The sequence below is a fragment of the Pseudomonas frederiksbergensis genome (genome assembly GCF_003732705.1).
GTDB classification, from domain to species: domain Bacteria; phylum Pseudomonadota; class Gammaproteobacteria; order Pseudomonadales; family Pseudomonadaceae; genus Aquipseudomonas; species Aquipseudomonas frederiksbergensis_F.
The window spans coordinates 1-57671 of record NZ_MOBR01000046.1 but is presented as its reverse complement, the minus strand read 5'-3'; the positions used below and the strand labels follow the sequence as shown (position 1 = coordinate 57671).

The 57671-nt window shown below is 60.3% G+C and carries 49 protein-coding genes (1 of these 49 running past the window's edge); 24 read left to right on the top strand and 25 right to left on the bottom strand.

Annotation, left to right across the window (positions count from 1 at the left end; all coding sequences use genetic code 11):
- From BK667_RS32745 to BK667_RS32795, 10 genes are all read right to left on the bottom strand, one after another.
- Nucleotides 1-1041: the 5' portion of a methionine ABC transporter ATP-binding protein gene (locus BK667_RS32745; protein WP_123600075.1), read on the bottom strand. 81 nt of this gene lie to the left of the window's left edge; only the first 1041 of its 1122 coding nucleotides appear in the window; the start codon lies at nt 1039-1041; the stop codon falls past the left edge of the window.
- 2 nt (nt 1042-1043) lie between these two features.
- On the bottom strand, nt 1044-1853 hold the full coding sequence (locus tag BK667_RS32750) for a MetQ/NlpA family ABC transporter substrate-binding protein (RefSeq protein ID WP_123515900.1): 810 nt from the start codon (nt 1851-1853) through the stop codon (nt 1044-1046).
- 150 nt (nt 1854-2003) lie between these two features.
- Nucleotides 2004-3371, bottom strand: coding sequence for an LLM class flavin-dependent oxidoreductase (locus tag BK667_RS32755; protein ID WP_123600076.1), 1368 nt, complete (start codon nt 3369-3371; stop codon nt 2004-2006).
- The gene (locus BK667_RS32760; RefSeq protein WP_123600077.1) at nt 3371-4564 is read right to left on the bottom strand and encodes an SfnB family sulfur acquisition oxidoreductase; all 1194 of its coding nucleotides are present in this window, start codon (nt 4562-4564) and stop codon (nt 3371-3373) included. Before BK667_RS32760 ends, BK667_RS32755 begins: the two co-directional genes overlap by 1 nt.
- A 20-nt stretch (nt 4565-4584) precedes the next feature.
- Nucleotides 4585-5826: an SfnB family sulfur acquisition oxidoreductase gene (locus BK667_RS32765; protein ID WP_123515894.1), complete on the bottom strand. Its 1242-nt coding sequence runs from the start codon at nt 5824-5826 to the stop codon at nt 4585-4587.
- A gap of 370 nt (nt 5827-6196) precedes the next feature.
- The gene (locus BK667_RS32775) at nt 6197-6961 is read right to left on the bottom strand and encodes a hypothetical protein (RefSeq protein ID WP_123600078.1); all 765 of its coding nucleotides are present in this window, start codon (nt 6959-6961) and stop codon (nt 6197-6199) included.
- Between the two features lie 493 nt (nt 6962-7454).
- Nucleotides 7455-8210 (bottom strand): L-cystine ABC transporter ATP-binding protein TcyN, encoded by a 756-nt coding sequence (gene tcyN, locus BK667_RS32780; protein WP_123515890.1) that lies wholly within the window; start codon nt 8208-8210, stop codon nt 7455-7457.
- A 4-nt stretch (nt 8211-8214) separates the two neighbouring features.
- Entirely contained in the window at nt 8215-8880 is a 666-nt protein-coding gene (gene tcyL, locus BK667_RS32785; RefSeq protein ID WP_123515888.1) for a cystine ABC transporter permease, read from the bottom strand.
- Nucleotides 8880-9680 (bottom strand): cystine ABC transporter substrate-binding protein, encoded by an 801-nt coding sequence (gene tcyJ, locus BK667_RS32790; protein ID WP_123515886.1) that lies wholly within the window; start codon nt 9678-9680, stop codon nt 8880-8882. Before tcyJ (BK667_RS32790) ends, tcyL (BK667_RS32785) begins: the two co-directional genes overlap by 1 nt.
- Before the next feature lie 309 nt (nt 9681-9989).
- Nucleotides 9990-10982, bottom strand: a complete 993-nt coding sequence (locus BK667_RS32795) for a D-cysteine desulfhydrase (protein ID WP_123600079.1) — start codon at nt 10980-10982, stop codon at nt 9990-9992.
- Between the two features lie 190 nt (nt 10983-11172).
- Between BK667_RS32795 and epsC (BK667_RS32800) the strand changes: the two genes are divergently transcribed.
- Nucleotides 11173-12099, top strand: a complete 927-nt coding sequence (gene epsC / locus BK667_RS32800; protein WP_054047822.1) for a serine O-acetyltransferase EpsC — start codon at nt 11173-11175, stop codon at nt 12097-12099.
- Between the two features lie 394 nt (nt 12100-12493).
- Nucleotides 12494-14449, top strand: a complete 1956-nt coding sequence (betT, locus tag BK667_RS32810) for a choline transporter BetT (protein WP_185058308.1) — start codon at nt 12494-12496, stop codon at nt 14447-14449.
- A gap of 17 nt (nt 14450-14466) precedes the next feature.
- Here betT (BK667_RS32810) and BK667_RS32815 read toward each other — a convergent pair whose 3' ends face one another.
- The 3 genes from BK667_RS32815 to BK667_RS32825 all read right to left on the bottom strand — a co-directional run bounded on the left by BK667_RS32815 (nt 14467) and on the right by BK667_RS32825 (nt 16511).
- A complete protein-coding gene (locus tag BK667_RS32815) occupies nt 14467-14724 on the bottom strand; it encodes a hypothetical protein (protein WP_123600080.1) in 258 nt (85 codons plus the stop codon).
- A gap of 134 nt (nt 14725-14858) precedes the next feature.
- Complete coding sequence (locus tag BK667_RS32820; protein ID WP_123600081.1) at nt 14859-15746, bottom strand: SDR family oxidoreductase; 888 nt, start codon at nt 15744-15746, stop codon at nt 14859-14861.
- Nucleotides 15747-15770: 24 nt separating this feature from the next.
- Entirely contained in the window at nt 15771-16511 is a 741-nt protein-coding gene (locus BK667_RS32825) for an SDR family oxidoreductase (RefSeq protein ID WP_123600082.1), read from the bottom strand.
- A gap of 128 nt (nt 16512-16639) precedes the next feature.
- Here BK667_RS32825 and BK667_RS32830 point away from each other — a divergent pair, with 128 nt between their 5' ends.
- Nucleotides 16640-17530 carry a LysR family transcriptional regulator gene (locus BK667_RS32830; RefSeq protein ID WP_123600083.1) on the top strand — a complete coding sequence of 297 codons (891 nt, stop codon included), beginning with the start codon at nt 16640-16642 and terminating at the stop codon, nt 17528-17530.
- Nucleotides 17531-18156: 626 nt separating this feature from the next.
- Nucleotides 18157-19194 (top strand): L-glyceraldehyde 3-phosphate reductase, encoded by a 1038-nt coding sequence (gene mgrA, locus BK667_RS32835; protein WP_123515872.1) that lies wholly within the window; start codon nt 18157-18159, stop codon nt 19192-19194.
- A 115-nt stretch (nt 19195-19309) separates the two neighbouring features.
- Here mgrA (BK667_RS32835) and tauD (BK667_RS32840) read toward each other — a convergent pair whose 3' ends face one another.
- The 5 genes from tauD (BK667_RS32840) to gshA (BK667_RS32860) all read right to left on the bottom strand — a co-directional run bounded on the left by tauD (BK667_RS32840) (nt 19310) and on the right by gshA (BK667_RS32860) (nt 24882).
- Entirely contained in the window at nt 19310-20152 is an 843-nt protein-coding gene (tauD, locus tag BK667_RS32840) for a taurine dioxygenase (protein ID WP_123600084.1), read from the bottom strand.
- 137 nt (nt 20153-20289) lie between these two features.
- Nucleotides 20290-21123 (bottom strand): taurine ABC transporter permease TauC, encoded by an 834-nt coding sequence (gene tauC, locus BK667_RS32845; RefSeq protein ID WP_123515868.1) that lies wholly within the window; start codon nt 21121-21123, stop codon nt 20290-20292.
- A complete protein-coding gene (tauB, locus tag BK667_RS32850) occupies nt 21120-21914 on the bottom strand; it encodes a taurine ABC transporter ATP-binding subunit (protein ID WP_123600085.1) in 795 nt (264 codons plus the stop codon). The genes tauC (BK667_RS32845) and tauB (BK667_RS32850) overlap by 4 nt, the downstream gene beginning before the upstream one ends.
- A 15-nt stretch (nt 21915-21929) precedes the next feature.
- Complete coding sequence (gene tauA / locus BK667_RS32855) at nt 21930-22907, bottom strand: taurine ABC transporter substrate-binding protein (protein WP_123515864.1); 978 nt, start codon at nt 22905-22907, stop codon at nt 21930-21932.
- Between the two features lie 391 nt (nt 22908-23298).
- A complete protein-coding gene (gshA, locus tag BK667_RS32860; RefSeq protein WP_123600086.1) occupies nt 23299-24882 on the bottom strand; it encodes a glutamate--cysteine ligase in 1584 nt (527 codons plus the stop codon).
- Between the two features lie 432 nt (nt 24883-25314).
- Here gshA (BK667_RS32860) and gshA (BK667_RS32865) point away from each other — a divergent pair, with 432 nt between their 5' ends.
- The 5 genes from gshA (BK667_RS32865) to tauD (BK667_RS32885) all read left to right on the top strand — a co-directional run bounded on the left by gshA (BK667_RS32865) (nt 25315) and on the right by tauD (BK667_RS32885) (nt 30887).
- Nucleotides 25315-26898: a glutamate--cysteine ligase gene (gene gshA, locus BK667_RS32865; RefSeq protein ID WP_123600086.1), complete on the top strand. Its 1584-nt coding sequence runs from the start codon at nt 25315-25317 to the stop codon at nt 26896-26898.
- 391 nt (nt 26899-27289) lie between these two features.
- Entirely contained in the window at nt 27290-28267 is a 978-nt protein-coding gene (gene tauA, locus BK667_RS32870) for a taurine ABC transporter substrate-binding protein (RefSeq protein ID WP_123515864.1), read from the top strand.
- Nucleotides 28268-28282: 15 nt separating this feature from the next.
- A complete protein-coding gene (gene tauB / locus BK667_RS32875; protein WP_123600085.1) occupies nt 28283-29077 on the top strand; it encodes a taurine ABC transporter ATP-binding subunit in 795 nt (264 codons plus the stop codon).
- Complete coding sequence (gene tauC / locus BK667_RS32880) at nt 29074-29907, top strand: taurine ABC transporter permease TauC (RefSeq protein ID WP_123515868.1); 834 nt, start codon at nt 29074-29076, stop codon at nt 29905-29907. Before tauB (BK667_RS32875) ends, tauC (BK667_RS32880) begins: the two co-directional genes overlap by 4 nt.
- A 137-nt stretch (nt 29908-30044) precedes the next feature.
- Nucleotides 30045-30887 carry a taurine dioxygenase gene (tauD, locus tag BK667_RS32885; protein ID WP_123600084.1) on the top strand — a complete coding sequence of 281 codons (843 nt, stop codon included), beginning with the start codon at nt 30045-30047 and terminating at the stop codon, nt 30885-30887.
- A 115-nt stretch (nt 30888-31002) separates the two neighbouring features.
- On the opposite strand, the gene mgrA (BK667_RS32890) is transcribed toward tauD (BK667_RS32885), so the two are convergent.
- Entirely contained in the window at nt 31003-32040 is a 1038-nt protein-coding gene (mgrA, locus tag BK667_RS32890) for an L-glyceraldehyde 3-phosphate reductase (RefSeq protein ID WP_123515872.1), read from the bottom strand.
- Nucleotides 32041-32666: 626 nt separating this feature from the next.
- Nucleotides 32667-33557, bottom strand: coding sequence for a LysR family transcriptional regulator (locus tag BK667_RS32895; RefSeq protein WP_123600083.1), 891 nt, complete (start codon nt 33555-33557; stop codon nt 32667-32669).
- 128 nt (nt 33558-33685) lie between these two features.
- Between BK667_RS32895 and BK667_RS32900 the strand changes: the two genes are divergently transcribed.
- The 3 genes from BK667_RS32900 to BK667_RS32910 all read left to right on the top strand — a co-directional run bounded on the left by BK667_RS32900 (nt 33686) and on the right by BK667_RS32910 (nt 35730).
- Nucleotides 33686-34426 (top strand): SDR family oxidoreductase, encoded by a 741-nt coding sequence (locus BK667_RS32900; protein ID WP_123600082.1) that lies wholly within the window; start codon nt 33686-33688, stop codon nt 34424-34426.
- A gap of 24 nt (nt 34427-34450) precedes the next feature.
- Nucleotides 34451-35338 carry an SDR family oxidoreductase gene (locus BK667_RS32905; protein WP_123600081.1) on the top strand — a complete coding sequence of 296 codons (888 nt, stop codon included), beginning with the start codon at nt 34451-34453 and terminating at the stop codon, nt 35336-35338.
- A gap of 134 nt (nt 35339-35472) precedes the next feature.
- A complete protein-coding gene (locus BK667_RS32910) occupies nt 35473-35730 on the top strand; it encodes a hypothetical protein (RefSeq protein ID WP_123600080.1) in 258 nt (85 codons plus the stop codon).
- Nucleotides 35731-35747: 17 nt separating this feature from the next.
- Here the strand turns inward: BK667_RS32910 and betT (BK667_RS32915) are convergent, their stop codons facing one another.
- Together betT (BK667_RS32915) and epsC (BK667_RS32925) are read right to left on the bottom strand one after the other, a co-directional pair.
- Complete coding sequence (gene betT / locus BK667_RS32915) at nt 35748-37703, bottom strand: choline transporter BetT (protein WP_185058308.1); 1956 nt, start codon at nt 37701-37703, stop codon at nt 35748-35750.
- 394 nt (nt 37704-38097) lie between these two features.
- Complete coding sequence (epsC, locus tag BK667_RS32925) at nt 38098-39024, bottom strand: serine O-acetyltransferase EpsC (protein ID WP_054047822.1); 927 nt, start codon at nt 39022-39024, stop codon at nt 38098-38100.
- A 190-nt stretch (nt 39025-39214) separates the two neighbouring features.
- Between epsC (BK667_RS32925) and BK667_RS32930 the strand changes: the two genes are divergently transcribed.
- The 12 genes from BK667_RS32930 (at nt 39215) to BK667_RS32990 (ending at nt 52102) form a co-directional block, all read left to right on the top strand.
- Nucleotides 39215-40207 carry a D-cysteine desulfhydrase gene (locus tag BK667_RS32930; RefSeq protein ID WP_123600079.1) on the top strand — a complete coding sequence of 331 codons (993 nt, stop codon included), beginning with the start codon at nt 39215-39217 and terminating at the stop codon, nt 40205-40207.
- Nucleotides 40208-40516: 309 nt separating this feature from the next.
- The gene (gene tcyJ, locus BK667_RS32935) at nt 40517-41317 is read left to right on the top strand and encodes a cystine ABC transporter substrate-binding protein (protein WP_123515886.1); all 801 of its coding nucleotides are present in this window, start codon (nt 40517-40519) and stop codon (nt 41315-41317) included.
- Entirely contained in the window at nt 41317-41982 is a 666-nt protein-coding gene (gene tcyL / locus BK667_RS32940; RefSeq protein ID WP_123515888.1) for a cystine ABC transporter permease, read from the top strand. Before tcyJ (BK667_RS32935) ends, tcyL (BK667_RS32940) begins: the two co-directional genes overlap by 1 nt.
- A gap of 4 nt (nt 41983-41986) precedes the next feature.
- Nucleotides 41987-42742, top strand: coding sequence for an L-cystine ABC transporter ATP-binding protein TcyN (gene tcyN / locus BK667_RS32945; protein ID WP_123515890.1), 756 nt, complete (start codon nt 41987-41989; stop codon nt 42740-42742).
- 493 nt (nt 42743-43235) lie between these two features.
- On the top strand, nt 43236-44000 hold the full coding sequence (locus BK667_RS32950; protein ID WP_123600078.1) for a hypothetical protein: 765 nt from the start codon (nt 43236-43238) through the stop codon (nt 43998-44000).
- Between the two features lie 370 nt (nt 44001-44370).
- Nucleotides 44371-45612 carry an SfnB family sulfur acquisition oxidoreductase gene (locus tag BK667_RS32960; protein ID WP_123515894.1) on the top strand — a complete coding sequence of 414 codons (1242 nt, stop codon included), beginning with the start codon at nt 44371-44373 and terminating at the stop codon, nt 45610-45612.
- A 20-nt stretch (nt 45613-45632) separates the two neighbouring features.
- The gene (locus BK667_RS32965; RefSeq protein WP_123600077.1) at nt 45633-46826 is read left to right on the top strand and encodes an SfnB family sulfur acquisition oxidoreductase; all 1194 of its coding nucleotides are present in this window, start codon (nt 45633-45635) and stop codon (nt 46824-46826) included.
- Complete coding sequence (locus tag BK667_RS32970) at nt 46826-48193, top strand: LLM class flavin-dependent oxidoreductase (protein WP_123600076.1); 1368 nt, start codon at nt 46826-46828, stop codon at nt 48191-48193. The genes BK667_RS32965 and BK667_RS32970 overlap by 1 nt, the downstream gene beginning before the upstream one ends.
- A gap of 150 nt (nt 48194-48343) precedes the next feature.
- A complete protein-coding gene (locus tag BK667_RS32975) occupies nt 48344-49153 on the top strand; it encodes a MetQ/NlpA family ABC transporter substrate-binding protein (protein WP_123515900.1) in 810 nt (269 codons plus the stop codon).
- Nucleotides 49154-49155: 2 nt separating this feature from the next.
- Nucleotides 49156-50277, top strand: a complete 1122-nt coding sequence (locus BK667_RS32980) for a methionine ABC transporter ATP-binding protein (RefSeq protein WP_123600075.1) — start codon at nt 49156-49158, stop codon at nt 50275-50277.
- The gene (locus tag BK667_RS32985; RefSeq protein WP_054047844.1) at nt 50267-50911 is read left to right on the top strand and encodes a methionine ABC transporter permease; all 645 of its coding nucleotides are present in this window, start codon (nt 50267-50269) and stop codon (nt 50909-50911) included. The genes BK667_RS32980 and BK667_RS32985 overlap by 11 nt, the downstream gene beginning before the upstream one ends.
- A 561-nt stretch (nt 50912-51472) precedes the next feature.
- The gene (locus BK667_RS32990; RefSeq protein WP_123515906.1) at nt 51473-52102 is read left to right on the top strand and encodes a class I SAM-dependent methyltransferase; all 630 of its coding nucleotides are present in this window, start codon (nt 51473-51475) and stop codon (nt 52100-52102) included.
- Nucleotides 52103-52210: 108 nt separating this feature from the next.
- Here the strand turns inward: BK667_RS32990 and BK667_RS32995 are convergent, their stop codons facing one another.
- From BK667_RS32995 to BK667_RS33005, 3 genes are read right to left on the bottom strand one after another with little or no spacing between them, the layout of a single operon-like run.
- A complete protein-coding gene (locus BK667_RS32995; protein WP_123515908.1) occupies nt 52211-55264 on the bottom strand; it encodes an efflux RND transporter permease subunit in 3054 nt (1017 codons plus the stop codon).
- Nucleotides 55261-56328, bottom strand: a complete 1068-nt coding sequence (locus BK667_RS33000) for an efflux RND transporter periplasmic adaptor subunit (RefSeq protein ID WP_123600074.1) — start codon at nt 56326-56328, stop codon at nt 55261-55263. The genes BK667_RS32995 and BK667_RS33000 overlap by 4 nt, the downstream gene beginning before the upstream one ends.
- Complete coding sequence (locus BK667_RS33005; RefSeq protein ID WP_123600073.1) at nt 56325-57428, bottom strand: efflux RND transporter periplasmic adaptor subunit; 1104 nt, start codon at nt 57426-57428, stop codon at nt 56325-56327. The genes BK667_RS33000 and BK667_RS33005 overlap by 4 nt, the downstream gene beginning before the upstream one ends.
- Between the last annotated feature and the right edge of the window lie 243 nt (nt 57429-57671).

The window sequence follows — 57671 nt, the reverse complement described above, 5'->3', positions numbered from 1 at the left end:
ACCTGCCACCGCCAACAGCAGTTGCCCAAGCGCATGGCCCTGAATCCGTTCCACGCCGCCCTGAAGCAAGCGCACGCGACCACCGAGGGCGGCGAACAATGCCGCCAGATCCGGTTCATCTGTCGCGCTGCCCGTGAATTGCAAACACAACACGACGGCCGCCTCCGCGGATTGGGGTTGAGTGCGCAAACGGCTTTGCAATTCTTCCGGCAACGCGTGTTGCAGCGGCGCGAGCAAGGTCTTGCTGACCTCATGCTGCGGGTTGCCAAACACCTCCCACACCGGCCCTTGCTCGACGACGCGCCCATGTTCGAGCACCACGACGCGATCACAGATATCGCGGATCACCGTCATCTCGTGAGTGATCAGCACGATGGTCAGACCCAGGCGCTGATTGATCTCGCGCAGCAGGCCGAGGATCGATTGGGTGGTCTCAGGATCGAGTGCCGAGGTCGCTTCATCGCACAGCAAAATTTCCGGGTCATGCACCAACGCGCGAGCGATGCCGACGCGTTGTTTCTGTCCGCCGGAAAGCTGCGCCGGATACACCTTGTGCTTCTCTTGCAGACCCACCAACTCCAGCAATTCACGAACTTTCTGTTCGCGTTTGTCCTTGGGTACACCGGCGACTTTCAGCGGCAGTTCAACGTTCTGCCAAACCGTCTTGGCCGACATCAGATTGAAGTGCTGGAAGATCATGCCAATGCGCCGACGCAGCGCCACCAAGCGGTCTTCATCGAAGTCACCGATGTCCACCTGATCGATCAATACTCGCCCGGTGCTCGGTTGCTCCAGGCGATTGATCGTGCGAATCAGCGATGACTTGCCGGCGCCGCTGCGGCCGATGATGCCGAACACTTCACCGCGCTGGATCGCCAGGTCGATGCCGTGCAACGCCGCCACCGGACCTTGCTGGCCGTTGTAGGTTTTGCCCAGGCCAATGAAGCGCACGTGGGCGCGATTCAGGTCCGGGTGCAGTTCAGTCTTGTCGGCTTTCTGAGGCTCTGGAATATCCAGTCGCCGTTGGATCGCGGCCGTCATTTTCAGCTTTCCCAACCGGCTTGATAGAGCTTGCCGTGGGCCTTATCCAGCGCAGCACGCACGGCTGGCGAATGTTGGTAGATGTCGACGAATTTGATCAGGCGCGGGTCGGTTTTGCTTTTGGGCTGGATCACGAACTGGATCACGTATTCCTTGTGGTCGAGGCCGTCGAACAGCAGCGCCGATCCGGCATCGAAGGTTTTCGCCAGGCGGATGTAGGCCGGGTAACCCTGGACCAGATCGGCGTCGTCGTAGGCGCGAACCAGTTGCACGGCTTCGACCTGAAGGATTTTGATTTTCTTCGGGTTGGCGATGATGTCTTCTTCGGTGGCCTTGTAGCCGACCCCCGGTTTAAGCGTGATCAGGCCAGCCTTGGCCAGCAGTTGCAGACCGCGACCGCTGTTGATCGGGTCGTTGGCGATGGCGACGCTGGCGCCTTGTGGCAGCTCGTCGAAGCTTTTGTATTTCTTCGAGTAGAGGCCGACGTTGTTGATGATCCCCGGCGCGAAGGGCACCAGGTCAAAACCGGCGGCAGCCTTGGCGTTTTCCAGGAACGGCACGTGCTGGAAGTAATTCACGTCAATGTCGCCGGCGGCGAGGCTGACGTTCGGCGCGATCCAGTCGGTGAACTCCACCAGTTCGACTTTCAGGCCTTGTTTGGAGGCTTCTTCGACGGCGGCTTCCAGCGGGATGGCGAACGCGGCGGTGGTGCCGACTTTCAGCGGCGCGTCGGCGGCGAACACCGCCGAGCTGAAGAGGCCGAGGGCCAGGGCCAGTGCTTTGACTGGGTGGGTCAGGTGTTTTTTGGTCATGTTGGTTATCCAGTCAGTGCATGAGATTTAGATCGTGTGGATCGTTCCCACGCTCTGCGTGGGAATGCCTCCCGGGACGCTCCGCGTCCCTGCGGCTGTGACGCAGAGCGTCACTGGCTGCATTCCCACGCGGAGCGTGGGAACGATCGGTTACAGGGGTTTGTGTCGGTAGTGGGAGCCTGTGTGTTGCTCCGGCAGATGCGCCTCGCCGTGAAACAGCTTCTCGCGCAGGCTGCCGGTGTCGTAAGCGGTCTTGTACGACCCGCGACGCTGCAACTCCGGGATCACCAGATCGATGAAATCCACATAGCTTTCCGGCGTGACAATCCGCGTCAGGTTGAAACCATCCAGCCCGGTTTCAGCGATCCACGATTCCAGCTCATCCGCCACTTGTTCCGGCGAACCCACCACGGTGATGTAGCGGCCACCGAGGGCGTGTTGCTCAAGCAATTTGCGCCGGGTCCAGTCGTTGTTTTGCAGGTTTTTGGTCGCCGACTGGATCGCGTTGCTCTTCACGTACTGGATCGGTTCGTCGATCTCGTACTGGGAAAAATCGATCGCCGTGGATGCCGAGAAATGCGCCACGCCGGCCTCGGCACTGGCGTAGCTCAGGTATTCGGCGTGCTTGGCCCAGGCCAGTTCCTCGGTGGCGCCGACGATCACGTTCAGGCCCATGAACACCTTGATGTCCTCAGGGTTGCGCCCGGCCTCGACCGCGCTGGCGCGGACCTTGTCCACTTGTACCTTGGTCGACGGTTTATTCTGGCCGCTGATAAATACGCACTCGGCATGGCGCCCGGCAAACAGCAAACCGCGATCCGAACTGCCGGCCTGGAACAGTACCGGCGTACGCTGCGGCGAGGGTTCGCAGAGGTGATAACCCTCGACCTGATAGAACTCGCCCTTGTGCTCAACCTTGTGCACTTTCTCCGGCTGCGCATAGATCCGTTGCTTGGGATCGTTGAGCACCGCGCCGTTTTCCCAGCTGCCTTCCCAGAGTTTGTAGAGCACCTCCAGGTATTCATCGGCCTGGTCGTAGCGGCGGTCATGTTCGACTTGCTCAGTCAGACCCATGGCCTTGGCGGCGCTGTCGAGATAGCCGGTGACGATGTTCCAGCCCACGCGACCGCGACTCAAATGGTCGAGGGTCGACATGCGCCGGGCGAACAGATACGGCGGTTCGTAAGTCAGGTTGGCGGTGAGGCCGAAGCCGAGATTTTTGGTGACCGCCGCCATCGCTGAGACCAGCAGCAACGGGTCGTTGACCGGCAACTGGATCGATTCTTTCAGCGGCACGTCCACCGAGTTTTGATAGACGTCGTACACGCCGACGATGTCCGCTATGAACAACCCATCAAATAGTCCGCGCTCCAGCAGTTGCGCCAGTTCGGTCCAGTATTCGATGGTTTTGTATTGGGTCGATGTGTCCCGTGGATGGGTCCACAAACCATGGTTGATATGCCCGATGCAGTTCATGTTGAACGCGTTGAGCAGGATCTTTTTCTTGGCGTCGGCCATCAGATGGTCCCCCGCAGTGGCGGGTTTTCATCGTTGAGGTAGTAATTGCCCACCGCGTGATACTTCCAGCGCACCGGGTCATGCAACGTGTGCACCCGGGCGTTGCGCCAGTGACGATCCAGACCGTGTTCGATCAGGGTGGCCTGGCTGCCGGCCAGTTCGAACAGCGTGGTGCCGGCGGCGAGGGAAATTTCGGTGCTGATGGCCCGGGCTTCGGCGACGGCAATCGACGCGGCGGCGACGGTCTCGGCGTTCATGTCGGCCTGGGCCTTGTCGAGAAATTCGCCGGAGCGTTCCAGCAGGGCTTCGGTGGCGTGCAAGCGAATCGCCAGGTGGCCGAAGCTCTTGATGGTCAGCGGGTCTTCGACGGCTTTTTCATGGGTGGCGTCGATCCACGGCCGGGTCTTGGTGCGCACGAAATGCAGGGCATCTTCGTAGGCGGCGCGGGCGATGCCGGTGTCGATGGCGGCGTGAAGAATCTGCGCCAACGGGCCGACGGTGGTCGGGCGTTCGAAGGCGCTTTGAAACGGGATCACGTCTTCGGCGGCGACGTACACGTCTTCGAACACCACCGAACCGCTGCCGGTGGTGCGCTGGCCGAAGCCGCTCCAGTCGTCGATGACGGTCAGGCCTTTGCTGTTGTGCGGCACGAAGGCCAGTTGCTGCATGCCATGTTCATCCACCACCGAGGTCGGAATGCGCTGGGCGTAGATCGCGCCAGTGGCGTAGAACTTGCGGCCGTTGATGCGGTAGCCATCACCGTCGCGGGTGAGACTGGTGATGCGGTCATGGGCGGTTTTTGTACCGAGTTCGGCGAGGGCATTGCCGAAACGCTGGCCGGCCAATACTTCGGCATAGAGGCGTTTTTTCTGGGCTTCGCTGCCATTCACTCGCAGCACTTCGAGGGCGTAGAAATGGTTCTGCGGGATTTGTCCGAGGGAGCCGTCGGCCTGGGCGATCAGGGCGATGACTTTGGCCAGGGTGACGTTGGACACGCCAGCGCCGCCGTACTCCTTGGGCACGCTGATGCCCCACAGGCCCGAACGGGAAAACACTTCCAGTTCCGGGTGCGGCAAGCGGCGTTCGCGGTCGCGCAGGGCGCTGTCGCGTTTGAAATCTTCGGCCAGGTCACTGGCGACGATCAGGGCTTGCTCATCGCTGGTTATGACCGCGACGTGGTGAGAAAGAGTCATGTGTTTCTCCAGAGGTCTGGTCAAATCCAGGAATGGCGAGCGGGCAACGTGCCGTTGAGGTGATAGGTGCCGACGGCGTGATATTTCCAGCGCACCGGGTCGTGCAGGGTGTGCACGCGGGCGTTGCGCCAGTGACGGTCGAGGTTGAATTCGGCGAGGGTGGCGCGGCTGCCGGCCAGTTCGAAGAGTTTTTCGCTGGCCAGCAGCGAGATCTCGGTGGTCAGCACTTTTGCTTCGGCCACGGCGATTGAAGCGCGGGCGGCGGATTCGGCGGTGAGCGGCGCGGCGTTGACTTGATCGAGCACTTGCCCGGCCTTGCGCAACAGCGCTTCGGCGGCGTGCAATTCGATTTTCAGTTTGCCGATATCAGCAATCACGTACAGGTCATCGCTGGCCCGTTCGACCTTGGCATCGATCCATGGGCGGGCTCGGGTTTTCACAAATTCGATGGCGTCGTCGATGGCGCCGCGAGCGATGCCGGCGTCGATGGCCGCCTGGATCAATTGCGACACGGCGCCCTGGATGTTCGGGCTGTCGTTGATTTTCCAGTTATCCACCACCAGCTCGGCGTCGACCCGCACGTTGTTGAGCAAAATGGTGCCGCTGGCGGTGGTGCGCTGGCCGAAGCCCGACCAATCATCAACGATGCGCAAACCCGGCGTGCCACGGCGGACGAAGGCCAGCACTTGCTTGCCGTCGTCGTTCAGCGCCTTGACCGCCACCCAGTGAGCGAACAGCGCACCAGTGGAGTAAAACTTCTGGCCGCTGATGACGAAACCGTCACCGTCAGCAGTGATCCGCGCCTTGAGTTCGAGGGTGTTTTTGGTGCCGCGTTCCGGCCCGGCATTGCCGATGCGCCAGCCTTCGAGCACGCTTTTGAACAGCTGTTTTTTCTGCGATTCCGTGGCGCTGCCGAGCACCAGGTTCAGGATGCCGAACTGGTTCTGCGGGATCTGCCCCAGCGCCGGATCGGCCGCGGAAATGATCGCGAACACATCAGCGATGGTGACGAACGAAACTTGCGGGCCACCGTACTCGCGCGGAATGGCAATGCTGCCGAGGCCGCTGCGGGTGAACTGTTCGATTTCCGACCACGGCAACTTGCGCTGCTGGTCACGTTTGGCCGCTTGCAAGCGGGCGGTTTGCGCCAGCTCATGGGCAGCCTTGATGGCTTGTGCGTCGTTGCGCAAAACCTGCGCGGGCAACAACAGGGGGGCGATATCCAGGTCACTCTGGATTGTGGCTTCTGCCAGACTGGACATCAGTGCCGCTCCTTGGCTGCACGCAATGCCCTGGCGATCTGCACTGGGGTGATTGTGTTCTGGACCATACCTACCTCACATCTCATGGAAACGCCGCGATGGTGGCGGCGAACGAATATCAAGAATGTCCGGTGGTCCGGTGCATATACCCTAAGCGCGTATAAATAATTAATAAACTAACTTTTGGGAATATGCATAGAAGGGCGTCTGTCCGTAGAGCAACAGTTGTTTGTGGAGCAACAGCAAGTTTTGAATTCGCACCCCTTGTGGGAGCGAGCCTGCTCGCGAAGAGGTCATGTCAGTCGACATCATTGTTGAATGACACAGCGCTTTCGCGAGCAGGCTCGCTCCCACAGGGTTGGTGGTGGTTTCACTTTTTGCGGGGTTCGGCGGCCTTGAGTTCTTCCTTCAGCGGCACTTTCAGGTAGGGGTTGGCGCAGCCGATCTTCAGCATCCGCGGTGGCGCCCAGCGTGAGTTATTGCCCACGCGGTCGAGGATGCAATAGGTCACTTCCAGCCTCATGTCTTCGCCGGCTTCGAGAATGATCGCCGGCGGCACCCAGACCTGAATCGGCTGGCCAATATCGCCAGCCGTGAGCTTGGGCAGGTCCATGCGCACATCGCCCCATTGCAGGGTGATTTCGTCATCGATGGCCATGTTCAGGTAAGGCTCGATGGTCAGCGGTACGCCGCGTTTGATCTGGTTCGGGTTGACCCCTTGGCGACGGATGGTATCGGGGAGGTTGACCGGAGCCAGGCTCTGGTTTTCGTCACCGGACACCGCGGGCGCCTGGCCGCCGGGGCAATCGAGCTTGATCTGCAACCGCGTGGTCAGCGACAGCGCCGGGTCCTGCCCGACCTGCATGACGCGGTAGTGGACGTGTGAGGTGCCATTGACGACAAAGCTCTCGGGCACGCGCAGTTGCACGGTTTGATTGACGTCGTCGACGATCAGGGCTTTTGAAGCCACGTAGCAGTCGTCCCAGTACAGTTCGATCAGATCGCCTTCGTCCATGCCGGGGTAGGGCGCTACAGCGATCAGCAAGTGGGCGGCTGAGGTAATGTTGATGCCACTCCTGTGGGATTGCGCCAGGGTCGGGGCCGCAAGTTCAGGTTTGTTCGAGGTGCTTGTCATGGGTTTCTCCTTGAAGCCTTGCAGCGAAGTCCGTTTCTGGAAGATCAAAAGGCGTGAATTACCGAGCAACAAAACAGCGAGTTATGTATGAGTGTTGATAACAATTGAGTTGAGTGATTGGCGCCCGTTGGGGACTAGATAAGAGTGCGCCGGAATAAGTGTCAATAGAGTTTGTTAGTTGGTTGTTGGATTCAGTGCTATTCAGACATTTCCTACGCGGTGCAGTTAACAAACTCCATCGCGCTGTCGAACTTTACCCCGGTTTTCTCCCGGTTTCAGGCATTGGTCACGGCGAAGTGTTGAGGCACTGCTGTGCGGATTTATGACTCATTCTAAGGTGAGAGATTCTGTTGCAGGACATATATATGTACCGCGCTTAGATAGGCGAAGTTCTATATGTTGGGCAGGAAGAGGAGTGGGGCGCGAAGTGTTTTATATCGGGAGGTGGCTGTCACTTCCTTCCATGGAAGTTAACAAGTTTTAAGTGGGTGTTTCAGTGGTGCGCGTTATTCAGGAACTTGCTGAGGAACTGTTTCGTCCGTTCTTCTTTCGGGTTGGCAAACAACGCCTTGGCTTCGCCCTGCTCGACGATCACACCCTTGTCGAAAAACACCACGCGATTCGCCACGTCCCGGGCAAAGCCCATTTCGTGGGTGACGATGACCATGGTGCGATTCTCTTCGGCCAGGCTGCGGATGGTCGACAACACTTCACCGACCAGCTCAGGGTCGAGCGCGGAAGTGGGCTCATCGAACAGAATGACTTCCGGTTCCATCGCCAGCGCCCGGGCAATCGCCACACGCTGTTGCTGACCACCGGAAAGGCGTCGCGGGTAAGCGTCTTCCTTGCCCGCCAGGCCAACCCTGGCCAACAGCTTTTTACCCAGGGCAACGGCTTCGGCGTGCGGGATCTTCTTCACGATGATCGGGCCTTCGATGACGTTTTCCAGGGCGGTGCGATGGGGAAACAGGTTGAAGTTCTGGAACACGAAGCCCACGTGCTGGCGCAAACGTCGCACCAGGCCTTGCTGCTGGTTCAGCGGGCGGCTGCCATCGATCTCGATGTCGCCGACCTTGATCCGGCCGCTGGTGGGTTCTTCGAGGAAATTCAGGCAACGCAGGAACGTGGTCTTGCCCGAACCGCTAGGCCCGATAATCGCCACGACTTCGCCTTCTTTCACTTCCAGATCGATGCCGTTGAGCACCACTTGACCCTTGAACTGCTTTGTCAGTTTTTCCACGACAATCATTGGGTCAGGACTCCTGGTCGTGCCGATTGACCCGCTCTTCCAACTTGTTCTGCAGGTGCGACAGCACCGTGGCCAGAATCCAGTAGATCAGCGCGGCGGCGAGATACATGGTGAACACTTCGAAAGTCCGGGCGGTGATCAATTGCGCCTGACGGAACAGTTCCGGCACCTGGATGGTGGCGGCCAGCGCCGTGTCCTTGACCAGCGAGATGAAGCTGTTGCCCAGCGGCGGCAAAGCCGTGCGCATCGCTTGCGGAATGATGGCCCGGCGCAGGGTCTGCGCGCGGGTCATGCCGATACTCGCGGCGGCTTCCCATTGGCCACGCTCGATGGAGCTGATCGCGGCACGCAGGATTTCACAGGCGTAGGCGGCCATGTTCAGCGAAAAGCCGATCAGGGCCGCGGGCAGCGGATCAAGTTCGACGCCCAATTGTGGCAAGCCGTAATAGATCACGAACAGCTGCACCAGCAACGGCGTGCCGCGAAAGAACGACACGTAGATGCGGGCCAGCCAACTCACCAGTTTGAAGCGCGACAGGCGCATCAACGCCAGGCCGAAGCCCATCACCAGGCCGAAGAACATCCCGCCCAGGCTCAAGATGACCGTGTAGTACGCGCCCTTCAGCAGGAAGGGCGCGGAGTCGAGCGCGAGTTGGAAAGCTTCTTCCATTATTTGGTGACGTCAGCTTGGAAGTATTTTTCCGAGATCTTGGCCAGGGTGCCGTCGGCACGCAGCTCGTCGAGTGCCTTGTTCACTGCAGCCAACAGCTCTGGTTCGCCTTTACGCAGGGCAATACCGGATTCCTGGCGGGAGAATGCCTGGCCAGCAGCCACGGTTTTCGGTGCTTTCTTGGCGTATTCAAGCGCAGCCAGACGGTCGATCAGGATGGCGTCGGTACGGCCGTTGTTCAGGTCTGCGAACTTGGTCGGATCATCGTCGTAAGTGCGCACGTCAGCACCCGGCACGTTGGCGCGGACCCACTGTTCGTAGTTGGTGCCCAGGCCTACACCGACTTTCTTGCCGGTCAGGTCAGCGGCTGTCTTGATGTTCAGCGCGGCTTCCTTGCTCTTCAGCACCAGCGCCTGAATCCCGGAGATGGTGTAAGGCTCGGAGAAGTCATACTTCTTCTTGCGCTCGTCGGAGATGGTCACCTGGTTGACCACCAGGTCCAGACGCTTGGATTCCAGAGCGGCGAGGATGCCGTCCCACTTGGTTGGCTGAATCTTGGCTTTAACACCCAGTTTTTTGGCCAGGGCTTCGGAGAGCTCGACTTCGAAGCCAGCCAGTTTGCCGTCGGCGTCGACGAAACTGAACGGTGGGTAAGTGCCTTCCAGGCCGACGTTGATCACGCCTGCGTCCTTGATTTTTTGCAGCTGCTCACCGGCAACCGCTTGCCCCAACAGGCCGGCGCTCAATGCCAGGCCCAGCGAACCTACCAGCAGGTTGCGACGTAGTGCGGAAAAATTCATGACAAGCCCCTGTGTTTTCTTATGGAAGACGCTATTAGGAATGTTGGCAAAATCGGGATTTGAACGATTGCGATATCCTGCCCTAAAGCAGCTTATGCGTCTCGCGCCAAATTCGCCTGCGGCGCGACTATATGACGGCGTTGTTAGATAGGAAAATACTAAATATCGATTTTGTTATTCTTTTATAGAATATGTGACGCATGATCGTTCCCACGCTCTGCGTGGGAATGCCTCAAGGGACGCGGAGCGTTCCATTGGGACGCGGAGCGTCCCGGGCTGCATTCCCACGCAGAGCGTGGGAACGATCGGTCAAAGGAAGTCTTTATAGGCAAACAACGCTGGCGCCCCGCCGGTGTGCAGGAAGATGATCGGGCCGTCGTCAAACCGCCCGCGCCCGATGCCATCCAGTAACCCGGCCATGGCCTTGCCGGTGTACACCGGATCAAGCAGCAAACCTTCCTGACCCGCCACCAGTTTCACCGCCGACAACGTCCCGGCGTTCGGCTCGCCATAACGCGGGCCGAAGTATTCATCCCACAGTTCAACCTTGAACGTCTTCGGCAGGCTCACACCCAGCAACTCGGCCGTGCGCTCGGCCAGCCCTTGGACTTTCGGCCTCTGATCTTCCTCACTGCGGGAAACCGTCACCCCGATCACTGGCAAATCCGGGAGTACTTCGCTCAACGCCAACGCCAGACCGCTGTGGGTGCCGGCACTGCCTGACGCCAGGACTACGGCGGCGAATTGCAGGCCGGTGTCCTTGATCTGTTCAGCCAGTTCCAGCCCCGCACGCACGTAACCCAAAGCGCCCAAGGCATTGGAGCCACCGATCGGTACCAGATACGGTTTCTTGCCGTTGTTGCGCAGGCGATCGGCCAAGGCTTGCAGTTGGTCGTCAGCGTTATCGAGGTTCTCCACCAGCTCGACCTTGGCATCGAACAGGTCCAGCAGCAGGCGATTGCCGTTGCCGACATAGTTGGCGTCGTCGGTGCCCAGCGGGTTTTCCAGCAGCGCCACACAACCCAGGCCCAGTTTGGCGGCGATGGCCGCCGTCTGGCGCACGTGGTTGGACTGCAGCGCACCGGCGGTGATCAAAGTGTCGGCGCCCTGGGCCAACGCGTCGGCGGCCAGGTATTCGAGTTTGCGCAGCTTGTTGCCGCCCATGGCCAGCGGCGTCAGGTCATCGCGCTTGACGTACACGTCGCGGCCCAGCCAGGTCGACAGACGTTCAAGTTTTTCCAGGGCGGTGGGATGGCCGAGCAGGTCGAGGCGATTAAAGCGGGCAAGCGATTGTTTGATCATGGGTCCGTACTGGCGGGGAGAGATGTCAGGACTATAGGCACGCCTATTTGTACGGGCAACCGCCAATCGCTTATATCCGAATGTATTGATCACAGCACAATTGGTTCTTAATTCGGCCTCAAGCCCTTGCCGTAAAGTAATCGCCGTCAGTGCGGCCAGACAGTCCGGCCGCCCGTGAGGAGTTTTTACCGTGAGCGAGCGTTCCAGCCATTGGCAATTGCAGACCATCGTCAGCCAACTGCGCACGGCGCGTGATCAATGGCGTGCACAAAACGGCCGCGCCAGCGGCGAGCAGGGTGGTCGCGAGCTGCCGTCCCGGGCGGCGATGGCGGAGATTCTCGAAGCCTTGTGCGGTGCGTTGTTCCCGATGCGCCTGGGGCCGGTGGATTTGCGCGAAGAGAGTGAAGACTTCTATGTCGGCCACACCCTTGATGTCGCACTGAATGCGTTGTTGGCTCAGGCGCGGCTCGAACTGCGTTATGCCGCTCGCCACAGTGACCAGGCCGACACCGAAGTCGAGGCCAAGACGATCCAGATCATCCAGGACTTTGCCCTCGCGCTGCCGGGGCTGCGCAGTTTGTTGGACACCGACGTGCTGGCGGCCTATCACGGCGACCCGGCGGCCCGCAGTGTCGATGAAGTGCTGTTGTGCTATCCGGGAATTCTGGCGGTGATTCACCATCGCCTGGCCCACCATTTGTACCGCGCCGGGTTGCCGTTGCTGGCGCGGATCAGCGCGGAAATCGCCCACTCCGCTACCGGCATCGACATTCATCCGGGCGCGCAGATTGGCCGCAGCTTCTTTATCGATCACGGGACGGGTGTGGTGATCGGCGAGACCGCGATCATTGGCGAGCGGGTGCGGATTTATCAGGCCGTGACGTTAGGCGCCAAGCGTTTTCCTTCTGATGAAGACGGGCAGTTGCAGAAGGGCCATCCGCGGCATCCGATTGTCGAGGACGATGTGGTGATTTATGCCGGGGCGACGATTCTGGGGCGGATCACCATCGGCAAGGGCTCGACGATTGGCGGCAATGTGTGGCTGACCCGTAGTGTGCCGGCGGGGTGCAACCTGACCCAGGCGAATTTGCAGCATGATGATGGGACGCAGAAGTAAATCCTGAGATCTCGGCCGATCGTTCCCACGCTCTGCGTGGGAATGCCTCCACGGACGCTCCGCGTTCGGCTGTAGATGGGACGCGGAGCGTCCCGGGCTGCATTCCCACGCAGAGCGTGGGAACGATCTTTTGGCAGTGAACGAATCCTCCACCCCCCGCGTCATACCCTTCCTTGAGCTAGCGTAGGAAAGCGACCGCCGAGCCCTGCGATTAGTCCTTAGCACGCTATTCATGTTTAACTTGAACGCTCATTCAAGTTAAACCGCCGGTTTGCTGCCCGCTCACAACAGGAGGCTTGCCCTTGCCGAGTCCGTTATTGATTGCCCGGTTTCACCCCCTTGAGGCGCACTGTTCATGAGTGCACCGTCCACCCTTCCAAGCGGCCAGGTCCGCATGAATCCGCCGGTGTTTTACTTCGCGGCGGGTTTCATCCTGTTGTTCGGCATCGTTGTAATAGCCTTCCCGAAACAGGCCGGTGCCTGGTTGCTGGAAGCGCAAAACTGGGCGGCCAATACGGTCGGCTGGTACTACATGCTCGCGATGACCCTGTACCTGGTCTTCGTGGTGGTCACCGCCTTGTCCGGCTACGGCAAGATCAAGCTCGGAGCCGACCACGACGAACCCGAATTCAGTTACCTGTCCTGGGCCGGCATGCTGTTCGCCGCCGGGATCAGCATTACGCTGTTTTTCTTTTGCGTGTCCGAACCGCTGACCCATTTGGCACAGCCACCCCAAGGCACCGCCGGTACGCCGGAAGCGGCGCGGCAGGCAATGCAGATTCTGTTTCTGCACTGGGGTTTGCATGGCTGGGGCGTGTTCGCTTTTGTTGGCATGGCCCTGGCTTACTTTGCCTACCGGCATAACCTGCCGCTGGCCCTGCGTTCGGCGCTGTACCCGCTGATTGGCAAGCGCATCAACGGCCCGATCGGCTACGCAGTGGATGGCTTCGGCATCATCGCCACGGTGTTCGGCCTCGGCGCGGACATGGGTTTCGGCGTGCTGCACCTCAACTCGGGTCTGGACTACCTGTTCGGCATCGCTCACACCCACTGGATTCAGGTCGGCCTGATTACATTGATGATGGGCGCGGCGATCATCGTTGCGGTGTCCGGCGTCGATAAAGGCGTGCGGGTCATGTCCGATATCAACATGCTGCTGGCCTGCGCGTTGCTGTTGTTCGTGTTGTTTGCAGGTCCCACTCAGCACCTGCTCAACACCCTGATCCAGAACATCGGCGACTACCTCGGCGCGTTGCCGATGAAGAGTTTCGACCTCTACGCCTACGACAAACCCAGCGACTGGCTCGGCGGCTGGACGGTGTTCTACTGGGCCTGGTGGATTGCATGGTCGCCATTCGTGGGCCTGTTCATCGCGCGGATTTCCCGTGGCCGGACCATCCGCGAATTCGTCTTCGGCGTGCTGCTGATTCCGCTCGGTTTCACCCTGGCGTGGATGTCGATCTTCGGCAACAGCGCCATCGATCAGGTGCTCAATCACGGCATGACAGCGCTCGGTATGTCCGCCATCGATAACCCGTCGATGACCTTGTACCTGCTGCTGGAAACCTACCCGTGGAGCAAAACCGTGATCGCGGTCACGGTGTTCATCAGCTTCGTATTCTTCGTGACGTCCGCCGACTCCGGCACCGTGGTCCTCTCGACACTGTCCGCCAAGGGCGGCAACCCGGATGAAGACGGGCCGAAATGGCTGCGGGTATTCTGGGGCGCGATGACCGCGCTGGTGACCAGTGCGTTGCTGTTCTCCGGCAGCATCGATGCGCTGAAGTCGGCCGTGGTGCTGACCTCGCTGCCGTTCTCGATGATCCTGCTGCTGATGATGTGGGGGCTGCACAAGGCGTTCTACCTGGAATCCCAGAAGCAGATCGCGCAGATGCATTCTCTGGCACCGGTGTCCGGTTCCAAGCGTGGAGGCTGGCGTCAGCGCTTGAGTCAGGCGGTGCATTTCCCGTCGCGGGATGAGGTTTATCGCTTCCTCGAAACCACGGTGCGACCGGCGATTGAAGAAGTGACGGCCGTTTTTGTCGAGAAGGGCTTGAACGTGGTCGCTCAGCCGGACCCGGCCAACGACAGCGTCAGCCTGGAAATCGGCCACGGCGAGCAGCATCCGTTCATCTATCAGGTGCAGATGCGCGGTTACTTCACACCGTCGTTCGCCCGTGGCGGCATGGGTTCCAAGCAACTCAACAACCGTCGTTACTACCGTGCTGAAGTGCATTTGAGCGAAGGCAGTCAGGACTACGATCTGGTGGGTTACACCAAGGAACAGATAATCAACGACATCCTCGACCAGTACGAACGGCACATGCAGTTCCTGCACCTGGTTCGTTGATCGGGCGTCGGTGGCGTCTAGGTTTTGCTCAGCACCATGAACAGAACCAGCGCCGCCACCGGCACGCTGAACACCACCGTGCCGACCACCAGTTCCGAACTTACGGACTGGTTGGCCGTGACCACGCCCACCGCGCCATTAATCACCGTCAGCGCCAGCCACAGCACGACGAAGCTGTAGGTCAAAGTCTGGCGACTGAAGCCGACTCGCTCGCCGATGTAGAGCATCAGCGCCAGCAGGACCAGGCCGAAGAAGATGATGATAGTGGTGTGCATGGTGTGTGCTCCTGAGTGAATAATCGTTCCCACGCTCTGCGTGGGAATGCAGCCCGTGACGCTCCGCGTCACTGAACGCGGAGCGTCCCCTGAGGCATTCCCACGCAGAGCGTGGGAACGATCGGTGTAGGTGCTTACAGGTTCACGCTAAGTAGGTCATCAATACCAATTCGCTTGGCAAAATCGATCCGCACCCGCTCCGAAACCTCCGTGACCTCTGCCGCGCCATCCCCGACAAAATCAATCACCGAGCGCGCCGGCCGTGAGCCCTGGGGCAGTCCGACGATTCGTACGATGTCATCGGCCACCGCTTGCGGGTCGGCATCCTCCGGGGTCAACGCACTCAATCGTTCACCGACTTTATCCATCACCCCGTCATATCGAGCATAGGCGTCGCTGCGCGCGACGTCGGCCGGTTTGCCGGCGCTGGGGAAATGGTCGGTGCCGCGAGTGAACGCACCGGGCACCACGATCGAGGTCTCGATGCCGAAGCGGGTCAGCTCGTAGGACATGCTCACCGCCAGGGAATCCATCGCCGCTTTGGCGGCGGCATAAGGCCCCATGAACGGTGGGAAACCGCCCTTGGTCGTGGAGCTGCTGATCCACAACACCAGCCCCGAACCTTGGGCGCGCATCTGCGGCAACACCGCGCGACTGACCCGCTGGGCGCCGTAGACGTTGGTGTCAAAGACCTTCGTGATTTCTTCGACGGTGAAGGCTTCAGTCGGGCCGATCACCAAATGCCCGGCGTTCTGCATCACTGCATCGAGTCGACCTTGCTCCTTGACGATGGTCGCTACCGCCGCGTCGGCCGACTCCTGGGACAACACGTCCAGTTCCAGTGGATGCAACGCGACGTTGTGCTCGTTGGCCCACAGGCGAATACCGTCGGCCCGGGCGGCGTTGCGCCCGTTCACGTCACGCATGCTGGCGTAAACGATGTGCCCGGCCCTGGCGAGGGATTCTGCGGCGAGTTTGCCTATACCAGTACCGGCGCCAGTGATGAGGATTACGTTTTTCATAAGGTTCTCCTTGATTCGGCTGGCTTAAACCAGACCACCGTTGACCCGCAGGATTTGCCCGTTGACCCACGCCGAATCCGGTCCGACCAGGAAGGACACGACGCGGGAAATGTCTTCTGGCTGAGCCAGGCGTTCCAGTGGCGGCATCTTGGCAAAGGTCTGAATTTGCTCTTCGCTCTTGCCGTGCAGGAACAGGTCGGTCGCCACCGGCCCAGGGGCGACGGCGTTGACCGTGATGTTGCGACCGCGCATTTCCTTGGCGAATACCTGGGTCAGGGATTCCACCGCGGCTTTGCTGGCGATGTACACCGCATAGCCCGGCAGGTTCATGCCGACGGTGCTGCTGGAGAAGTTGACGATGCGGCCGCCGCTATTCAGGCGAGTCGCCGCTTCGCGCAGGGTGTTGAAGGTGCCGCGAGCGTGGATGTTGAAGTTCTGGTCGAACAGTTCGTCCGTGTGTTGCGCCAGTGGCATCACTTTGAGGATGCCAGCGTTGTTGATCAGCACATCGACCTTGCCCAGTTGCGCTTCGGTTTCGTCGAACATCCGGCGCACGTCATCGGCATTGGCTACGTCAGCCTTGATCGCTATGGCTTGATGGCCGGCCTGACGCAACTCAACAACCAGTCGGGATGCTTCGGTGGCGCTGCTGGCGTAGTTGATGGCGACGGCAAAACCTTCGCTGGCCAGTTGTTTGGCGATCACCGCACCGATGCCGCGGGAGGCGCCGGTCACAATGGCAACTTTGGTTGTTTGAGTAGTCATGGCGGTGTTTCCTCTGAAGTTGTTTGCTTTGGGGTGGAGCCAATTTCACATGTTTACCCAGGGCGATAAATGCACGAGAGTTGCCTTGACTGTTCAATATTCGCCAACAACCAATCCAGGAGCTGACCGTGGATCAAGTCAAAGCAATGAAGGTGTTTGTGCGGATTTACGAGCGCAGCAGCTTCACCCTGGCCGCCGATGACCTGAACCTGCCCCGAGCCACGCTGACCCACACGCTGAATCAGTTCGAAGCCTGGCTCGGCACGCGTCTACTGGAGCGCAGCACGCGCAAGGTGCGCCCCACGCTGGATGGCGAGGCGTATTACCTGCGTTGCGTGCAGTTGCTGGCGGAACTCGAAGAAGCCGAATTGGCGTTTCGCGGCGTGGCACCGAAAGGGCGGTTGCGCGTGGACTTGCATGGCACCTTGGCCAAGTACTTCGTGATCCCGGCGTTGCCACAATTCATGGACCGTTATCCGGACATCGAACTGTCGATCAGCGAGGCCGATCGTTTTGTCGACCTGATCGCCGAAGGCGTTGATTGCGTGCTGCGCGCCGGCACGCTGAGTGACTCGGCATTGATCGGCAAACGCGTGGCCAACCTGCGCCAGATCACCTGCGCCAGCCCTGCTTACCTGCGCAAATACGGCGAACCGAAACGCCTCGAAGACCTGAAAAATCACCGCGCGGTGAACTACGTCTCGCGCACCACCGCCAAGCAATTTCCGTTTGAATTCATGGTCGATGGCGAACTGCAGGAAGTGACCATCGAAGGCGCGTTGTCGGTGTTCGGCGCAGAAATCTACGCGGCCTCGGCGATTGCCGGGCTCGGCATCATCCAGTGCCCGCACTACCGGATGGAAACGCAGATCGCCCAAGGCCTGGTGCAGGAAATCCTCATCGACACACCGCCGCCATCGATGCCGGTTTCAGTGCTGTACCCGCACAACCGACACATGTCGCCACGGGTTCGAGTGTTTGTGGATTGGTTGGGGGAGGTGTTTGCGGGGGCTCGATAGCGACGCAGATTTGTGCCCACTTTCGCTACCGTGCGACTTGCGCATCCGCTGATTTCTTGCGCTGCATCGAGCGACGTGCCAGCGCGCCTAGGCGCGCCCTCGAGGGCCCTGGCCCGTTAAAAACACGAATGCCATGTAGTACGAAACAATGGTTCATTTAACGGTGTTTGGACAGGCGCTCGAACGGCGGTGAGCGCGAATCCCGACGCGCACCATCGATCGATAAATGTGAGTTAAGACTAATAAGTACGGCACATCGACCTTTGATCCCGCGTTTGTACGCCACAAAGAAAACGGCGAGAGAGACGGCGGAAGAAGCAGTACGTACTGCCATTCGGAAAAGTACACATCCAGTTGAGCGTGGCGCAAACCTCTCGCAGAAATGTGAAACGTTTCAGCAATTAGTCGATCCCACGGTTGGCGTCGCATTCGTTGGGCGTATGCTGGTTAGCCTCGACTACCGCCCGGAGCAGATTGCGGACGGTTTATAGGGGGTAGGCGATCAAACCGTTTTATGTAAATCCCCTGTAGGAGCAAGGCTTGCCCGCGATGGCGATTTCAAGTCCGCCATCGCGAGCAAGCTTTGCTCCCACCGATTTCAGACAAAACAGACAAGAGAGGATTCGATGACATACACCGCTGCCGAAAACCGCTATGACTCTATTCCGTACCGCCGTGTAGGCCGCAGCGGGCTGGTGCTGCCGGCATTGTCCCTGGGGTTGTGGCACAACTTCGGCGACAGCACGCCGATCGACACCCAGCGCTCGTTGCTGCGCACGGCGTTCGATCTGGGCATCAACCACTTCGACCTGGCCAACAACTACGGCCCGCCGTACGGCAGCGCCGAAATCAACTTCGGTCGCCTGCTGCGTGAAGACTTCAAGCAGTACCGCGACGAGCTGATCATCTCCAGCAAGGCCGGTTGGGACATGTGGCCGGGCCCTTACGGCCAGGGCGGCGGTTCGCGTAAATACGTGCTGGCCAGCCTCGACCAGAGCCTGCAACGCCTGGGCCTTGACTACGTGGACATCTTCTACTCCCACCGCTTCGACCCGGACACCCCGCTGGAAGAAACCGCCAGCGCCTTGGCCACCGCTGTGCAACAAGGCAAGGCGTTGTACATCGGCATCTCGTCCTACTCCGGGGTGAAAACCCGCGAAATGGCCGCGCTGCTGCAAGAGTGGAAGGTGCCGCTGTTGATCCACCAACCGGCCTACAACCTGCTCAATCGCTGGGTGGAAAAGGATCTGCTGGATGTCACCGACGAACTCGGCACCGGCGTGATTGCCTTCACACCGTTGGCCCAGGGCCTGTTGACCGACAAGTACCTCAACGGCATTCCGAAGGACGCGCGGGTCAATCGTCCGGGTGGTGGTTCGTTGCAGGAATCGCACCTGTCCGAAGCCAACATCGCCCATGTGCGCGGGCTCAATGAGATTGCCAAGCGTCGTGGCCAGAGCCTCGCGCAACTCGCTTTGGCCTGGACCCTGCGCGACCCGCGCGTGACCTCGGCCCTGATCGGCGCGAGCCGGCCGGAGCAGATCATCGAGAACGTCGGGGCGTTGAAGAACCTGAGCTTTAGCGCGGAAGAACTGGCGGAGATTGACCGGTTTGCCCAGGAAGGCGGGATCAATTTGTGGGAGAAGCCTTCCACCGCTGAATGACTGAGCACTGATCGTTCCCACGCTCCGCGTGGGAATGCCTCCCGTGACGCTCTGCGTCACAGTGGACGCGGAGCGTCCATGGCTGCATTACCACGCAGAGCGTGGGAACGATCAGTTACCTGAAAAATGGCACATCCCCCAACACTGTCGCCCGCTGCATTACTCGCCGCGCCGGCCGATAGTCATCCACCGCGTAATGCTGGGTCACGCGGTTATCCCAGAACGCCACGTCGTCCTTCTGCCAGCGCCAGCGAATGGTGAATTCCGGCCGCGTTGCGTGGGCAAACAACAGCTTCAGAATCGCCTCGCTTTCCGTTTCCGACAGCTCATTGATCTTCGACGTGAACCCTTCATTGACGAACAACGAACGGCGCCCGCTCACCGGGTGCGTGCGGATCACCGGGTGCGACAGTGGTGGATTCTTGCGTCGTGCTTCTTCCCATTGGGCCAGCGCTTCAGGCGTGTTGCCGTAACGTTCCAGCGGGAATGAGCGGGTGAAATCGTGAGTCGCGGTCAGCCCTTCGAGCAGGCTTTTCATCGGCGCCGACAACGCCTCATATGCCGCAATCCCACTGGCCCACAACGTGTCGCCACCGAACTCCGGCAGCAACTTGGCGCTGAGTACCGCGCCCATGGCCGGGGTCGGCAGGAAGGTGACGTCGGTGTGCCAGATCGCGTTGTCGCGCACGTCGGTGACGGCGGTATCGAGGATCAGCACTTCCGGTTGTTCCGGCACGTTCGGGTAGATCGGGTGAATGTGCAGATCACCGAAATTCGCGGCGAAGCGTGCCTGTTGTTGCGGCGTGATCGGTTGGTCGCGGAAGAACAACACCTGGTGCTTGAGCAGCGCCTGCTCGATGGCATCGCGCTGTTGCGGGCTCAGCGGCTGGCTGATGTCGATGCCGCTGATCTGCGCACCGAGGGCTGAGCTGAGGGGGACGATGGTCAGGGTGCTCATGATCTTTCTCTTCAGTCCTGGATGTCGACTGTGGGAGCGAGCCTGCTCGCGAAAGCGGTGTGTCAGTCATAACACTGCCGACTGACACTCTGCATTCGCGAGCAGGCTCGCTCCCACAAGTGCTCTTACACAAATAATCAGTGGGCCTGGCCGTGCCACGGCACCAGTTTGCGTTGCAGTGCACGCAAGCCCATTTCCATGGCGAAGGCGATCAGGGCGATCACCAGAATCCCCAGCACCACCACATCGGTGACCAGGAACTGCGCAGCCGACTGCACCATGAAGCCCAAACCGCTGGTGGCGGCGATCAATTCGGCGGCGACCAGCGTCGACCAACCCACACCCAAACCAATCCGCACGCCGGTCAAGATATCCGGCAGCGCACTCGGCAGAATCACATGCCGAATCAACTGCGCCCGCGTTGCGCCCAAGGACTGCGCGGCGCGCAACTTGGCCGGATCAACCGTGCGCACGCCGGTGGCGGTGGCGATGGCAATCGGGGCGAAGATCGCCAGGTAAATCAACAAGACTTTCGACAGCTCACCGATGCCGCACCAGATCACGATCAGTGGCAGGTAGGCCAGCGGTGGAATAGGGCGGTAGAACTCGATCAGCGGATCGAGAATCCCGCGAGCGATGCGGTTGTGTCCGATGGCAATCCCGACCGGCACGGCGGTCAACACCGCGAAACCCAGGCCAAGACCGATGCGTTTGAGGCTCGCGCCCAAGTGCTGCCACAAGGTCGAATCCATGTAGCCGGTGGTCGCCAGCAGCCAGCCCTTTTGCAGCACGGCGGACGGTGGCGGCAGGAACAGCGGTTCGATCATGCCGGTGGCGGTGACGGCCCACCAGATGAACACCAAAGCGAACAACGTCAGCACACTGATCCAACGAGTATTGAGACTGCGGCGCACCGGAATCACCGTCGAAGCGGATTTCACCGTCACGGCCGGAAGGTCATAGCTGCTCATGCGCGCTCCTGCCGCGTGGCGGCGCTGCGTTGGGAGAACACTTTGGCGAGCACGTGTTCGCGGGTTTCGATAAAGCGCGGGTCGGATTTGATTGCCCGTGCCGACTCGCCAGCGGCGTAACGCTGACCGAAGTCCAGGCTCAGACGCTCGACGATTTGCCCAGGATTCGGGGCCAACAGAATCAAGTCAGTGGCGAGGAACACCGCTTCTTCGATGTCGTGGGTGATCAGGAACACCGGTTTGGCGGTGCGCTGCCAGACTTGCAGCAACAGCTCCTGCATCTGTTCGCGGGTGAAGGCATCGAGGGCGCCGAAGGGTTCGTCCATCAGCAGCACACGCGGATCAGCGGCGAGGGCGCGGGCGAGGCCGACGCGTTGCTTCTGACCGCCCGAGAGCTGCCAGATGCGACGGTTTTCGAAGCCGGAAAGGTCCACCAGTGCGAGCATTTCCCGAGCACGGATCTCGCGTTTGTCTTTGGAAACACCGGCCAGTTCCAGACCGAAACCAACGTTGGCCAGCACGTCCTGCCAGGGCAGCAGCGCGTCGTCCTGAAACACCACGCCACGTTCGGCGCTCGGGCCTTTGACCGGCACGCCATCGAGGGTGATGCGCCCGGCGCTGGGCTCGACGAAACCGGCAATCAGGTTCAACAGCGAAGTCTTGCCACTGCCGGACGGGCCGAGGGCCACCAGCAATTGCTGGGGCCCCAGGCTCAAGGAAATATCCGTCAGTACCGGATCCGGACTGCCGGGGTACTGTGCGCTGATGCGCTCCAGCTGTAGCAAAGCCATCGCAGTTAACTCCGATCAGTTGGTGATGTATTTAGCGCTGACGTACGGGGCGTAATCCGGCAGCACGGCCTCGACCTTGCCTTGTTCTTTGAGGAAGGCAGCGGTGTCGGTGATGGCCTTGGTGGTCGGTGCGCCGAGGGTGATCACTTGATCAGCCGCCAGCGGGTAGACGTTGCCTTGCAGCAGCAATGGAATGTCGGCGGCTTTGGCCCCGGACAGCTTCACCAGTTTGTCGACGTTGCTTTGGTTGGCGAGCCAGGTTTTCGGGTCTTTGCGGTAATCGGCGTAGGCATCCAGGGTCACTTTGGCGAACGCGGTGACGATTTCCGGGTGCTTCTCGGCGAAGTCTTTACGCACGATCCAGGCATCGAAGGTCGGTGCGCCGAACTTGGCCAATTCGCCGGAGGTGATCAGCACCTTGCCGTTTTCCTTGGCTACACCAAGCGCTGGGTCCCAGACGTAGGTGGCGTCGATATCACCGCGTTTCCACGCGGCGACGATGGCCGGCGGGGCGAGGTTGAGGATGGTGACTTTCGACGGGTCAATGTTCCAGTGCTTGAGCGCGGCGAGCAGGCTGTAGTGACCGGTGGACACGAACGGCACGGCGATTTTCTTGCCGATCAGGTCTTGCGGGGTCTTGATCCCGGAACCGTCGCGAGCGACCAGTGCTTCAGCGGCGCCGATCTGGGTGGCGATCAGGAACGTTTCGACCGGGACTTTGCGGGTGATTGCAGCCGTCAGAGGGCTGGAACCGAGGTAGCCGATCTGCACGTCGCCGGACGCGATGGCGGCGATGATGTCGGCACCGTTGTCGAATTTGCGCCAGTCGATCTTGGCGTTGGTGGCTTTTTCGTACGCGCCGTCGGCCTGGGCGACTTTGGCCGGGTCCACGGTGGTCTGGTAGGCGACGGTCACGTCAGCCGCCTGGGCAAAGAAACTCGCCGCAGCCAAAGACGCGGCCGCCAGGAGGCGAAGAGGGAAATTCAGTTTCATTGGAGAAGCTCCTTGTCAGGCGACCGAGGATCGGCGTGAAAGGAGACTAAATGATATAAGAATCCGAAAATAAATAACTTTTTCGAATGAGCTTATGAGCGGAAAATTCTAAGCACTTCACCAGATCGTTCCCACGCTCTGCGTGGGAATGCAGCCCGTGACGCTCCGCGTCACTGGACGCGGAGCGTCCCTTGAGGCATTCCCACGCAGAGCGTGGGAACGATCAACGTCGGACCGCCCCAAAGGGGAGAGGGGGAAAGGGAGCCGATCTTCATGATGTTCAGAACTTGAGTTCGACCCGGTTTTTCAGGTCGATGTAGCTCCAAGAACAACTCGGTCAGCCCCCTCTACCCTCTGGGGAGAGGGTTGGGGTGAGGGGTGGGTCTAGAGGTTAGTTGCTAATTGCCAGAATGCTCGCCTGATACGACCCGACAAACACATCGAAATCGCCAACCTCGTTCTGCTCCAGCTCCGCTTGTTCCGCCAGCGACGAGCGCGCCCGCGCTTCAAACTTCGCCTGTTCCTCAACGCTCAACGGCTCACTGCGGAAGTACTCGGCATGCACCCGGCTCTGACGCAGGGAGAACTGAGCAAAGCTTTCCTTATGCTCGGCCATCGCCGCCAGCACCATGGCCGAAGGCGTCCGGGACGGATCCTTGACCTTCTCCAGTTGCACGTCCAGCGCCTTGCTATGCGCATCGCCGCCATGGCTTTGATCGAGCAGCGCGGCGAGCGGGGCAATCTTCTCCAGCAGCTCGGTGGCCCATTCCTTCATGTCCACCGATTCACCGTCACGCTGCAATTGCAGGCCCGGGCGGCGACCTTCCTTGACCACGCTGAGGAAGTTGGTGGTCGCGTTGTTGCAGGTGTTGGCGGCCAGCAACGGACTGTCGTTCAACGCGCAGTACAGCAGGAATGCGTCGAGGAACCGCGATTCCGTCAGGTCGATACCCATCGGCAGGAACGGGTTGATGTCCAGGCAGCGCACTTCCACGTACTGAATGCCACGGGCCACCAGCGCCTGGATCGGCCGTTCGCCGGTGTAGGTCACGCGTTTCGGGCGGATGTTGGAGTAGTACTCATTTTCGATCTGCAGGATGTTGGTGTTGAGCTGAACCCACTCACCGTCCTTGTGCGTGCCGACTTCAACGTACGGCGCGTAAGGCGTGGCCACCGCTTTGCGCAGGCTGTCGGTGTAGCTCGACAGATCGTTGTAGCAAGGGGTCAGGCCGGCCTGGGCGTTGCTCTGGTAACCCAGGTCACTCATGCGCAGGCTGGTGGCGTACGGCAGGTACAAGGTGTCCGGATCAAGCTGTTCCAACTGGTGCGAACGACCGCGCAGAAAGCCCGCGTCCAGCGCAGGAGACGCGCCGAACAGGTACATCAGCAGCCAGCTATAGCGACGGAAGTTGCGGATCAGCGCGATATAGGCCGACGACTGATAATCGCGGTCGGTGCCGACAAAGCCTTCAGCCTCTTTAAGCAGCGGCCAGAGCTTTTCCGGCAGGGAAAAGTTGTAGTGAATCCCGGCGATGCACTGCATGGTCTTGCCGTAACGCAGGGCCAGGCCCTTGCGGTAGACGTACTTGAGCTGACCGATGTTGGACGTGCCGTAATAGGCAATCGGGATGTCTTCCTCGGCCGGCAACGGACACGGCATCGATGGACTCCACAGAAACTCGTTGCCGAGCTTGCTGTAGGCAAAACGGTGAATGCTGTCCAGGCTCGCCAGGGTATCTGCCGGGTCGGGCAGGGCGGGCGTGATGAATTCCAACAGCGATTCGGAATAATCGGTGGTGATCTGTTCGTTGGTCAGCGCGGAACCCAATTCTTCCGGGTGCGGCGTTTGCGCCAGGCGACCTTCATCGGTCACGCGCAGGCATTCACGTTCGATGCCGTGAAGGCACTGTTCGAGCAGAGAGAGGTTAGCGCGCTCGCCGAGCAGAGCCAGGCGGCGGTTGAGAAGTTCGCTCAAGTTGGATTCCTTCACGCGTCAGTCGCCCCAATATGGGGGTGGGCAAGACGGTCTACAAGGGTGAAGTTAAAACTGGCGTTTTCGCCTGGTTTTCGGACCGCACTGGACGGGTGACAGCCAGCCAGTGAGTGCTAGCCGCAAACCCCCTGTGGGAGCGAGCCTGCTCGCGAAGACGGTTTGTCAGCTAACATTTAAGTCAGCTGACAAACCGTCTTNNAAGACGGTTTGTCAGCTGACTTAAATGTTAGCTGACAAACCGTCTTCGCGAGCAGGCTCGCTCCCACAGGGGGTTTGCGGCTAGCACTCACTGGCTGGCTGTCACCCGTCCAGTGCGGTCCGAAAACCAGGCGAAAACGCCAGTTTTAACTTCACCCTTGTAGACCGTCTTGCCCACCCCCATATTGGGGCGACTGACGCGTGAAGGAATCCAACTTGAGCGAACTTCTCAACCGCCGCCTGGCTCTGCTCGGCGAGCGCGCTAACCTCTCTCTGCTCGAACAGTGCCTTCACGGCATCGAACGTGAATGCCTGCGCGTGACCGATGAAGGTCGCCTGGCGCAAACGCCGCACCCGGAAGAATTGGGTTCCGCGCTGACCAACGAACAGATCACCACCGATTATTCCGAATCGCTGTTGGAATTCATCACGCCCGCCCTGCCCGACCCGGCAGATACCCTGGCGAGCCTGGACAGCATTCACCGTTTTGCCTACAGCAAGCTCGGCAACGAGTTTCTGTGGAGTCCATCGATGCCGTGTCCGTTGCCGGCCGAGGAAGACATCCCGATTGCCTATTACGGCACGTCCAACATCGGTCAGCTCAAGTACGTCTACCGCAAGGGCCTGGCCCTGCGTTACGGCAAGACCATGCAGTGCATCGCCGGGATTCACTACAACTTTTCCCTGCCGGAAAAGCTCTGGCCGCTGCTTAAAGAGGCTGAAGGCTTTGTCGGCACCGACCGCGATTATCAGTCGTCGGCCTATATCGCGCTGATCCGCAACTTCCGTCGCTATAGCTGGCTGCTGATGTACCTGTTCGGCGCGTCTCCTGCGCTGGACGCGGGCTTTCTGCGCGGTCGTTCGCACCAGTTGGAACAGCTTGATCCGGACACCTTGTACCTGCCGTACGCCACCAGCCTGCGCATGAGTGACCTGGGTTACCAGAGCAACGCCCAGGCCGGCCTGACCCCTTGCTACAACGATCTGTCGAGCTACACCGACAGCCTGCGCAAAGCGGTGGCCACGCCTTACGCGCCGTACGTTGAAGTCGGCACGCACAAGGACGGTGAGTGGGTTCAGCTCAACACCAACATCCTGCAGATCGAAAATGAGTACTACTCCAACATCCGCCCGAAACGCGTGACCTACACCGGCGAACGGCCGATCCAGGCGCTGGTGGCCCGTGGCATTCAGTACGTGGAAGTGCGCTGCCTGGACATCAACCCGTTCCTGCCGATGGGTATCGACCTGACGGAATCGCGGTTCCTCGACGCATTCCTGCTGTACTGCGCGTTGAACGACAGTCCGTTGCTGGCCGCCAACACCTGCAACAACGCGACCACCAACTTCCTCAGCGTGGTCAAGGAAGGTCGCCGCCCGGGCCTGCAATTGCAGCGTGACGGTGAATCGGTGGACATGAAGGAATGGGCCACCGAGCTGCTGGAGAAGATTGCCCCGCTCGCCGCGCTGCTCGATCAAAGCCATGGCGGCGATGCGCATAGCAAGGCGCTGGACGTGCAACTGGAGAAGGTCAAGGATCCGTCCCGGACGCCTTCGGCCATGGTGCTGGCGGCGATGGCCGAGCATAAGGAAAGCTTTGCTCAGTTCTCCCTGCGTCAGAGCCGGGTGCATGCCGAGTACTTCCGCAGTGAGCCGTTGAGCGTTGAGGAACAGGCGAAGTTTGAAGCGCGGGCGCGCTCGTCGCTGGCGGAACAAGCGGAGCTGGAGCAGAACGAGGTTGGCGATTTCGATGTGTTTGTCGGGTCGTATCAGGCGAGCATTCTGGCAATTAGCAACTAACCTCTAGACCCACCCCTCACCCCAACCCTCTCCCCAGAGGGTAGAGGGGGCTGACCGAGTTGTTCTTGGAGCTACATCGACCTGAAAAACCGGGTCGAACTCAAGTTCTGAACATCATGAAGATCGGCTCCCTTTCCCCCTCTCCCCTTTGGGGCGGTCCGACGTTGATCGTTCCCACGCTCTGCGTGGGAATGCCTCAAGGGACGCTCCGCGTCCAGTGACGCGGAGCGTCACGGGCTGCATTCCCACGCAGAGCGTGGGAACGATCTGGTGAAGTGCTTAGAATTTTCCGCTCATAAGCTCATTCGAAAAAGTTATTTATTTTCGGATTCTTATATCATTTAGTCTCCTTTCACGCCGATCCTCGGTCGCCTGACAAGGAGCTTCTCCAATGAAACTGAATTTCCCTCTTCGCCTCCTGGCGGCCGCGTCTTTGGCTGCGGCGAGTTTCTTTGCCCAGGCGGCTGACGTGACCGTCGCCTACCAGACCACCGTGGACCCGGCCAAAGTCGCCCAGGCCGACGGCGCGTACGAAAAAGCCACCAACGCCAAGATCGACTGGCGCAAATTCGACAACGGTGCCGACATCATCGCCGCCATCGCGTCCGGCGACGTGCAGATCGGCTACCTCGGTTCCAGCCCTCTGACGGCTGCAATCACCCGCAAAGTCCCGGTCGAAACGTTCCTGATCGCCACCCAGATCGGCGCCGCTGAAGCACTGGTCGCTCGCGACGGTTCCGGGATCAAGACCCCGCAAGACCTGATCGGCAAGAAAATCGCCGTGCCGTTCGTGTCCACCGGTCACTACAGCCTGCTCGCCGCGCTCAAGCACTGGAACATTGACCCGTCGAAAGTCACCATCCTCAACCTCGCCCCGCCGGCCATCGTCGCCGCGTGGAAACGCGGTGATATCGACGCCACCTACGTCTGGGACCCAGCGCTTGGTGTAGCCAAGGAAAACGGCAAGGTGCTGATCACCTCCGGCGAATTGGCCAAGTTCGGCGCACCGACCTTCGATGCCTGGATCGTGCGTAAAGACTTCGCCGAGAAGCACCCGGAAATCGTCACCGCGTTCGCCAAAGTGACCCTGGATGCCTACGCCGATTACCGCAAAGACCCGAAAACCTGGCTCGCCAACCAAAGCAACGTCGACAAACTGGTGAAGCTGTCCGGGGCCAAAGCCGCCGACATTCCATTGCTGCTGCAAGGCAACGTCTACCCGCTGGCGGCTGATCAAGTGATCACCCTCGGCGCACCGACCACCAAGGCCATCACCGACACCGCTGCCTTCCTCAAAGAACAAGGCAAGGTCGAGGCCGTGCTGCCGGATTACGCCCCGTACGTCAGCGCTAAATACATCACCAACTGATCGGAGTTAACTGCGATGGCTTTGCTACAGCTGGAGCGCATCAGCGCACAGTACCCCGGCAGTCCGGATCCGGTACTGACGGATATTTCCTTGAGCCTGGGGCCCCAGCAATTGCTGGTGGCCCTCGGCCCGTCCGGCAGTGGCAAGACTTCGCTGTTGAACCTGATTGCCGGTTTCGTCGAGCCCAGCGCCGGGCGCATCACCCTCGATGGCGTGCCGGTCAAAGGCCCGAGCGCCGAACGTGGCGTGGTGTTTCAGGACGACGCGCTGCTGCCCTGGCAGGACGTGCTGGCCAACGTTGGTTTCGGTCTGGAACTGGCCGGTGTTTCCAAAGACAAACGCGAGATCCGTGCTCGGGAAATGCTCGCACTGGTGGACCTTTCCGGCTTCGAAAACCGTCGCATCTGGCAGCTCTCGGGCGGTCAGAAGCAACGCGTCGGCCTCGCCCGCGCCCTCGCCGCTGATCCGCGTGTGCTGCTGATGGACGAACCCTTCGGCGCCCTCGATGCCTTCACCCGCGAACAGATGCAGGAGCTGTTGCTGCAAGTCTGGCAGCGCACCGCCAAACCGGTGTTCCTGATCACCCACGACATCGAAGAAGCGGTGTTCCTCGCCACTGACTTGATTCTGTTGGCCCCGAATCCTGGGCAAATCGTCGAGCGTCTGAGCCTGGACTTCGGTCAGCGTTACGCCGCTGGCGAGTCGGCACGGGCAATCAAATCCGACCCGCGCTTTATCGAAACCCGCGAACACGTGCTCGCCAAAGTGTTCTCCCAACGCAGCGCCGCCACGCGGCAGGAGCGCGCATGAGCAGCTATGACCTTCCGGCCGTGACGGTGAAATCCGCTTCGACGGTGATTCCGGTGCGCCGCAGTCTCAATACTCGTTGGATCAGTGTGCTGACGTTGTTCGCTTTGGTGTTCATCTGGTGGGCCGTCACCGCCACCGGCATGATCGAACCGCTGTTCCTGCCGCCACCGTCCGCCGTGCTGCAAAAGGGCTGGCTGCTGGCGACCACCGGCTACATGGATTCGACCTTGTGGCAGCACTTGGGCGCGAGCCTCAAACGCATCGGTCTTGGCCTGGGTTTCGCGGTGTTGACCGCCGTGCCGGTCGGGATTGCCATCGGACACAACCGCATCGCTCGCGGGATTCTCGATCCGCTGATCGAGTTCTACCGCCCTATTCCACCGCTGGCCTACCTGCCACTGATCGTGATCTGGTGCGGCATCGGTGAGCTGTCGAAAGTCTTGTTGATTTACCTGGCGATCTTCGCCCCGATTGCCATCGCCACCGCCACCGGCGTGCGCACGGTTGATCCGGCCAAGTTGCGCGCCGCGCAGTCCTTGGGCGCAACGCGGGCGCAGTTGATTCGGCATGTGATTCTGCCGAGTGCGCTGCCGGATATCTTGACCGGCGTGCGGATTGGTTTGGGTGTGGGTTGGTCGACGCTGGTCGCCGCCGAATTGATCGCCGCCACCAGCGGTTTGGGCTTCATGGTGCAGTCGGCTGCGCAGTTCCTGGTCACCGATGTGGTGGTGCTGGGGATTCTGGTGATCGCCCTGATCGCCTTCGCCATGGAAATGGGCTTGCGTGCACTGCAACGCAAACTGGTGCCGTGGCACGGCCAGGCCCACTGATTATTTGTGTAAGAGCACTTGTGGGAGCGAGCCTGCTCGCGAATGCAGAGTGTCAGTCGGCAGTGTTATGACTGACACACCGCTTTCGCGAGCAGGCTCGCTCCCACAGTCGACATCCAGGACTGAAGAGAAAGATCATGAGCACCCTGACCATCGTCCCCCTCAGCTCAGCCCTCGGTGCGCAGATCAGCGGCATCGACATCAGCCAGCCGCTGAGCCCGCAACAGCGCGATGCCATCGAGCAGGCGCTGCTCAAGCACCAGGTGTTGTTCTTCCGCGACCAACCGATCACGCCGCAACAACAGGCACGCTTCGCCGCGAATTTCGGTGATCTGCACATTCACCCGATCTACCCGAACGTGCCGGAACAACCGGAAGTGCTGATCCTCGATACCGCCGTCACCGACGTGCGCGACAACGCGATCTGGCACACCGACGTCACCTTCCTGCCGACCCCGGCCATGGGCGCGGTACTCAGCGCCAAGTTGCTGCCGGAGTTCGGTGGCGACACGTTGTGGGCCAGTGGGATTGCGGCATATGAGGCGTTGTCGGCGCCGATGAAAAGCCTGCTCGAAGGGCTGACCGCGACTCACGATTTCACCCGCTCATTCCCGCTGGAACGTTACGGCAACACGCCTGAAGCGCTGGCCCAATGGGAAGAAGCACGACGCAAGAATCCACCACTGTCGCACCCGGTGATCCGCACGCACCCGGTGAGCGGGCGCCGTTCGTTGTTCGTCAATGAAGGGTTCACGTCGAAGATCAATGAGCTGTCGGAAACGGAAAGCGAGGCGATTCTGAAGCTGTTGTTTGCCCACGCAACGCGGCCGGAATTCACCATTCGCTGGCGCTGGCAGAAGGACGACGTGGCGTTCTGGGATAACCGCGTGACCCAGCATTACGCGGTGGATGACTATCGGCCGGCGCGGCGAGTAATGCAGCGGGCGACAGTGTTGGGGGATGTGCCATTTTTCAGGTAACTGATCGTTCCCACGCTCTGCGTGGTAATGCAGCCATGGACGCTCCGCGTCCACTGTGACGCAGAGCGTCACGGGAGGCATTCCCACGCGGAGCGTGGGAACGATCAGTGCTCAGTCATTCAGCGGTGGAAGGCTTCTCCCACAAATTGATCCCGCCTTCCTGGGCAAACCGGTCAATCTCCGCCAGTTCTTCCGCGCTAAAGCTCAGGTTCTTCAACGCCCCGACGTTCTCGATGATCTGCTCCGGCCGGCTCGCGCCGATCAGGGCCGAGGTCACGCGCGGGTCGCGCAGGGTCCAGGCCAAAGCGAGTTGCGCGAGGCTCTGGCCACGACGCTTGGCAATCTCATTGAGCCCGCGCACATGGGCGATGTTGGCTTCGGACAGGTGCGATTCCTGCAACGAACCACCACCCGGACGATTGACCCGCGCGTCCTTCGGAATGCCGTTGAGGTACTTGTCGGTCAACAGGCCCTGGGCCAACGGTGTGAAGGCAATCACGCCGGTGCCGAGTTCGTCGGTGACATCCAGCAGATCCTTTTCCACCCAGCGATTGAGCAGGTTGTAGGCCGGTTGGTGGATCAACAGCGGCACCTTCCACTCTTGCAGCAGCGCGGCCATTTCGCGGGTTTTCACCCCGGAGTAGGACGAGATGCCGATGTACAACGCCTTGCCTTGTTGCACAGCGGTGGCCAAGGCGCTGGCGGTTTCTTCCAGCGGGGTGTCCGGGTCGAAGCGGTGGGAGTAGAAGATGTCCACGTAGTCAAGGCCCAGGCGTTGCAGGCTCTGGTCGAGGCTGGCCAGCACGTATTTACGCGAACCGCCGCCCTGGCCGTAAGGGCCCGGCCACATGTCCCAACCGGCCTTGCTGGAGATGATCAGCTCGTCGCGGTACTGCTTGAAGTCTTCACGCAGCAGGCGACCGAAGTTGATTTCGGCGCTGCCGTACGGCGGGCCGTAGTTGTTGGCCAGGTCGAAGTGGTTGATGCCCAGATCGAACGCCGTGCGCAGCAACGAGCGCTGGGTGTCGATCGGCGTGCTGTCGCCGAAGTTGTGCCACAACCCCAGGGACAATGCCGGCAGCACCAGCCCGCTGCGGCCTACACGGCGGTACGGAATAGAGTCATAGCGGTTTTCGGCAGCGGTGTATGTCATCGAATCCTCTCTTGTCTGTTTTGTCTGAAATCGGTGGGAGCAAAGCTTGCTCGCGATGGCGGACTTGAAATCGCCATCGCGGGCAAGCCTTGCTCCTACAGGGGATTTACATAAAACGGTTTGATCGCCTACCCCCTATAAACCGTCCGCAATCTGCTCCGGGCGGTAGTCGAGGCTAACCAGCATACGCCCAACGAATGCGACGCCAACCGTGGGATCGACTAATTGCTGAAACGTTTCACATTTCTGCGAGAGGTTTGCGCCACGCTCAACTGGATGTGTACTTTTCCGAATGGCAGTACGTACTGCTTCTTCCGCCGTCTCTCTCGCCGTTTTCTTTGTGGCGTACAAACGCGGGATCAAAGGTCGATGTGCCGTACTTATTAGTCTTAACTCACATTTATCGATCGATGGTGCGCGTCGGGATTCGCGCTCACCGCCGTTCGAGCGCCTGTCCAAACACCGTTAAATGAACCATTGTTTCGTACTACATGGCATTCGTGTTTTTAACGGGCCAGGGCCCTCGAGGGCGCGCCTAGGCGCGCTGGCACGTCGCTCGATGCAGCGCAAGAAATCAGCGGATGCGCAAGTCGCACGGTAGCGAAAGTGGGCACAAATCTGCGTCGCTATCGAGCCCCCGCAAACACCTCCCCCAACCAATCCACAAACACTCGAACCCGTGGCGACATGTGTCGGTTGTGCGGGTACAGCACTGAAACCGGCATCGATGGCGGCGGTGTGTCGATGAGGATTTCCTGCACCAGGCCTTGGGCGATCTGCGTTTCCATCCGGTAGTGCGGGCACTGGATGATGCCGAGCCCGGCAATCGCCGAGGCCGCGTAGATTTCTGCGCCGAACACCGACAACGCGCCTTCGATGGTCACTTCCTGCAGTTCGCCATCGACCATGAATTCAAACGGAAATTGCTTGGCGGTGGTGCGCGAGACGTAGTTCACCGCGCGGTGATTTTTCAGGTCTTCGAGGCGTTTCGGTTCGCCGTATTTGCGCAGGTAAGCAGGGCTGGCGCAGGTGATCTGGCGCAGGTTGGCCACGCGTTTGCCGATCAATGCCGAGTCACTCAGCGTGCCGGCGCGCAGCACGCAATCAACGCCTTCGGCGATCAGGTCGACAAAACGATCGGCCTCGCTGATCGACAGTTCGATGTCCGGATAACGGTCCATGAATTGTGGCAACGCCGGGATCACGAAGTACTTGGCCAAGGTGCCATGCAAGTCCACGCGCAACCGCCCTTTCGGTGCCACGCCGCGAAACGCCAATTCGGCTTCTTCGAGTTCCGCCAGCAACTGCACGCAACGCAGGTAATACGCCTCGCCATCCAGCGTGGGGCGCACCTTGCGCGTGCTGCGCTCCAGTAGACGCGTGCCGAGCCAGGCTTCGAACTGATTCAGCGTGTGGGTCAGCGTGGCTCGGGGCAGGTTCAGGTCATCGGCGGCCAGGGTGAAGCTGCTGCGCTCGTAAATCCGCACAAACACCTTCATTGCTTTGACTTGATCCACGGTCAGCTCCTGGATTGGTTGTTGGCGAATATTGAACAGTCAAGGCAACTCTCGTGCATTTATCGCCCTGGGTAAACATGTGAAATTGGCTCCACCCCAAAGCAAACAACTTCAGAGGAAACACCGCCATGACTACTCAAACAACCAAAGTTGCCATTGTGACCGGCGCCTCCCGCGGCATCGGTGCGGTGATCGCCAAACAACTGGCCAGCGAAGGTTTTGCCGTCGCCATCAACTACGCCAGCAGCGCCACCGAAGCATCCCGACTGGTTGTTGAGTTGCGTCAGGCCGGCCATCAAGCCATAGCGATCAAGGCTGACGTAGCCAATGCCGATGACGTGCGCCGGATGTTCGACGAAACCGAAGCGCAACTGGGCAAGGTCGATGTGCTGATCAACAACGCTGGCATCCTCAAAGTGATGCCACTGGCGCAACACACGGACGAACTGTTCGACCAGAACTTCAACATCCACGCTCGCGGCACCTTCAACACCCTGCGCGAAGCGGCGACTCGCCTGAATAGCGGCGGCCGCATCGTCAACTTCTCCAGCAGCACCGTCGGCATGAACCTGCCGGGCTATGCGGTGTACATCGCCAGCAAAGCCGCGGTGGAATCCCTGACCCAGGTATTCGCCAAGGAAATGCGCGGTCGCAACATCACGGTCAACGCCGTCGCCCCTGGGCCGGTGGCGACCGACCTGTTCCTGCACGGCAAGAGCGAAGAGCAAATTCAGACCTTTGCCAAGATGCCGCCACTGGAACGCCTGGCTCAGCCAGAAGACATTTCCCGCGTCGTGTCCTTCCTGGTCGGACCGGATTCGGCGTGGGTCAACGGGCAAATCCTGCGGGTCAACGGTGGTCTGGTTTAAGCCAGCCGAATCAAGGAGAACCTTATGAAAAACGTAATCCTCATCACTGGCGCCGGTACTGGTATAGGCAAACTCGCCGCAGAATCCCTCGCCAGGGCCGGGCACATCGTTTACGCCAGCATGCGTGACGTGAACGGGCGCAACGCCGCCCGGGCCGACGGTATTCGCCTGTGGGCCAACGAGCACAACGTCGCGTTGCATCCACTGGAACTGGACGTGTTGTCCCAGGAGTCGGCCGACGCGGCGGTAGCGACCATCGTCAAGGAGCAAGGTCGACTCGATGCAGTGATGCAGAACGCCGGGCATTTGGTGATCGGCCCGACTGAAGCCTTCACCGTCGAAGAAATCACGAAGGTCTTTGACACCAACGTCTACGGCGCCCAGCGGGTCAGTCGCGCGGTGTTGCCGCAGATGCGCGCCCAAGGTTCGGGGCTGGTGTTGTGGATCAGCAGCTCCACGACCAAGGGCGGTTTCCCACCGTTCATGGGGCCTTATGCCGCCGCCAAAGCGGCGATGGATTCCCTGGCGGTGAGCATGTCCTACGAGCTGACCCGCTTCGGCATCGAGACCTCGATCGTGGTGCCCGGTGCGTTCACTCGCGGCACCGACCATTTCCCCAGCGCCGGCAAACCGGCCGACGTCGCGCGCAGCGACGCCTATGCTCGATATGACGGGGTGATGGATAAAGTCGGTGAACGATTGAGTGCGTTGACCCCGGAGGATGCCGACCCGCAAGCGGTGGCCGATGACATCGTACGAATCGTCGGACTGCCCCAGGGCTCACGGCCGGCGCGCTCGGTGATTGATTTTGTCGGGGATGGCGCGGCAGAGGTCACGGAGGTTTCGGAGCGGGTGCGGATCGATTTTGCCAAGCGAATTGGTATTGATGACCTACTTAGCGTGAACCTGTAAGCACCTACACCGATCGTTCCCACGCTCTGCGTGGGAATGCCTCAGGGGACGCTCCGCGTTCAGTGACGCGGAGCGTCACGGGCTGCATTCCCACGCAGAGCGTGGGAACGATTATTCACTCAGGAGCACACACCATGCACACCACTATCATCATCTTCTTCGGCCTGGTCCTGCTGGCGCTGATGCTCTACATCGGCGAGCGAGTCGGCTTCAGTCGCCAGACTTTGACCTACAGCTTCGTCGTGCTGTGGCTGGCGCTGACGGTGATTAATGGCGCGGTGGGCGTGGTCACGGCCAACCAGTCCGTAAGTTCGGAACTGGTGGTCGGCACGGTGGTGTTCAGCGTGCCGGTGGCGGCGCTGGTTCTGTTCATGGTGCTGAGCAAAACCTAGACGCCACCGACGCCCGATCAACGAACCAGGTGCAGGAACTGCATGTGCCGTTCGTACTGGTCGAGGATGTCGTTGATTATCTGTTCCTTGGTGTAACCCACCAGATCGTAGTCCTGACTGCCTTCGCTCAAATGCACTTCAGCACGGTAGTAACGACGGTTGTTGAGTTGCTTGGAACCCATGCCGCCACGGGCGAACGACGGTGTGAAGTAACCGCGCATCTGCACCTGATAGATGAACGGATGCTGCTCGCCGTGGCCGATTTCCAGGCTGACGCTGTCGTTGGCCGGGTCCGGCTGAGCGACCACGTTCAAGCCCTTCTCGACAAAAACGGCCGTCACTTCTTCAATCGCCGGTCGCACCGTGGTTTCGAGGAAGCGATAAACCTCATCCCGCGACGGGAAATGCACCGCCTGACTCAAGCGCTGACGCCAGCCTCCACGCTTGGAACCGGACACCGGTGCCAGAGAATGCATCTGCGCGATCTGCTTCTGGGATTCCAGGTAGAACGCCTTGTGCAGCCCCCACATCATCAGCAGCAGGATCATCGAGAACGGCAGCGAGGTCAGCACCACGGCCGACTTCAGCGCATCGATGCTGCCGGAGAACAGCAACGCACTGGTCACCAGCGCGGTCATCGCGCCCCAGAATACCCGCAGCCATTTCGGCCCGTCTTCATCCGGGTTGCCGCCCTTGGCGGACAGTGTCGAGAGGACCACGGTGCCGGAGTCGGCGGACGTCACGAAGAATACGAAGCTGATGAACACCGTGACCGCGATCACGGTTTTGCTCCACGGGTAGGTTTCCAGCAGCAGGTACAAGGTCATCGACGGGTTATCGATGGCGGACATACCGAGCGCTGTCATGCCGTGATTGAGCACCTGATCGATGGCGCTGTTGCCGAAGATCGACATCCACGCCAGGGTGAAACCGAGCGGAATCAGCAGCACGCCGAAGACGAATTCGCGGATGGTCCGGCCACGGGAAATCCGCGCGATGAACAGGCCCACGAATGGCGACCATGCAATCCACCAGGCCCAGTAGAACACCGTCCAGCCGCCGAGCCAGTCGCTGGGTTTGTCGTAGGCGTAGAGGTCGAAACTCTTCATCGGCAACGCGCCGAGGTAGTCGCCGATGTTCTGGATCAGGGTGTTGAGCAGGTGCTGAGTGGGACCTGCAAACAACACGAACAACAGCAACGCGCAGGCCAGCAGCATGTTGATATCGGACATGACCCGCACGCCTTTATCGACGCCGGACACCGCAACGATGATCGCCGCGCCCATCATCAATGTAATCAGGCCGACCTGAATCCAGTGGGTGTGAGCGATGCCGAACAGGTAGTCCAGACCCGAGTTGAGGTGCAGCACGCCGAAACCCATGTCCGCGCCGAGGCCGAACACCGTGGCGATGATGCCGAAGCCATCCACTGCGTAGCCGATCGGGCCGTTGATGCGCTTGCCAATCAGCGGGTACAGCGCCGAACGCAGGGCCAGCGGCAGGTTATGCCGGTAGGCAAAGTAAGCCAGGGCCATGCCAACAAAAGCGAACACGCCCCAGCCATGCAAACCCCAGTGCAGAAACAGAATCTGCATTGCCTGCCGCGCCGCTTCCGGCGTACCGGCGGTGCCTTGGGGTGGCTGTGCCAAATGGGTCAGCGGTTCGGACACGCAAAAGAAAAACAGCGTAATGCTGATCCCGGCGGCGAACAGCATGCCGGCCCAGGACAGGTAACTGAATTCGGGTTCGTCGTGGTCGGCTCCGAGCTTGATCTTGCCGTAGCCGGACAAGGCGGTGACCACCACGAAGACCAGGTACAGGGTCATCGCGAGCATGTAGTACCAGCCGACCGTATTGGCCGCCCAGTTTTGCGCTTCCAGCAACCAGGCACCGGCCTGTTTCGGGAAGGCTATTACAACGATGCCGAACAACAGGATGAAACCCGCCGCGAAGTAAAACACCGGCGGATTCATGCGGACCTGGCCGCTTGGAAGGGTGGACGGTGCACTCATGAACAGTGCGCCTCAAGGGGGTGAAACCGGGCAATCAATAACGGACTCGGCAAGGGCAAGCCTCCTGTTGTGAGCGGGCAGCAAACCGGCGGTTTAACTTGAATGAGCGTTCAAGTTAAACATGAATAGCGTGCTAAGGACTAATCGCAGGGCTCGGCGGTCGCTTTCCTACGCTAGCTCAAGGAAGGGTATGACGCGGGGGGTGGAGGATTCGTTCACTGCCAAAAGATCGTTCCCACGCTCTGCGTGGGAATGCAGCCCGGGACGCTCCGCGTCCCATCTACAGCCGAACGCGGAGCGTCCGTGGAGGCATTCCCACGCAGAGCGTGGGAACGATCGGCCGAGATCTCAGGATTTACTTCTGCGTCCCATCATCATGCTGCAAATTCGCCTGGGTCAGGTTGCACCCCGCCGGCACACTACGGGTCAGCCACACATTGCCGCCAATCGTCGAGCCCTTGCCGATGGTGATCCGCCCCAGAATCGTCGCCCCGGCATAAATCACCACATCGTCCTCGACAATCGGATGCCGCGGATGGCCCTTCTGCAACTGCCCGTCTTCATCAGAAGGAAAACGCTTGGCGCCTAACGTCACGGCCTGATAAATCCGCACCCGCTCGCCAATGATCGCGGTCTCGCCGATCACCACACCCGTCCCGTGATCGATAAAGAAGCTGCGGCCAATCTGCGCGCCCGGATGAATGTCGATGCCGGTAGCGGAGTGGGCGATTTCCGCGCTGATCCGCGCCAGCAACGGCAACCCGGCGCGGTACAAATGGTGGGCCAGGCGATGGTGAATCACCGCCAGAATTCCCGGATAGCACAACAGCACTTCATCGACACTGCGGGCCGCCGGGTCGCCGTGATAGGCCGCCAGCACGTCGGTGTCCAACAAACTGCGCAGCCCCGGCAGCGCGAGGGCAAAGTCCTGGATGATCTGGATCGTCTTGGCCTCGACTTCGGTGTCGGCCTGGTCACTGTGGCGAGCGGCATAACGCAGTTCGAGCCGCGCCTGAGCCAACAACGCATTCAGTGCGACATCAAGGGTGTGGCCGACATAGAAGTCTTCACTCTCTTCGCGCAAATCCACCGGCCCCAGGCGCATCGGGAACAACGCACCGCACAAGGCTTCGAGAATCTCCGCCATCGCCGCCCGGGACGGCAGCTCGCGACCACCCTGCTCGCCGCTGGCGCGGCCGTTTTGTGCACGCCATTGATCACGCGCCGTGCGCAGTTGGCTGACGATGGTCTGCAATTGCCAATGGCTGGAACGCTCGCTCACGGTAAAAACTCCTCACGGGCGGCCGGACTGTCTGGCCGCACTGACGGCGATTACTTTACGGCAAGGGCTTGAGGCCGAATTAAGAACCAATTGTGCTGTGATCAATACATTCGGATATAAGCGATTGGCGGTTGCCCGTACAAATAGGCGTGCCTATAGTCCTGACATCTCTCCCCGCCAGTACGGACCCATGATCAAACAATCGCTTGCCCGCTTTAATCGCCTCGACCTGCTCGGCCATCCCACCGCCCTGGAAAAACTTGAACGTCTGTCGACCTGGCTGGGCCGCGACGTGTACGTCAAGCGCGATGACCTGACGCCGCTGGCCATGGGCGGCAACAAGCTGCGCAAACTCGAATACCTGGCCGCCGACGCGTTGGCCCAGGGCGCCGACACTTTGATCACCGCCGGTGCGCTGCAGTCCAACCACGTGCGCCAGACGGCGGCCATCGCCGCCAAACTGGGCCTGGGTTGTGTGGCGCTGCTGGAAAACCCGCTGGGCACCGACGACGCCAACTATGTCGGCAACGGCAATCGCCTGCTGCTGGACCTGTTCGATGCCAAGGTCGAGCTGGTGGAGAACCTCGATAACGCTGACGACCAACTGCAAGCCTTGGCCGATCGCCTGCGCAACAACGGCAAGAAACCGTATCTGGTACCGATCGGTGGCTCCAATGCCTTGGGCGCTTTGGGTTACGTGCGTGCGGGGCTGGAACTGGCTGAACAGATCAAGGACACCGGCCTGCAATTCGCCGCCGTAGTCCTGGCGTCAGGCAGTGCCGGCACCCACAGCGGTCTGGCGTTGGCGTTGAGCGAAGTACTCCCGGATTTGCCAGTGATCGGGGTGACGGTTTCCCGCAGTGAGGAAGATCAGAGGCCGAAAGTCCAAGGGCTGGCCGAGCGCACGGCCGAGTTGCTGGGTGTGAGCCTGCCGAAGACGTTCAAGGTTGAACTGTGGGATGAATACTTCGGCCCGCGTTATGGCGAGCCGAACGCCGGGACGTTGTCGGCGGTGAAACTGGTGGCGGGTCAGGAAGGTTTGCTGCTTGATCCGGTGTACACCGGCAAGGCCATGGCCGGGTTACTGGATGGCATCGGGCGCGGGCGGTTTGACGACGGCCCGATCATCTTCCTGCACACCGGCGGGGCGCCAGCGTTGTTTGCCTATAAAGACTTCCTTTGACCGATCGTTCCCACGCTCTGCGTGGGAATGCAGCCCGGGACGCTCCGCGTCCCAATGGAACGCTCCGCGTCCCTTGAGGCATTCCCACGCAGAGCGTGGGAACGATCATGCGTCACATATTCTATAAAAGAATAACAAAATCGATATTTAGTATTTTCCTATCTAACAACGCCGTCATATAGTCGCGCCGCAGGCGAATTTGGCGCGAGACGCATAAGCTGCTTTAGGGCAGGATATCGCAATCGTTCAAATCCCGATTTTGCCAACATTCCTAATAGCGTCTTCCATAAGAAAACACAGGGGCTTGTCATGAATTTTTCCGCACTACGTCGCAACCTGCTGGTAGGTTCGCTGGGCCTGGCATTGAGCGCCGGCCTGTTGGGGCAAGCGGTTGCCGGTGAGCAGCTGCAAAAAATCAAGGACGCAGGCGTGATCAACGTCGGCCTGGAAGGCACTTACCCACCGTTCAGTTTCGTCGACGCCGACGGCAAACTGGCTGGCTTCGAAGTCGAGCTCTCCGAAGCCCTGGCCAAAAAACTGGGTGTTAAAGCCAAGATTCAGCCAACCAAGTGGGACGGCATCCTCGCCGCTCTGGAATCCAAGCGTCTGGACCTGGTGGTCAACCAGGTGACCATCTCCGACGAGCGCAAGAAGAAGTATGACTTCTCCGAGCCTTACACCATCTCCGGGATTCAGGCGCTGGTGCTGAAGAGCAAGGAAGCCGCGCTGAACATCAAGACAGCCGCTGACCTGACCGGCAAGAAAGTCGGTGTAGGCCTGGGCACCAACTACGAACAGTGGGTCCGCGCCAACGTGCCGGGTGCTGACGTGCGCACTTACGACGATGATCCGACCAAGTTCGCAGACCTGAACAACGGCCGTACCGACGCCATCCTGATCGACCGTCTGGCTGCGCTTGAATACGCCAAGAAAGCACCGAAAACCGTGGCTGCTGGCCAGGCATTCTCCCGCCAGGAATCCGGTATTGCCCTGCGTAAAGGCGAACCAGAGCTGTTGGCTGCAGTGAACAAGGCACTCGACGAGCTGCGTGCCGACGGCACCCTGGCCAAGATCTCGGAAAAATACTTCCAAGCTGACGTCACCAAATAATGGAAGAAGCTTTCCAACTCGCGCTCGACTCCGCGCCCTTCCTGCTGAAGGGCGCGTACTACACGGTCATCTTGAGCCTGGGCGGGATGTTCTTCGGCCTGGTGATGGGCTTCGGCCTGGCGTTGATGCGCCTGTCGCGCTTCAAACTGGTGAGTTGGCTGGCCCGCATCTACGTGTCGTTCTTTCGCGGCACGCCGTTGCTGGTGCAGCTGTTCGTGATCTATTACGGCTTGCCACAATTGGGCGTCGAACTTGATCCGCTGCCCGCGGCCCTGATCGGCTTTTCGCTGAACATGGCCGCCTACGCCTGTGAAATCCTGCGTGCCGCGATCAGCTCCATCGAGCGTGGCCAATGGGAAGCCGCCGCGAGTATCGGCATGACCCGCGCGCAGACCCTGCGCCGGGCCATCATTCCGCAAGCGATGCGCACGGCTTTGCCGCCGCTGGGCAACAGCTTCATCTCGCTGGTCAAGGACACGGCGCTGGCCGCCACCATCCAGGTGCCGGAACTGTTCCGTCAGGCGCAATTGATCACCGCCCGGACTTTCGAAGTGTTCACCATGTATCTCGCCGCCGCGCTGATCTACTGGATTCTGGCCACGGTGCTGTCGCACCTGCAGAACAAGTTGGAAGAGCGGGTCAATCGGCACGACCAGGAGTCCTGACCCAATGATTGTCGTGGAAAAACTGACAAAGCAGTTCAAGGGTCAAGTGGTGCTCAACGGCATCGATCTGGAAGTGAAAGAAGGCGAAGTCGTGGCGATTATCGGGCCTAGCGGTTCGGGCAAGACCACGTTCCTGCGTTGCCTGAATTTCCTCGAAGAACCCACCAGCGGCCGGATCAAGGTCGGCGACATCGAGATCGATGGCAGCCGCCCGCTGAACCAGCAGCAAGGCCTGGTGCGACGTTTGCGCCAGCACGTGGGCTTCGTGTTCCAGAACTTCAACCTGTTTCCCCATCGCACCGCCCTGGAAAACGTCATCGAAGGCCCGATCATCGTGAAGAAGATCCCGCACGCCGAAGCCGTTGCCCTGGGTAAAAAGCTGTTGGCCAGGGTTGGCCTGGCGGGCAAGGAAGACGCTTACCCGCGACGCCTTTCCGGTGGTCAGCAACAGCGTGTGGCGATTGCCCGGGCGCTGGCGATGGAACCGGAAGTCATTCTGTTCGATGAGCCCACTTCCGCGCTCGACCCTGAGCTGGTCGGTGAAGTGTTGTCGACCATCCGCAGCCTGGCCGAAGAGAATCGCACCATGGTCATCGTCACCCACGAAATGGGCTTTGCCCGGGACGTGGCGAATCGCGTGGTGTTTTTCGACAAGGGTGTGATCGTCGAGCAGGGCGAAGCCAAGGCGTTGTTTGCCAACCCGAAAGAAGAACGGACGAAACAGTTCCTCAGCAAGTTCCTGAATAACGCGCACCACTGAAACACCCACTTAAAACTTGTTAACTTCCATGGAAGGAAGTGACAGCCACCTCCCGATATAAAACACTTCGCGCCCCACTCCTCTTCCTGCCCAACATATAGAACTTCGCCTATCTAAGCGCGGTACATATATATGTCCTGCAACAGAATCTCTCACCTTAGAATGAGTCATAAATCCGCACAGCAGTGCCTCAACACTTCGCCGTGACCAATGCCTGAAACCGGGAGAAAACCGGGGTAAAGTTCGACAGCGCGATGGAGTTTGTTAACTGCACCGCGTAGGAAATGTCTGAATAGCACTGAATCCAACAACCAACTAACAAACTCTATTGACACTTATTCCGGCGCACTCTTATCTAGTCCCCAACGGGCGCCAATCACTCAACTCAATTGTTATCAACACTCATACATAACTCGCTGTTTTGTTGCTCGGTAATTCACGCCTTTTGATCTTCCAGAAACGGACTTCGCTGCAAGGCTTCAAGGAGAAACCCATGACAAGCACCTCGAACAAACCTGAACTTGCGGCCCCGACCCTGGCGCAATCCCACAGGAGTGGCATCAACATTACCTCAGCCGCCCACTTGCTGATCGCTGTAGCGCCCTACCCCGGCATGGACGAAGGCGATCTGATCGAACTGTACTGGGACGACTGCTACGTGGCTTCAAAAGCCCTGATCGTCGACGACGTCAATCAAACCGTGCAACTGCGCGTGCCCGAGAGCTTTGTCGTCAATGGCACCTCACACGTCCACTACCGCGTCATGCAGGTCGGGCAGGACCCGGCGCTGTCGCTGACCACGCGGTTGCAGATCAAGCTCGATTGCCCCGGCGGCCAGGCGCCCGCGGTGTCCGGTGACGAAAACCAGAGCCTGGCTCCGGTCAACCTCCCCGATACCATCCGTCGCCAAGGGGTCAACCCGAACCAGATCAAACGCGGCGTACCGCTGACCATCGAGCCTTACCTGAACATGGCCATCGATGACGAAATCACCCTGCAATGGGGCGATGTGCGCATGGACCTGCCCAAGCTCACGGCTGGCGATATTGGCCAGCCGATTCAGGTCTGGGTGCCGCCGGCGATCATTCTCGAAGCCGGCGAAGACATGAGGCTGGAAGTGACCTATTGCATCCTCGACCGCGTGGGCAATAACTCACGCTGGGCGCCACCGCGGATGCTGAAGATCGGCTGCGCCAACCCCTACCTGAAAGTGCCGCTGAAGGAAGAACTCAAGGCCGCCGAACCCCGCAAAAAGTGAAACCACCACCAACCCTGTGGGAGCGAGCCTGCTCGCGAAAGCGCTGTGTCATTCAACAATGATGTCGACTGACATGACCTCTTCGCGAGCAGGCTCGCTCCCACAAGGGGTGCGAATTCAAAACTTGCTGTTGCTCCACAAACAACTGTTGCTCTACGGACAGACGCCCTTCTATGCATATTCCCAAAAGTTAGTTTATTAATTATTTATACGCGCTTAGGGTATATGCACCGGACCACCGGACATTCTTGATATTCGTTCGCCGCCACCATCGCGGCGTTTCCATGAGATGTGAGGTAGGTATGGTCCAGAACACAATCACCCCAGTGCAGATCGCCAGGGCATTGCGTGCAGCCAAGGAGCGGCACTGATGTCCAGTCTGGCAGAAGCCACAATCCAGAGTGACCTGGATATCGCCCCCCTGTTGTTGCCCGCGCAGGTTTTGCGCAACGACGCACAAGCCATCAAGGCTGCCCATGAGCTGGCGCAAACCGCCCGCTTGCAAGCGGCCAAACGTGACCAGCAGCGCAAGTTGCCGTGGTCGGAAATCGAACAGTTCACCCGCAGCGGCCTCGGCAGCATTGCCATTCCGCGCGAGTACGGTGGCCCGCAAGTTTCGTTCGTCACCATCGCTGATGTGTTCGCGATCATTTCCGCGGCCGATCCGGCGCTGGGGCAGATCCCGCAGAACCAGTTCGGCATCCTGAACCTGGTGCTCGGCAGCGCCACGGAATCGCAGAAAAAACAGCTGTTCAAAAGCGTGCTCGAAGGCTGGCGCATCGGCAATGCCGGGCCGGAACGCGGCACCAAAAACACCCTCGAACTCAAGGCGCGGATCACTGCTGACGGTGACGGTTTCGTCATCAGCGGCCAGAAGTTTTACTCCACTGGTGCGCTGTTCGCTCACTGGGTGGCGGTCAAGGCGCTGAACGACGACGGCAAGCAAGTGCTGGCCTTCGTCCGCCGTGGCACGCCGGGTTTGCGCATCGTTGATGATTGGTCGGGCTTCGGCCAGCGCACCACCGCCAGCGGCACCATTTTGCTCAACAACGTGCGGGTCGACGCCGAGCTGGTGGTGGATAACTGGAAAATCAACGACAGCCCGAACATCCAGGGCGCCGTGTCGCAATTGATCCAGGCGGCCATCGACGCCGGCATCGCTCGCGGCGCCATCGACGACGCCATCGAATTTGTGAAAACCCGAGCCCGCCCATGGATCGATGCCAAGGTCGAACGGGCCAGCGATGACCTGTACGTGATTGCTGATATCGGCAAACTGAAAATCGAATTGCACGCCGCCGAAGCGCTGTTGCGCAAGGCCGGGCAAGTGCTCGATCAAGTCAACGCCGCGCCGCTCACCGCCGAATCCGCCGCCCGCGCTTCAATCGCCGTGGCCGAAGCAAAAGTGCTGACCACCGAGATCTCGCTGCTGGCCAGCGAAAAACTCTTCGAACTGGCCGGCAGCCGCGCCACCCTCGCCGAATTCAACCTCGACCGTCACTGGCGCAACGCCCGCGTGCACACCCTGCACGACCCGGTGCGCTGGAAATATCACGCCGTCGGCACCTATCACCTCAACGGCACGTTGCCCGCTCGCCATTCCTGGATTTGACCAGACCTCTGGAGAAACACATGACTCTTTCTCACCACGTCGCGGTCATAACCAGCGATGAGCAAGCCCTGATCGTCGCCAGTGACCTGGCCGAAGATTTCAAACGCGACAGCGCCCTGCGCGACCGCGAACGCCGCTTGCCGCACCCGGAACTGGAAGTGTTTTCCCGTTCGGGCCTGTGGGGCATCAGCGTGCCCAAGGAGTACGGCGGCGCTGGCGTGTCCAACGTCACCCTGGCCAAAGTCATCGCCCTGATCGCCCAGGCCGACGGCTCCCTCGGACAAATCCCGCAGAACCATTTCTACGCCCTCGAAGTGCTGCGAGTGAATGGCAGCGAAGCCCAGAAAAAACGCCTCTATGCCGAAGTATTGGCCGGCCAGCGTTTCGGCAATGCCCTCGCCGAACTCGGTACAAAAACCGCCCATGACCGCATCACCAGTCTCACCCGCGACGGTGATGGCTACCGCATCAACGGCCGCAAGTTCTACGCCACTGGCGCGATCTACGCCCAGCGCATTCCGACCTCGGTGGTGGATGAACATGGCATGCAGCAACTGGCCTTCGTGCCGCACAACAGCAAAGGCCTGACCGTCATCGACGACTGGAGCGGCTTCGGCCAGCGCACCACCGGCAGCGGTTCGGTGGTGTTCGAAGACGTGTACGTCGCCGCCGAAGACGTGATCCCGTTTCAAAGCGCCTTCGAACGCCCGACCACCGTCGGCCCGTTGGCGCAGATTCTTCACGCCGCCATCGACACCGGCATCGCCCGCGCCGCCTACGAAGATGCCCTGCATTTCGTGCGCACCAAGACCCGGCCGTGGATCGACGCCACCCATGAAAAAGCCGTCGAAGACCCGCTGACCATCAAGAGCTTCGGCCACCTGGCGATTCGCTTGCACGCCACCGAAGCCCTGCTGGAACGCTCCGGCGAATTTCTCGACAAGGCCCAGGCCGACATGAACGCCGAGACCGTCGCCGCCGCGTCGATTGCCGTCGCCGAAGCCCGGGCCATCAGCACCGAAATTTCCCTCGCCGCCGGCACCACGCTGTTCGAACTGGCCGGCAGCCAGGCCACCCTGATCGAACACGGTCTGGATCGTCACTGGCGCAACGCCCGGGTGCACACGTTGCATGACCCGGTGCGCTGGAAGTATCACGCGGTGGGCAATTACTACCTCAACGATGAAAACCCGCCACTGCGGGGGACCATCTGATGGCCGACGCCAAGAAAAAGATCCTGCTCAACGCGTTCAACATGAACTGCATCGGGCATATCAACCATGGTTTGTGGACCCATCCACGGGACACATCGACCCAATACAAAACCATCGAATACTGGACCGAACTGGCGCAACTGCTGGAGCGCGGACTATTTGATGGGTTGTTCATAGCGGACATCGTCGGCGTGTACGACGTCTATCAAAACTCGGTGGACGTGCCGCTGAAAGAATCGATCCAGTTGCCGGTCAACGACCCGTTGCTGCTGGTCTCAGCGATGGCGGCGGTCACCAAAAATCTCGGCTTCGGCCTCACCGCCAACCTGACTTACGAACCGCCGTATCTGTTCGCCCGGCGCATGTCGACCCTCGACCATTTGAGTCGCGGTCGCGTGGGCTGGAACATCGTCACCGGCTATCTCGACAGCGCCGCCAAGGCCATGGGTCTGACTGAGCAAGTCGAACATGACCGCCGCTACGACCAGGCCGATGAATACCTGGAGGTGCTCTACAAACTCTGGGAAGGCAGCTGGGAAAACGGCGCGGTGCTCAACGATCCCAAGCAACGGATCTATGCGCAGCCGGAGAAAGTGCACAAGGTTGAGCACAAGGGCGAGTTCTATCAGGTCGAGGGTTATCACCTCTGCGAACCCTCGCCGCAGCGTACGCCGGTACTGTTCCAGGCCGGCAGTTCGGATCGCGGTTTGCTGTTTGCCGGGCGCCATGCCGAGTGCGTATTTATCAGCGGCCAGAATAAACCGTCGACCAAGGTACAAGTGGACAAGGTCCGCGCCAGCGCGGTCGAGGCCGGGCGCAACCCTGAGGACATCAAGGTGTTCATGGGCCTGAACGTGATCGTCGGCGCCACCGAGGAACTGGCCTGGGCCAAGCACGCCGAATACCTGAGCTACGCCAGTGCCGAGGCCGGCGTGGCGCATTTCTCGGCATCCACGGCGATCGATTTTTCCCAGTACGAGATCGACGAACCGATCCAGTACGTGAAGAGCAACGCGATCCAGTCGGCGACCAAAAACCTGCAAAACAACGACTGGACCCGGCGCAAATTGCTTGAGCAACACGCCCTCGGTGGCCGCTACATCACCGTGGTGGGTTCGCCGGAACAAGTGGCGGATGAGCTGGAATCGTGGATCGCTGAAACCGGGCTGGATGGTTTCAACCTGACGCGGATTGTCACGCCGGAAAGCTATGTGGATTTCATCGATCTGGTGATCCCGGAGTTGCAGCGTCGCGGGTCGTACAAGACCGCTTACGACACCGGCAGCCTGCGCGAGAAGCTGTTTCACGGCGAGGCGCATCTGCCGGAGCAACACACAGGCTCCCACTACCGACACAAACCCCTGTAACCGATCGTTCCCACGCTCCGCGTGGGAATGCAGCCAGTGACGCTCTGCGTCACAGCCGCAGGGACGCGGAGCGTCCCGGGAGGCATTCCCACGCAGAGCGTGGGAACGATCCACACGATCTAAATCTCATGCACTGACTGGATAACCAACATGACCAAAAAACACCTGACCCACCCAGTCAAAGCACTGGCCCTGGCCCTCGGCCTCTTCAGCTCGGCGGTGTTCGCCGCCGACGCGCCGCTGAAAGTCGGCACCACCGCCGCGTTCGCCATCCCGCTGGAAGCCGCCGTCGAAGAAGCCTCCAAACAAGGCCTGAAAGTCGAACTGGTGGAGTTCACCGACTGGATCGCGCCGAACGTCAGCCTCGCCGCCGGCGACATTGACGTGAATTACTTCCAGCACGTGCCGTTCCTGGAAAACGCCAAGGCTGCCGCCGGTTTTGACCTGGTGCCCTTCGCGCCGGGGATCATCAACAACGTCGGCCTCTACTCGAAGAAATACAAAAGCTTCGACGAGCTGCCACAAGGCGCCAGCGTCGCCATCGCCAACGACCCGATCAACAGCGGTCGCGGTCTGCAACTGCTGGCCAAGGCTGGCCTGATCACGCTTAAACCGGGGGTCGGCTACAAGGCCACCGAAGAAGACATCATCGCCAACCCGAAGAAAATCAAAATCCTTCAGGTCGAAGCCGTGCAACTGGTTCGCGCCTACGACGACGCCGATCTGGTCCAGGGTTACCCGGCCTACATCCGCCTGGCGAAAACCTTCGATGCCGGATCGGCGCTGCTGTTCGACGGCCTCGACCACAAGGAATACGTGATCCAGTTCGTGATCCAGCCCAAAAGCAAAACCGACCCGCGCCTGATCAAATTCGTCGACATCTACCAACATTCGCCAGCCGTGCGTGCTGCGCTGGATAAGGCCCACGGCAAGCTCTATCAAGCCGGTTGGGAAAGCTGAAAATGACGGCCGCGATCCAACGGCGACTGGATATTCCAGAGCCTCAGAAAGCCGACAAGACTGAACTGCACCCGGACCTGAATCGCGCCCACGTGCGCTTCATTGGCCTGGGCAAAACCTACAACGGCCAGCAAGGTCCGGTGGCGGCGTTGCACGGCATCGACCTGGCGATCCAGCGCGGTGAAGTGTTCGGCATCATCGGCCGCAGCGGCGCCGGCAAGTCATCGCTGATTCGCACGATCAATCGCCTGGAGCAACCGAGCACCGGGCGAGTATTGATCGATCAGGTGGACATCGGTGACTTCGATGAAGACCGCTTGGTGGCGCTGCGTCGGCGCATTGGCATGATCTTCCAGCACTTCAATCTGATGTCGGCCAAGACGGTTTGGCAGAACGTTGAACTGCCGCTGAAAGTCGCCGGTGTACCCAAGGACAAACGCGAACAGAAAGTTCGTGAATTGCTGGAGTTGGTGGGTCTGCAAGAGAAGCACAAGGTGTATCCGGCGCAGCTTTCCGGCGGACAGAAACAACGCGTCGGCATCGCTCGCGCGTTGGTGCATGACCCGGAAATTTTGCTGTGCGATGAAGCGACCTCGGCACTCGATCCTGAGACCACCCAATCGATCCTCGGCCTGCTGCGCGAGATCAATCAGCGCCTGGGTCTGACCATCGTGCTGATCACTCACGAGATGACGGTGATCCGCGATATCTGTGATCGCGTCGTGGTGCTCGAACATGGGCGCGTCGTCGAGCAAGGGCCGGTGTGGGAGGTGTTTGGCAACCCGCAGCATGAGGTCAGCAAGACCTTGCTCGCGCCGCTGCAACACGCGTTGCCGGAAGAATTGCAAAGCCGTTTGCGCACTCAACCCCAATCCGCGGAGGCGGCCGTCGTGTTGTGTTTGCAATTCACGGGCAGCGCGACAGATGAACCGGATCTGGCGGCATTGTTCGCCGCCCTCGGTGGTCGCGTGCGCTTGCTTCAGGGCGGCGTGGAACGGATTCAGGGCCATGCGCTTGGGCAACTGCTGTTGGCGGTGGCAGGTTCGGCCTTGGGCGCCGAGGAACTGCGTCAACGCGCCGGCCACTGGGCGCAACAGGTGGAGGTGCTGGGTTATGTGGTTTGATCGCTTGCTTCAGGGCTTTATCGACACCTTCCTGATGGTGGGCGTGTCGTCGTTGATCGCACTGCTGGCGGGGATTCCGATGGCCGTGATTCTGGTCACCAGCGACAAGGGCGGCATCTATCAGGCACCCGCGCTGAACCGTGTGCTGGGCGCGTTCGTGAACCTGTTCCGCTCGATTCCGTTTTTGATTCTGATGGTGGCGCTGATTCCGTTCACGCGGTTGATCGTCGGCACCACTTACGGTGTCTGGGCGGCGGTCGTGCCGCTGACCATTGCTGCCACGCCGTTTTTTGCGCGGATTGCCGAAGTGAGTTTGCGTGAAGTCGATCACGGCTTGATCGAAGCGGCGCAGGCGATGGGTTGCCGGCGCTGGCATATCGTCTGGCATGTGCTGTTGCCAGAGGCGTTGCCGGGGATTGTTGGCGGTTTCACCATCACGTTGGTGACGATGATCAACTCGTCCGCCATGGCCGGGGCGATTGGTGCCGGTGGGCTTGGGGACATTGCGTATCGGTACGGGTATCAGCGTTTTGACAGCCAGATCATGTTGACGGTGATTGTGTTGCTGGTGGTGTTGGTGGCCATCATCCAACTCGGTGGCGATCGCCTCGCACGGGGCCTCAACAAACGCTAGGCAAGTTGCGAACACCTATTGTTGGGTGATCTCTCGGCGCAGGTCATCATCGACCTGCGAAGGGAAGAGTTCCTACAAGAAAATCAGAGTGCCAGCAGGCCCGTTCCCTTTCATTTGCAGGACATTTCCTAGATCATTTCGCTCGCTTGCGCCTGCCAAATCCGGTGGCTAGTCTTCGGCCCGTCACTGCATATCAGTGATCGGGTTTAGTCGCCCGGATTTTTCTAGGCGCACAGCGCCACCTCATTCCAGGTGTTTTCATTGCCTGAACGTTATGGTGGCTGTGCGCAGGGCACCCTCGGGTGCGCCGGTATTGCCTGGAGCCGGTCGACTAACCTGTGCGCAGCCGCCCCCCCTGTTCGTTTGGTTGACAGTTCGATTGATTGTCTGGGGATGAAGCAGAGTTGAAGATTTGGCGGCTGTACACAGGGCACTCTCGGGTGCACCGGTTTTCCTATTGACCGACCTACTAACCTGAGTACAGCCGCCACCCACATCGCAACCCCGTCCTTGGGCTCATGGCGTATATTCGGCAAATCCCCATTGCCTGCGCAGCCCCCCATGAAACAGACCCCCGACGACCTCCAGAAAATCACCGCCACCACCCTGGGCCATTACAACTCGGTGGCCGATGGTTTTCGCGAGGGGACGCGTGATCACGATGTCAGCCAGAACATCGATGCCTTACTGCGGCACCTCCAGGGTTCGGCGCCGTTCAGCATTCTCGATTTCGGCTGCGGGCCGGGGCGGGACTTGCAAACTTTTACGCGCATGGGCCACACCGCCGTCGGCCTCGATGGATCGGAAAAGTTTGCGCAGATGGCCCGGGAAGACAGCGGTTGCGAAGTCTGGCAGCAGGATTTTCTGAAGCTGGATCTGCCGGCGGAGCGCTTTGACGGGATTTTTGCCAACGCCGTGCTGTTTCACATCCCGCGCCAGGAATTGCCTCGGGTGTTGAAGCAACTGCACGCCACGTTGAAACCGGGTGGGGTGTTGTTCAGTTCCAATCCACGTGGGGAGAATCAGGAAGGCTGGAATGGGCCACGGTATGGGGCTTATCACGATTTACCGGCGTGGCAGGCATTGCTGACCGAGGCCGGGTTTGTCGAGTTGGAGCATTACTACCGCCCGGCGGGGTTGCCGCGCGAGCAACAGCCTTGGTTGGCCAGCGTTTGGCGCCGCGCCGACTGATCGTTCCCACGCTCCGCGTGGGAATGCAGCCCGTGACGCTCTGCGTCACCGCCGTAGGGACGCGGAGCGTCCCGGGAGGCATTCCCACGCGGAGCGTGGGAACGATCATTAGGCTGACTCTTTCTTCGGCTCGCGAATTTTGTACCAGGCCACATACAGCGCCGGCAAAAACAGCAGCGTCAGCAAGGTCGCGATGATAATCCCGCCAATCATCGCGTAGGCCATCGGCCCCCAGAACACTTCCCTCGCAATCGGGATCATCCCCAGGCTCGCCGCCGCTGCCGTCAGCAGAATCGGCCGGCGACGATGCTCCGTCGCCTGCGCCACCGCGTCCCACGGTTCAAGGCCTTCCTTCTCCAGCGATTCAATTTGCGTCACCAGAATCACCGAGTTGCGGATGATGATGCCGATCAGCGCCAGGATCCCGAGAATCGCCACGAAGCCCATCGGCGTGCCGGTCGGAATCAGCGCCAGCACCACGCCGATCAAGCCGAGCGGCGCGACGCTGGCCACCAGGAACAGCTTCTGCACGCTGTGCAGCTGGATCATCAGAAAAGTCGCCATCAAGAACAGCATCAGCGGCACAACCTTGGCAATTGGCCCTTGGGCCTTGCCACTCTCTTCGACGGTGCCGCCGGTAGCGACCTTGTAACCCACCGGCAAACCGGCAGCGAATTTGTCGATGGTCGGTTGCAGCTGTTTCACCAGATCCGTCGGTTGGATCTCGTCGCGCACCGCAGCCTTGATGGTGATGGTCGGTTTGCGATCCCGGCGCCACACCAGCGGTTGCTCCAGTTCATAGCGAACGGTGGCGAAGGCCAGCAGCGGAATCGAGGTGCCGCCCGGCGTGACGATTTGCAGGTTTTGCAGGGTTTCCGGCGTACCACGTTCAGCGTCTTCGGCGCGGCCAACCACGTTGATCAGGTAGATGTCATCGTCCACCTGTGTGATCGGCGAACCGACGACGATGCTGTTCATCAGGTTGGCCACGTCTTCCGACGACAGCCCCAGTTGCCGCGCCTTGTCCTGGGCGATGTCGATGCGCAGGACTTTGCCCGGCTCGTTCCAGTCGTAAATGATCTCGCCGATGTGCGAGTTTTTATCCAGTTCAGTGGCCAGTTCGATCGCGTGTTTGCGCACCTGATCGATGTCCTTGCCGCTGACCCGGTACTGGATCGGCCGCCCCACCGGCGGCCCCATTTCCAGGGCCTGGACGTAGCTGCCAATGCCGACAAAGTCTTTGCGCAGCCGTTCACGCAAGCGCTGGCTGAGCGCGGTGCGCGATTCCAGGCCTTTGCTGACGATGATCAATTGCGCGTAGTACGGGTTCTGCAATTGCTGGTCGAGAGGCAGGTAGAAACGGATCGCACCTTCGCCGATGTAAGTGCTCCAGCGCACAATGTCCGGGTCGTCCTTGAACGTCGCTTCGAGCTTGTCCACCGCCTTGCGCGTCTCGTCCATCGAGGCGTTTTGCGGCAGGTTGAGGTCAACGAGGATTTCCGGGCGATCCGAGGACGGGAAGAACTGGTTCTGCACGAACTGCATGGAAAACACCGACGCCACGAACAGCCCGATGGTGATACCGATGGCCCACCAGCGGTTGCGCATGGCCCAGAACATGCCGCCATTGAACGCCCGACCGATGCGACCCGGCTCGGCGCTATGGGGTTTAATGTTCGTACTCAGGATGTGCACGGCGATCACCGGGGCGAACAACACCGCGACCACCCATGACACCAGCATTGCCACGGCGATTACCGCGAACAGGGTGAAGGTGTACTCACCGGCAGAACTGGCATTCAAGCCAATCGGCACAAACCCGGCCACCGTCACCAGCGTCCCGGTGAGCATCGGAAACGCGGTCGAGGTGTAGGCGAACGTCGCGGCTTGTTCCTTGGTCTCGCCCATTTCCAGGCGCGTGACCATCATCTCCACGGTGATCATCGCGTCGTCCACCAACAGGCCGAGGGCGATGATCAGCGCACCGAGGGAAATCCGCTGCATGGTGATGCCGCTGTATTCCATGAACACAAAGACCATCGCCAGCACCAGCGGAATCGAGCACGCCACCACCAGACCGGCGCGCACGCCAAGGCTGATGAAGCTGACGATCAGCACGATCACCACCGCTTCGAACAACGCACTGGTAAAGCCGCCGACGGCTTTTTCCACCACGTCGGCCTGATCGGAGACGTTGTGCACGCCGACGCCTACCGGCAGATCAGCGGTCAGGTCGGTCATGCGCTGGTGCAGGGCCTTGCCGAATTCCTGGATGTTGCCACCCTTCTTCATCGCAATCGCCAGGCCGATGGCCGGGTGACCGTTGAAGCGGAATTGCGGGGTGGCCGGATCGACATAGCCACGGCTGATTTCAGCGATATCGGCCAGTCGATAGAAGCGGTCGTTGAGCCGCAGGTTGACGTTGGCCAGGTCTTTCTCGGACGCGAACTGCCCGGAGGTGCGCACGGAAATCCGCTCCGGCCCGGCCTCGATCACACCCGCCGGGGTCACGGCGTTTTGCGATTGCAGGCTCTGCACCACTTGGCGCTGATCGATACCCAGCGCAGCGAGTTTGCGCGTGGAGAAGTTCAGGTACAGGACTTCATCCTGCTCGCCGACCATTTCGACCTTGCCCAGCCCCGGTACATCACGAACCGCCGCTCGCACTTGCTCCACGTAATCGCGCAACTGGCGCATCGACAAACCGTCGGCGGTGAAGGCGTACACCGAACCGAACACATCACCAAACTCGTCGTTGAACCCCGGCCCTTGCAGACCTTTGGGGAAGTCGCCGCGAATGTCGTTGATCTTCTTGCGTACCTGGTACCAGATTTCCGGGATGTCCTTGGCGCTGGTGGTGTCGCGCAAGTACACGAAGACCGTCGATTCTCCGGGTCGCGTGTAGCTTTTCACGTAGTCGAGGGAGTCGAGCTCTTCGAGTTTTTTCTCGATGCGGTCAGTGACCTGCTTGAGGGTTTCTTCCTGGGTCGCACCGGGCCAGCGGGTCTGGATGACCATGGTTTTGATGGTGAACGAGGGGTCTTCCTCGCGGCCCAGGTTCATGTACGAGAACACGCCCATCAGCAGCGCGACGAACATCAAATACCAGACGAACGACTGATGTTTGAGGGCCCATTCGGATAAGTTGAAACTCCCTTTCATTGTGGGCTGCCCTCGTCGACTTTGACTTTTTGCCCGGGTTTCAGGCTGTTCACACCGGCGCTGACCACACGCTCACCGGACTTCACGCCGTCGGCCAGCACCACCGTGTCATCGGTGCGGCTGATCAGGCTGACGTCCCGTGGGGAAACGGTCTGGTTTTGCGGGTCGATCACCCAGATACGGGTTTTGCCATCGACTTCTTGCAACGCACTGACCGGTAATTCGAGGCGCGGTTTGATCGCCGAGCTGAGGGTCACGCTGATCGCCGTGCCGAGACGAAAGCCCGGAGGCGTGTCGGTCAGGGTCAGGCGCGCGCGGCGGGTACGGGTCGCGCTTTGGGCCTGGGGTTCGATTTCGCGGATGATCGCGGTGCTGGTGATGCTCGGGTCCAACTGCGCGGCGACCTGGAACACCACGTCCGTTGGCAGTTGATCGACCAGGGTATCGGGCAGGTCGATCACCGCTTCCTTGATGTCCGGTTGCGCCAGGGTCACCACTTGCTGACCGGCGGTCACGACTTGCCCGGCCTCGGCATTCCACGCGGTGACGATGGCTTTGTGATCGGTGCGCAATTGCACGTAGTTGAGTTGGTCCTTGGCCTGATCCACCGAGGCCTTGGCCTGATCGAGGGACGCCTGGGTGGTTTTCAGGTCGGTCTGGGCGATGTCGAGTTGGGCCTGGGCGCCGACCCCACGATCAAACAATTCCTGCTGACGGCGGGCACTGGCCTGGGCGTTGATGAATTGCGCCTGGATGCGGGCCAGATCGCCTTGGGCGGAGCGCAACTGGTTCTGCTGATCGGTGGGGTCGAGGGTTGCGAGTAAGGCGCCCTTCTCCACTTCGTTGCCGACATCGACGTTACGGCTGGCGATGCGACCCGGCACGCGGAAGCCGATATTGCTTTCATAGCGGGCCTGGATGCTGCCGGCGAAGCGGCCGAGGCTTTCCTCGTTCAGCGCTTTGACTTCAATGGACAGCACCGGGCGCACCGGCTCCGGCGGTGGTTCTTTTTTCGAGCAGGCGACCAGCAGCAGGCCGGCGGACATCAGCATCAGGCGCTTCATTGTTCGGCTCCCGGTGCCAGATCCTTATAGGTGTTTTCGGCGATTTCCACTTTCATTCCCGGGTGCAATAACTGGCCACCGGCGATGATGACTTTTTCACCACCGTCCAGACCGCCGCTGATGATGACTTTGCCGGTCAGGTAACGGCCGACGGTGACGGTGTGCAGTTGCGCCTTGCCGTCAGCGTCCACCAGCCATACGGCCGGGTCGCTGAGGTTTTTGGTCAGGGCTGACCAGGGCAATTCCACCGCCGATTTGCCAGGCGTCTTGGCCGTGGCACTGACCACCGAGCCGAGTTGCATGCCGTCGGGCAGGCCATGGAGGGTGACTTTGACTTGCACGGTGCCGGTCTGCGCGGACACCGCCGGCGTGATTTCGCGAACGGTGCCGGTGGTTTTGATCGCCGGGTTATCAAGCAGGCTGACCACCACGGATTTGTCCGAGGGCGGCTCGGCCAGCAGCGATTCGTAGACGTTGAACACGGCATCGCGTTCGCCGTCCCGGGCCAGGCTGAAGATCGGCACGGTAGCTTGCACCACTTGGCCGACTTCGGCCTGGCGCGCAGTAATCACGCCGGGCGCTTCGGAAATCAGCGAGGTGTAGCTCAGTTGTTCCCGGGCGTTGGCCAGTTGCGCCTGGGCGGCGGTCAGGGCGCTCTGGCTGCTGCGCAACGCCGCTTGGGCGGCGTCGTATTCGCTTTGACTGGTGTAGCCCTTGGGCAGCAGTTTTTGCTGGCGCACGAACGCGGCGGCGGTCTGTTTGACCCGCGCCTGCTCGGCGGTGACTTGGGCCTGGGCCGAATCGACGTTGGTCTGCAGGTCTTTCGGATCGAGTTTGGCGAGGACCTGTTTGGCGGAAACCCGGTCACCGACATCGACCATGCGCTGGATGATCTTGCCGCCGACGCGGAACGACAACTCGGTCTGCACCCTGGCCTGGACGTCACCGGTGAGGGTCACCGAAGCGGCGTAATCCGCGGGTTTGACCGCTTGCACGAAGACCCGAGGCAGGTCTTTCTCGACCGGTTTTTTATCGCCGCAAGCGGTCAGCAGGGCGAACACGCCCAGCCCCACTATTATTTTCAATCCGGTACTCGCCATGCAGACTCCTTTTCCTTGTACGAACGTGCAAGTGACGATACGACTGTGAGCTTAGAACAGGGTTCCACGTCTGTACCTGCGATCCTTATACTTCATTTCGATCGTTCCCACGCTCTGCGTGGGAACGCCGCCATGGACGCTCTGCGTCCACTGTGACGCGGAGCGTCACGGGATGCATTCCCACGCAGAGTGGTCTGCACCCCAAAAGTTGGACACAACCGATGGGGTGTTTCATGAGGAAGT

What these genes read in the sequence shown, in the direction of transcription:
- BK667_RS32750 (WP_123515900.1), bottom strand. Translation starts at nt 1,853, where the DNA reads ATGACCAAAAAACACCTGACCCACCCAGTCAAAGCACTGGCCCTGGCC.
- BK667_RS32755 (WP_123600076.1), bottom strand. Translation starts at nt 3,371, where the DNA reads ATGGCCGACGCCAAGAAAAAGATCCTGCTCAACGCGTTCAACATGAAC.
- BK667_RS32760 (WP_123600077.1), bottom strand. Translation starts at nt 4,564, where the DNA reads ATGACTCTTTCTCACCACGTCGCGGTCATAACCAGCGATGAGCAAGCC.
- BK667_RS32765 (WP_123515894.1), bottom strand. Translation starts at nt 5,826, where the DNA reads ATGTCCAGTCTGGCAGAAGCCACAATCCAGAGTGACCTGGATATCGCC.
- BK667_RS32775 (WP_123600078.1), bottom strand. Translation starts at nt 6,961, where the DNA reads ATGACAAGCACCTCGAACAAACCTGAACTTGCGGCCCCGACCCTGGCG.
- tcyN (WP_123515890.1), bottom strand. Translation starts at nt 8,210, where the DNA reads ATGATTGTCGTGGAAAAACTGACAAAGCAGTTCAAGGGTCAAGTGGTG.
- tcyL (WP_123515888.1), bottom strand. Translation starts at nt 8,880, where the DNA reads ATGGAAGAAGCTTTCCAACTCGCGCTCGACTCCGCGCCCTTCCTGCTG.
- tcyJ (WP_123515886.1), bottom strand. Translation starts at nt 9,680, where the DNA reads ATGAATTTTTCCGCACTACGTCGCAACCTGCTGGTAGGTTCGCTGGGC.
- BK667_RS32795 (WP_123600079.1), bottom strand. Translation starts at nt 10,982, where the DNA reads ATGATCAAACAATCGCTTGCCCGCTTTAATCGCCTCGACCTGCTCGGC.
- betT (WP_185058308.1), top strand. Translation starts at nt 12,494, where the DNA reads ATGAATCCGCCGGTGTTTTACTTCGCGGCGGGTTTCATCCTGTTGTTC.
- BK667_RS32815 (WP_123600080.1), bottom strand. Translation starts at nt 14,724, where the DNA reads ATGCACACCACTATCATCATCTTCTTCGGCCTGGTCCTGCTGGCGCTG.
- BK667_RS32820 (WP_123600081.1), bottom strand. Translation starts at nt 15,746, where the DNA reads ATGAAAAACGTAATCCTCATCACTGGCGCCGGTACTGGTATAGGCAAA.
- BK667_RS32825 (WP_123600082.1), bottom strand. Translation starts at nt 16,511, where the DNA reads ATGACTACTCAAACAACCAAAGTTGCCATTGTGACCGGCGCCTCCCGC.
- mgrA (WP_123515872.1), top strand. Translation starts at nt 18,157, where the DNA reads ATGACATACACCGCTGCCGAAAACCGCTATGACTCTATTCCGTACCGC.
- tauD (WP_123600084.1), bottom strand. Translation starts at nt 20,152, where the DNA reads ATGAGCACCCTGACCATCGTCCCCCTCAGCTCAGCCCTCGGTGCGCAG.
- tauC (WP_123515868.1), bottom strand. Translation starts at nt 21,123, where the DNA reads ATGAGCAGCTATGACCTTCCGGCCGTGACGGTGAAATCCGCTTCGACG.
- tauB (WP_123600085.1), bottom strand. Translation starts at nt 21,914, where the DNA reads ATGGCTTTGCTACAGCTGGAGCGCATCAGCGCACAGTACCCCGGCAGT.
- tauA (WP_123515864.1), bottom strand. Translation starts at nt 22,907, where the DNA reads ATGAAACTGAATTTCCCTCTTCGCCTCCTGGCGGCCGCGTCTTTGGCT.
- tauA (WP_123515864.1), top strand. Translation starts at nt 27,290, where the DNA reads ATGAAACTGAATTTCCCTCTTCGCCTCCTGGCGGCCGCGTCTTTGGCT.
- tauB (WP_123600085.1), top strand. Translation starts at nt 28,283, where the DNA reads ATGGCTTTGCTACAGCTGGAGCGCATCAGCGCACAGTACCCCGGCAGT.
- tauC (WP_123515868.1), top strand. Translation starts at nt 29,074, where the DNA reads ATGAGCAGCTATGACCTTCCGGCCGTGACGGTGAAATCCGCTTCGACG.
- tauD (WP_123600084.1), top strand. Translation starts at nt 30,045, where the DNA reads ATGAGCACCCTGACCATCGTCCCCCTCAGCTCAGCCCTCGGTGCGCAG.
- mgrA (WP_123515872.1), bottom strand. Translation starts at nt 32,040, where the DNA reads ATGACATACACCGCTGCCGAAAACCGCTATGACTCTATTCCGTACCGC.
- BK667_RS32900 (WP_123600082.1), top strand. Translation starts at nt 33,686, where the DNA reads ATGACTACTCAAACAACCAAAGTTGCCATTGTGACCGGCGCCTCCCGC.
- BK667_RS32905 (WP_123600081.1), top strand. Translation starts at nt 34,451, where the DNA reads ATGAAAAACGTAATCCTCATCACTGGCGCCGGTACTGGTATAGGCAAA.
- BK667_RS32910 (WP_123600080.1), top strand. Translation starts at nt 35,473, where the DNA reads ATGCACACCACTATCATCATCTTCTTCGGCCTGGTCCTGCTGGCGCTG.
- betT (WP_185058308.1), bottom strand. Translation starts at nt 37,703, where the DNA reads ATGAATCCGCCGGTGTTTTACTTCGCGGCGGGTTTCATCCTGTTGTTC.
- BK667_RS32930 (WP_123600079.1), top strand. Translation starts at nt 39,215, where the DNA reads ATGATCAAACAATCGCTTGCCCGCTTTAATCGCCTCGACCTGCTCGGC.
- tcyJ (WP_123515886.1), top strand. Translation starts at nt 40,517, where the DNA reads ATGAATTTTTCCGCACTACGTCGCAACCTGCTGGTAGGTTCGCTGGGC.
- tcyL (WP_123515888.1), top strand. Translation starts at nt 41,317, where the DNA reads ATGGAAGAAGCTTTCCAACTCGCGCTCGACTCCGCGCCCTTCCTGCTG.
- tcyN (WP_123515890.1), top strand. Translation starts at nt 41,987, where the DNA reads ATGATTGTCGTGGAAAAACTGACAAAGCAGTTCAAGGGTCAAGTGGTG.
- BK667_RS32950 (WP_123600078.1), top strand. Translation starts at nt 43,236, where the DNA reads ATGACAAGCACCTCGAACAAACCTGAACTTGCGGCCCCGACCCTGGCG.
- BK667_RS32960 (WP_123515894.1), top strand. Translation starts at nt 44,371, where the DNA reads ATGTCCAGTCTGGCAGAAGCCACAATCCAGAGTGACCTGGATATCGCC.
- BK667_RS32965 (WP_123600077.1), top strand. Translation starts at nt 45,633, where the DNA reads ATGACTCTTTCTCACCACGTCGCGGTCATAACCAGCGATGAGCAAGCC.
- BK667_RS32970 (WP_123600076.1), top strand. Translation starts at nt 46,826, where the DNA reads ATGGCCGACGCCAAGAAAAAGATCCTGCTCAACGCGTTCAACATGAAC.
- BK667_RS32975 (WP_123515900.1), top strand. Translation starts at nt 48,344, where the DNA reads ATGACCAAAAAACACCTGACCCACCCAGTCAAAGCACTGGCCCTGGCC.
- BK667_RS32980 (WP_123600075.1), top strand. Translation starts at nt 49,156, where the DNA reads ATGACGGCCGCGATCCAACGGCGACTGGATATTCCAGAGCCTCAGAAA.
- BK667_RS32985 (WP_054047844.1), top strand. Translation starts at nt 50,267, where the DNA reads ATGTGGTTTGATCGCTTGCTTCAGGGCTTTATCGACACCTTCCTGATG.
- BK667_RS32990 (WP_123515906.1), top strand. Translation starts at nt 51,473, where the DNA reads ATGAAACAGACCCCCGACGACCTCCAGAAAATCACCGCCACCACCCTG.
- BK667_RS32995 (WP_123515908.1), bottom strand. Translation starts at nt 55,264, where the DNA reads ATGAAAGGGAGTTTCAACTTATCCGAATGGGCCCTCAAACATCAGTCG.
- BK667_RS33000 (WP_123600074.1), bottom strand. Translation starts at nt 56,328, where the DNA reads ATGAAGCGCCTGATGCTGATGTCCGCCGGCCTGCTGCTGGTCGCCTGC.
- BK667_RS33005 (WP_123600073.1), bottom strand. Translation starts at nt 57,428, where the DNA reads ATGGCGAGTACCGGATTGAAAATAATAGTGGGGCTGGGCGTGTTCGCC.